This window comes from Streptomyces sp. NPDC107559 (assembly GCF_055657365.1).
Genome location: NZ_JBVKBD010000003.1, coordinates 248,076 through 305,053, shown reverse-complemented (window position 1 = coordinate 305,053; position 56,978 = coordinate 248,076). Strand labels below are relative to the sequence as shown.

General features: G+C 70.9%; 51 protein-coding genes and 1 tRNA gene (2 of these 52 cut by a window edge). 36 read left to right on the top strand and 16 right to left on the bottom strand.

Annotation, left to right across the window (positions count from 1 at the left end):
• The 5 genes from ACZ7OY_RS12820 to ACZ7OY_RS12800 all read left to right on the top strand — a co-directional run.
• A protein-coding gene (locus ACZ7OY_RS12820; RefSeq protein ID WP_471911428.1) for a hypothetical protein crosses the window boundary here: on the top strand, nt 1-1,697 show its 3' portion. 949 nt of this gene lie to the left of the window's left edge; the window shows 1,697 of its 2,646 coding nt (coding positions 950-2,646); its start codon lies off the left edge, out of view; it ends in the stop codon at nt 1,695-1,697.
• A 122-nt stretch (nt 1,698-1,819) separates the two neighbouring features.
• Nucleotides 1,820-3,811 (top strand): Ig-like domain repeat protein, encoded by a 1,992-nt coding sequence (locus ACZ7OY_RS12815; protein ID WP_471911427.1) that lies wholly within the window; start codon nt 1,820-1,822, stop codon nt 3,809-3,811.
• Nucleotides 3,812-3,963: 152 nt separating this feature from the next.
• Nucleotides 3,964-4,872 carry a sortase gene (locus tag ACZ7OY_RS12810; RefSeq protein WP_471911426.1) on the top strand — a complete coding sequence of 303 codons (909 nt, stop codon included), beginning with the start codon at nt 3,964-3,966 and terminating at the stop codon, nt 4,870-4,872.
• A gap of 89 nt (nt 4,873-4,961) precedes the next feature.
• Nucleotides 4,962-5,768 carry a phosphate ABC transporter ATP-binding protein PstB gene (gene pstB, locus ACZ7OY_RS12805; protein WP_471911675.1) on the top strand — a complete coding sequence of 269 codons (807 nt, stop codon included), beginning with the start codon at nt 4,962-4,964 and terminating at the stop codon, nt 5,766-5,768.
• A 237-nt stretch (nt 5,769-6,005) separates the two neighbouring features.
• Nucleotides 6,006-6,512, top strand: coding sequence for a BlaI/MecI/CopY family transcriptional regulator (locus tag ACZ7OY_RS12800; protein WP_471911425.1), 507 nt, complete (start codon nt 6,006-6,008; stop codon nt 6,510-6,512).
• Between the two features lie 65 nt (nt 6,513-6,577).
• Here ACZ7OY_RS12800 and ACZ7OY_RS12795 read toward each other — a convergent pair whose 3' ends face one another.
• Nucleotides 6,578-7,648 carry a sporulation protein gene (locus tag ACZ7OY_RS12795; RefSeq protein ID WP_471911424.1) on the bottom strand — a complete coding sequence of 357 codons (1,071 nt, stop codon included), beginning with the start codon at nt 7,646-7,648 and terminating at the stop codon, nt 6,578-6,580.
• Between the two features lie 351 nt (nt 7,649-7,999).
• On the opposite strand from ACZ7OY_RS12795, the gene ACZ7OY_RS12790 reads away from it, so the two are divergent.
• Entirely contained in the window at nt 8,000-10,384 is a 2,385-nt protein-coding gene (locus ACZ7OY_RS12790) for an ATP-binding cassette domain-containing protein (protein ID WP_471911423.1), read from the top strand.
• Between the two features lie 176 nt (nt 10,385-10,560).
• Nucleotides 10,561-11,205 carry a hypothetical protein gene (locus tag ACZ7OY_RS12785; protein WP_471911422.1) on the top strand — a complete coding sequence of 215 codons (645 nt, stop codon included), beginning with the start codon at nt 10,561-10,563 and terminating at the stop codon, nt 11,203-11,205.
• A gap of 95 nt (nt 11,206-11,300) precedes the next feature.
• On the opposite strand, the gene ACZ7OY_RS12780 is transcribed toward ACZ7OY_RS12785, so the two are convergent.
• Both ACZ7OY_RS12780 and ACZ7OY_RS12775 read right to left on the bottom strand, forming a co-directional pair.
• Entirely contained in the window at nt 11,301-12,131 is an 831-nt protein-coding gene (locus tag ACZ7OY_RS12780; protein ID WP_471911421.1) for a hypothetical protein, read from the bottom strand.
• Between the two features lie 337 nt (nt 12,132-12,468).
• Entirely contained in the window at nt 12,469-13,242 is a 774-nt protein-coding gene (locus ACZ7OY_RS12775; protein ID WP_471911420.1) for a polysaccharide deacetylase family protein, read from the bottom strand.
• 524 nt (nt 13,243-13,766) lie between these two features.
• On the opposite strand from ACZ7OY_RS12775, the gene ACZ7OY_RS12770 reads away from it, so the two are divergent.
• The gene (locus tag ACZ7OY_RS12770) at nt 13,767-14,468 is read left to right on the top strand and encodes a hypothetical protein (RefSeq protein ID WP_471911419.1); all 702 of its coding nucleotides are present in this window, start codon (nt 13,767-13,769) and stop codon (nt 14,466-14,468) included.
• Nucleotides 14,469-14,551: 83 nt separating this feature from the next.
• On the opposite strand, the gene ACZ7OY_RS12765 is transcribed toward ACZ7OY_RS12770, so the two are convergent.
• Nucleotides 14,552-17,602 carry an FG-GAP-like repeat-containing protein gene (locus ACZ7OY_RS12765; protein ID WP_471911418.1) on the bottom strand — a complete coding sequence of 1,017 codons (3,051 nt, stop codon included), beginning with the start codon at nt 17,600-17,602 and terminating at the stop codon, nt 14,552-14,554.
• Nucleotides 17,603-17,844: 242 nt separating this feature from the next.
• Between ACZ7OY_RS12765 and ACZ7OY_RS12760 the strand changes: the two genes are divergently transcribed.
• Nucleotides 17,845-18,315: a hypothetical protein gene (locus tag ACZ7OY_RS12760; protein ID WP_471911417.1), complete on the top strand. Its 471-nt coding sequence runs from the start codon at nt 17,845-17,847 to the stop codon at nt 18,313-18,315.
• Between the two features lie 135 nt (nt 18,316-18,450).
• Here the strand turns inward: ACZ7OY_RS12760 and ACZ7OY_RS12755 are convergent, their stop codons facing one another.
• The gene (locus tag ACZ7OY_RS12755; protein WP_471911416.1) at nt 18,451-19,851 is read right to left on the bottom strand and encodes a helix-turn-helix domain-containing protein; all 1,401 of its coding nucleotides are present in this window, start codon (nt 19,849-19,851) and stop codon (nt 18,451-18,453) included.
• Between the two features lie 185 nt (nt 19,852-20,036).
• On the opposite strand from ACZ7OY_RS12755, the gene ACZ7OY_RS12750 reads away from it, so the two are divergent.
• A complete protein-coding gene (locus tag ACZ7OY_RS12750) occupies nt 20,037-20,756 on the top strand; it encodes a DUF4232 domain-containing protein (protein WP_471911415.1) in 720 nt (239 codons plus the stop codon).
• Between the two features lie 143 nt (nt 20,757-20,899).
• Complete coding sequence (locus ACZ7OY_RS12745) at nt 20,900-21,046, top strand: hypothetical protein (RefSeq protein ID WP_471911414.1); 147 nt, start codon at nt 20,900-20,902, stop codon at nt 21,044-21,046.
• 136 nt (nt 21,047-21,182) lie between these two features.
• Here the strand turns inward: ACZ7OY_RS12745 and ACZ7OY_RS12740 are convergent.
• Nucleotides 21,183-21,256, bottom strand: a tRNA-Gly gene (locus ACZ7OY_RS12740).
• A 249-nt stretch (nt 21,257-21,505) separates the two neighbouring features.
• Between ACZ7OY_RS12740 and ACZ7OY_RS12735 the strand changes: the two genes are divergently transcribed.
• The 5 genes from ACZ7OY_RS12735 to ACZ7OY_RS12715 all read left to right on the top strand — a co-directional run bounded on the left by ACZ7OY_RS12735 (nt 21,506) and on the right by ACZ7OY_RS12715 (nt 25,899).
• Nucleotides 21,506-21,694 (top strand): hypothetical protein, encoded by a 189-nt coding sequence (locus ACZ7OY_RS12735; RefSeq protein ID WP_471911413.1) that lies wholly within the window; start codon nt 21,506-21,508, stop codon nt 21,692-21,694.
• 72 nt (nt 21,695-21,766) lie between these two features.
• Entirely contained in the window at nt 21,767-22,342 is a 576-nt protein-coding gene (gene dcd, locus ACZ7OY_RS12730; protein WP_162468433.1) for a dCTP deaminase, read from the top strand.
• Complete coding sequence (locus ACZ7OY_RS12725; RefSeq protein ID WP_471911412.1) at nt 22,339-22,854, top strand: phosphoribosyltransferase; 516 nt, start codon at nt 22,339-22,341, stop codon at nt 22,852-22,854. Before dcd ends, ACZ7OY_RS12725 begins: the two co-directional genes overlap by 4 nt.
• 1,372 nt (nt 22,855-24,226) lie before the next feature.
• Nucleotides 24,227-24,445, top strand: a complete 219-nt coding sequence (locus tag ACZ7OY_RS12720; protein ID WP_471911411.1) for a hypothetical protein — start codon at nt 24,227-24,229, stop codon at nt 24,443-24,445.
• 389 nt (nt 24,446-24,834) lie between these two features.
• Complete coding sequence (locus ACZ7OY_RS12715; protein WP_471911410.1) at nt 24,835-25,899, top strand: IS110 family RNA-guided transposase; 1,065 nt, start codon at nt 24,835-24,837, stop codon at nt 25,897-25,899.
• A 371-nt stretch (nt 25,900-26,270) separates the two neighbouring features.
• Here ACZ7OY_RS12715 and ACZ7OY_RS12710 read toward each other — a convergent pair whose 3' ends face one another.
• Entirely contained in the window at nt 26,271-26,720 is a 450-nt protein-coding gene (locus ACZ7OY_RS12710; RefSeq protein ID WP_471911409.1) for a hypothetical protein, read from the bottom strand.
• Between the two features lie 88 nt (nt 26,721-26,808).
• Nucleotides 26,809-27,399, bottom strand: a complete 591-nt coding sequence (locus ACZ7OY_RS12705; protein ID WP_471911408.1) for a transcriptional regulator — start codon at nt 27,397-27,399, stop codon at nt 26,809-26,811.
• A 147-nt stretch (nt 27,400-27,546) separates the two neighbouring features.
• Here ACZ7OY_RS12705 and ACZ7OY_RS12700 point away from each other — a divergent pair, with 147 nt between their 5' ends.
• Both ACZ7OY_RS12700 and ACZ7OY_RS12695 read left to right on the top strand, forming a co-directional pair.
• Entirely contained in the window at nt 27,547-27,852 is a 306-nt protein-coding gene (locus ACZ7OY_RS12700) for a recombinase family protein (protein ID WP_471911407.1), read from the top strand.
• Between the two features lie 29 nt (nt 27,853-27,881).
• Nucleotides 27,882-28,136, top strand: a complete 255-nt coding sequence (locus ACZ7OY_RS12695; protein WP_471911406.1) for a hypothetical protein — start codon at nt 27,882-27,884, stop codon at nt 28,134-28,136.
• 330 nt (nt 28,137-28,466) lie between these two features.
• On the opposite strand, the gene ACZ7OY_RS12690 is transcribed toward ACZ7OY_RS12695, so the two are convergent.
• Nucleotides 28,467-29,507 carry a Yip1 family protein gene (locus ACZ7OY_RS12690; RefSeq protein WP_471911405.1) on the bottom strand — a complete coding sequence of 347 codons (1,041 nt, stop codon included), beginning with the start codon at nt 29,505-29,507 and terminating at the stop codon, nt 28,467-28,469.
• Between the two features lie 214 nt (nt 29,508-29,721).
• Nucleotides 29,722-31,998: a (Fe-S)-binding protein gene (locus tag ACZ7OY_RS12685; RefSeq protein WP_471911404.1), complete on the bottom strand. Its 2,277-nt coding sequence runs from the start codon at nt 31,996-31,998 to the stop codon at nt 29,722-29,724.
• Nucleotides 31,999-32,247: 249 nt separating this feature from the next.
• On the opposite strand from ACZ7OY_RS12685, the gene ACZ7OY_RS12680 reads away from it, so the two are divergent.
• The 6 genes from ACZ7OY_RS12680 to ACZ7OY_RS12655 all read left to right on the top strand — a co-directional run bounded on the left by ACZ7OY_RS12680 (nt 32,248) and on the right by ACZ7OY_RS12655 (nt 39,010).
• Nucleotides 32,248-33,267 (top strand): MraY family glycosyltransferase, encoded by a 1,020-nt coding sequence (locus tag ACZ7OY_RS12680; RefSeq protein ID WP_471911403.1) that lies wholly within the window; start codon nt 32,248-32,250, stop codon nt 33,265-33,267.
• A 94-nt stretch (nt 33,268-33,361) separates the two neighbouring features.
• The gene (dnaK, locus tag ACZ7OY_RS12675; RefSeq protein ID WP_471911402.1) at nt 33,362-35,203 is read left to right on the top strand and encodes a molecular chaperone DnaK; all 1,842 of its coding nucleotides are present in this window, start codon (nt 33,362-33,364) and stop codon (nt 35,201-35,203) included.
• Nucleotides 35,200-35,856, top strand: coding sequence for a nucleotide exchange factor GrpE (gene grpE / locus ACZ7OY_RS12670; protein WP_471911401.1), 657 nt, complete (start codon nt 35,200-35,202; stop codon nt 35,854-35,856). The genes dnaK and grpE overlap by 4 nt, the downstream gene beginning before the upstream one ends.
• A gap of 36 nt (nt 35,857-35,892) precedes the next feature.
• Entirely contained in the window at nt 35,893-37,074 is a 1,182-nt protein-coding gene (gene dnaJ / locus ACZ7OY_RS12665) for a molecular chaperone DnaJ (RefSeq protein WP_351619230.1), read from the top strand.
• A 5-nt stretch (nt 37,075-37,079) separates the two neighbouring features.
• Nucleotides 37,080-37,532 (top strand): heat shock protein transcriptional repressor HspR, encoded by a 453-nt coding sequence (locus ACZ7OY_RS12660; protein WP_375973912.1) that lies wholly within the window; start codon nt 37,080-37,082, stop codon nt 37,530-37,532.
• A 380-nt stretch (nt 37,533-37,912) separates the two neighbouring features.
• Complete coding sequence (locus tag ACZ7OY_RS12655) at nt 37,913-39,010, top strand: sugar ABC transporter substrate-binding protein (protein WP_471911400.1); 1,098 nt, start codon at nt 37,913-37,915, stop codon at nt 39,008-39,010.
• A gap of 100 nt (nt 39,011-39,110) precedes the next feature.
• On the opposite strand, the gene ACZ7OY_RS12650 is transcribed toward ACZ7OY_RS12655, so the two are convergent.
• Nucleotides 39,111-39,677 carry a DUF4352 domain-containing protein gene (locus ACZ7OY_RS12650; protein WP_471911399.1) on the bottom strand — a complete coding sequence of 189 codons (567 nt, stop codon included), beginning with the start codon at nt 39,675-39,677 and terminating at the stop codon, nt 39,111-39,113.
• Nucleotides 39,678-39,955: 278 nt separating this feature from the next.
• Here ACZ7OY_RS12650 and ACZ7OY_RS12645 point away from each other — a divergent pair, with 278 nt between their 5' ends.
• A complete protein-coding gene (locus ACZ7OY_RS12645; protein WP_351619241.1) occupies nt 39,956-40,993 on the top strand; it encodes a helix-turn-helix transcriptional regulator in 1,038 nt (345 codons plus the stop codon).
• Nucleotides 40,994-41,017: 24 nt separating this feature from the next.
• Here the strand turns inward: ACZ7OY_RS12645 and ACZ7OY_RS12640 are convergent, their stop codons facing one another.
• Nucleotides 41,018-42,055, bottom strand: a complete 1,038-nt coding sequence (locus ACZ7OY_RS12640) for a helix-turn-helix transcriptional regulator (protein WP_471911398.1) — start codon at nt 42,053-42,055, stop codon at nt 41,018-41,020.
• A 297-nt stretch (nt 42,056-42,352) separates the two neighbouring features.
• Here ACZ7OY_RS12640 and ACZ7OY_RS12635 point away from each other — a divergent pair, with 297 nt between their 5' ends.
• Nucleotides 42,353-42,688, top strand: coding sequence for a hypothetical protein (locus ACZ7OY_RS12635; protein ID WP_338017542.1), 336 nt, complete (start codon nt 42,353-42,355; stop codon nt 42,686-42,688).
• 176 nt (nt 42,689-42,864) lie between these two features.
• Here ACZ7OY_RS12635 and ACZ7OY_RS12630 read toward each other — a convergent pair whose 3' ends face one another.
• Nucleotides 42,865-43,278, bottom strand: coding sequence for a pyridoxamine 5'-phosphate oxidase family protein (locus tag ACZ7OY_RS12630; protein WP_384722426.1), 414 nt, complete (start codon nt 43,276-43,278; stop codon nt 42,865-42,867).
• A 130-nt stretch (nt 43,279-43,408) separates the two neighbouring features.
• Here ACZ7OY_RS12630 and clpB point away from each other — a divergent pair, with 130 nt between their 5' ends.
• Complete coding sequence (gene clpB, locus ACZ7OY_RS12625) at nt 43,409-46,006, top strand: ATP-dependent chaperone ClpB (protein ID WP_471911397.1); 2,598 nt, start codon at nt 43,409-43,411, stop codon at nt 46,004-46,006.
• Between the two features lie 51 nt (nt 46,007-46,057).
• Here clpB and ACZ7OY_RS12620 read toward each other — a convergent pair whose 3' ends face one another.
• Nucleotides 46,058-46,510: a hypothetical protein gene (locus ACZ7OY_RS12620; RefSeq protein WP_471911396.1), complete on the bottom strand. Its 453-nt coding sequence runs from the start codon at nt 46,508-46,510 to the stop codon at nt 46,058-46,060.
• A 128-nt stretch (nt 46,511-46,638) separates the two neighbouring features.
• On the opposite strand from ACZ7OY_RS12620, the gene ACZ7OY_RS12615 reads away from it, so the two are divergent.
• Complete coding sequence (locus ACZ7OY_RS12615) at nt 46,639-47,169, top strand: YbjN domain-containing protein (RefSeq protein WP_471911395.1); 531 nt, start codon at nt 46,639-46,641, stop codon at nt 47,167-47,169.
• A gap of 42 nt (nt 47,170-47,211) precedes the next feature.
• On the opposite strand, the gene ACZ7OY_RS12610 is transcribed toward ACZ7OY_RS12615, so the two are convergent.
• The gene (locus ACZ7OY_RS12610; RefSeq protein ID WP_471911674.1) at nt 47,212-48,426 is read right to left on the bottom strand and encodes a hypothetical protein; all 1,215 of its coding nucleotides are present in this window, start codon (nt 48,424-48,426) and stop codon (nt 47,212-47,214) included.
• Nucleotides 48,427-48,726: 300 nt separating this feature from the next.
• On the bottom strand, nt 48,727-49,917 hold the full coding sequence (locus tag ACZ7OY_RS12605) for a pyridoxal phosphate-dependent aminotransferase (protein WP_471911394.1): 1,191 nt from the start codon (nt 49,915-49,917) through the stop codon (nt 48,727-48,729).
• A 164-nt stretch (nt 49,918-50,081) separates the two neighbouring features.
• Between ACZ7OY_RS12605 and ACZ7OY_RS12600 the strand changes: the two genes are divergently transcribed.
• The 8 genes from ACZ7OY_RS12600 to ACZ7OY_RS12565 form a co-directional block, all read left to right on the top strand.
• Nucleotides 50,082-50,390 carry a hypothetical protein gene (locus ACZ7OY_RS12600; protein ID WP_471911393.1) on the top strand — a complete coding sequence of 103 codons (309 nt, stop codon included), beginning with the start codon at nt 50,082-50,084 and terminating at the stop codon, nt 50,388-50,390.
• Between the two features lie 366 nt (nt 50,391-50,756).
• Nucleotides 50,757-51,302, top strand: a complete 546-nt coding sequence (locus tag ACZ7OY_RS12595) for a DUF2617 family protein (RefSeq protein WP_471911392.1) — start codon at nt 50,757-50,759, stop codon at nt 51,300-51,302.
• A gap of 89 nt (nt 51,303-51,391) precedes the next feature.
• Nucleotides 51,392-53,029, top strand: a complete 1,638-nt coding sequence (locus tag ACZ7OY_RS12590; protein ID WP_471911391.1) for a polyamine aminopropyltransferase — start codon at nt 51,392-51,394, stop codon at nt 53,027-53,029.
• Nucleotides 53,030-53,104: 75 nt separating this feature from the next.
• A complete protein-coding gene (locus ACZ7OY_RS12585) occupies nt 53,105-54,283 on the top strand; it encodes an SRPBCC domain-containing protein (RefSeq protein WP_471911390.1) in 1,179 nt (392 codons plus the stop codon).
• Nucleotides 54,284-54,328: 45 nt separating this feature from the next.
• On the top strand, nt 54,329-55,117 hold the full coding sequence (locus ACZ7OY_RS12580) for an aldose epimerase family protein (RefSeq protein ID WP_471911389.1): 789 nt from the start codon (nt 54,329-54,331) through the stop codon (nt 55,115-55,117).
• A 10-nt stretch (nt 55,118-55,127) separates the two neighbouring features.
• Nucleotides 55,128-55,676: an orotate phosphoribosyltransferase gene (gene pyrE, locus ACZ7OY_RS12575; protein ID WP_471911388.1), complete on the top strand. Its 549-nt coding sequence runs from the start codon at nt 55,128-55,130 to the stop codon at nt 55,674-55,676.
• 202 nt (nt 55,677-55,878) lie between these two features.
• Complete coding sequence (fbaA, locus tag ACZ7OY_RS12570; RefSeq protein ID WP_471911387.1) at nt 55,879-56,901, top strand: class II fructose-bisphosphate aldolase; 1,023 nt, start codon at nt 55,879-55,881, stop codon at nt 56,899-56,901.
• A gap of 71 nt (nt 56,902-56,972) precedes the next feature.
• Nucleotides 56,973-56,978, top strand: partial view of an MFS transporter gene (locus ACZ7OY_RS12565; RefSeq protein WP_471911386.1) — the 5' portion only. It continues 1,506 nt past the right edge of the window; only the first 6 of its 1,512 coding nucleotides appear in the window; it begins with the start codon at nt 56,973-56,975; its stop codon lies beyond the right edge, outside the window.

Genomic DNA, 56,978 nt, shown 5'->3' with positions numbered 1-56,978 from the left:
AGGTCTACGGCTACACCGAACTCGGCGAGCCCGACACCCGGGCCCGGCTGAGCGCGGACGGATCCGCCGGGATGGCCTTCACCACCCGCGCCCTGGGCGCCGACGAGGGCACCACCGCCCCGTCCGGCACCACCACGTACGCGCCGGTGGCGCTGTCCGGCACCGTGATCGGCTTCACCATCGAGCGCAGGCCCAAGTCCGGAGCGCCGGACGACATCCGCAAGCTCGCCGGCACCAAGGTCGAGTCGATCGACCTCACCCCCCGGCTGGTCGCCAAGCTGCTCACCGAGTCGTACCGCAACTCCACCTGGGGCTCGGTGCTCGGCGGCGTCGCCGCCAAGGGGTACGAGTGGGCGAAGAACAACCCGGCGGGCCTGGCGAGCGACCCCGAGTTCATCTCCCTCAACCCCGAGTTCGCCTCTCTCTCGGTCGCCGAGACCCCGGCCACCGACACCGACCTGATCACCTCGCTCGGCCACACCGACACCGCCCGCGCGCTGTGGCGGTGGGTCATGTCCGACGGCTCGGCACGCAAGTTCCTCGCCGGGCAGTCCGACGACTGGGGCATGCAGGTGAACCCGTACTACTCCACCAGTGCGGACATCAGCCCCACCGGCGCCGCCTTCGACGCCTCCCGCGCCGACGACTACCCCAAGAGCGACCCCTGGTGCTCGATCCCGCCGGGCACCGACGCCACCCTCAAGCAGTGCATGACCGACTACCACCCGTACGTGGACGATCTGCACTCCGGTGCGCTGCACACGCGGCGCGCGGACACGCTCTGGAAGTCGACCTGGGACCCGCTGGCCAACCCGCCCGCGTTCAAGAGCGCCGGCCCGCAGACGGTCGGCTCCCGGTTCGTGATCACGGTGACCGACGCGGCGTCCGCCGCCCGCTACGGGCTGCAGACCGCCCGGCTGCGCAACGCGGCGGGCAAGTTCGTCGCCCCCGACGAGGCGTCCCTGACCGCCGCGGCCGCGAGCGCGTCCGGCACGGGCACCCCCGAGATCGACCCGGCCACGGCGACCGCCGAGGGCGCCTACCCGCTGGCCCAGCTCGTCCACGCGGCGGTACGGCCCGGCTCGCTGAGCGCCGCCGCCCGCAAGGACTACGCGGCACTGCTGCGGTACGCGGCCGGCACCGGCCAGGTCAGCGGCGCCGACCCGGGCCGCCTGCCGGCCGGTTACGCCCCGCTGTCCAAGGCACTGCGCGAGCGCGCCCTGAGCGCCGCCGACGCCCTGGCGAAGTACACCGCCCCGGCCGGTTCGGACACCGGTTCCGGGTCCGGCTCGGGCTCCGGCGGGACCGACGGCGGCACCGATGTCATCGGTTCCGGCAGTGACCTGGGCGGCGCGGGCGGCGCGGCCTCCGACGGCACGCCGAACAACCTCGGCCAGTCGCCCGCGGCGGCCGGCGGCACGGGCAGCACGCCCACCGTCAAGGCGTCGTACGACGGCGGCAAGGCCGTGCAGACCACGGCCGCCGGCACCACCCCGGACGACCCGGCGAACTCGCTGCGCTACGCCGTCCCGGTCGGGGCCGCGCTCGGCGCCGCCGCCGCCCTGGGCGCGCCCTTCGCGGGCGGCAGCAGGCCGCGGCTGCCGCTGCGCATGCCGCTGCCGGGAGGCCGCACCGTGACCGTCGTCCCGCAGCTCACGCTGCCGGAGCGACTGCGGCGGCTGCTGCCGCCGCGGTGACCCGGCGGAGCCTCCCGCGGGGGGCTCCCCACAGACGACCGCCCGCCCCGAAAGGCAGTCGGGGCGGACGGTCAGTACCACCCTGCCAGATCCACCCGCGCACAATCCTCAGGAGAACCTCCATGCGCTCTTCGCGCTCTACGGCCGCGCTCGTCGCCGCCGCTGTGGTGGCCGGCGGCCTGGCTCTCGCGAGCCCTGCGTACGCCGACCCCACCACGCCCGGCACCTTCCGCTCGCTCGTCGGCGTCGGCTCCGACACCACGCAGGACGTGCTCAACGCCCTCGCGGGCGACTCGGTGAACGGCGTCACCCGCCCCGCCGTGCAGGCGGAGAGCGGCGCGGGCATCGCCTCCTACGACGCGATCGAGCCCGGCACCGGCTCCACCACCTCCAGCATCAAGACCCGCTCCACCGGGCCCTCCTTCCTGCGCCCGAACGGCTCCGGCAAGGGCCGTCTGGCCCTCAGCCAGGCGCTGACCGGCGACAAGTACCCGGACAGCTCCGGCGTCGCCATCACGGGCCAGGTCGACTTCGCGCGCTCCTCCAGCGGTCCGAGCACCTCCGGCACCGCGCTGACCTACATCCCGTTCGCGCGGGACGCGGTCGGTGTCGCGGTCAAGGGCTCCTCCGACCTGGACGGCCTGTCGGTCGACGACCTCCACGACATCTACTCGGGCACCCTCACCGAGATCAACGGCCAGACCCTGCACCCGAAGATCCCGCAGTCGGGTTCCGGAACCCGCAAGTTCTTCCTGGGCGCCATCGGTCTCACCGACGCCACGCTCTCCCCGAACATCCCGACCGTCCAGGAGAACCAGGCCGACGACGGCCTCACCGAGGACGGCGCGATCGAGCCGTTCTCCGTGGGCAGCTGGATCGCCCAGATCAACGGGGTCGCCCCCGACCACAGCAAGGACGCCGCGACCGCCGGCGGCCGCCTGGCCAGCGTGACGCTGCCCGGCGACACGGGTGCCACCAGCCCGGTCGCCATGGCCAACGGCAAGCTCACCCCGGTCAACTACTACTACGAGAACGCGACCTTCGGCCGCGACGTCTACAACGTCGTCCCGACCCGCGCGATCGACCCGACGAGCGTCTTCTTCGACAAGGACCTCTACGACGTCTTCGTCACCAGCGGCAGCCACACCGCCGCCATGGCGTCCGACAACGCCGAGACCACCATCGCCGCGTTCGGCTTCGTGAACGAGGCCTACAACGGCTCGGTCAACCCGGCCAAGCACGCCAAGCTCGGCGGCCTGGAGGAGTCGGGCATCGACCTCTCGACGCCCGCCGCGCCCGTGCTGAAGGCCACCCTCGGCGACGCGAGCGTCAAGCTCACCTGGACCGCGCCCGCCCCCACCGGCCTGCCGCTCACCGACTACCGGGTCACGCTGACCGGCTCGGACGGCGCCGTCGTGGCGACCAAGGACGTCCCGGCCGGCACCACGTCGTACTCCTTCACCGGCCTGGTCACCGGCACCTACACGGCCACCGTCTCCGGCGCCAACCTCAACGGCACGGGCGCGGGCGCCACCTGGACCGGCGCGGTCAAGTACGCCAGCACCACGAAGGCGACCGTCGTGAGCGCCGCCTACGGCCAGACCCCCAAGGTCGCCGTCACCGTCACCGGCACGCACGGCGTCGTCGCGTCCGGCAAGGTCACGGTGAAGGAGGGCAGCACCGTCCTCGGCACCGCCACCCTGGGCAGCACCGGCAAGGCCACCGTCGCCCTGTCGAACCACCTCAAGGTCGCCACCCACGCGCTGTCCGTCTCCTACAGCGGCGCCACCAAGCTCAACACCTCCGCGGCGACCGTCTCGCTGAAGGTCGTCAAGGCGACCCCGGCGGTCAGCGTCAGCGCGCCCACCTCGGTCAAGCACACCTCCCGGGGCAAGGTCACCGTCAAGGTCACCGCGACCGGCACCACCCCGGCCGGCACCGTGCGCATCTACGAGGGCAGCCGCATCATCGCCACCGGCACGCTGAGCGGCGGCAAGGTGACCATCACCCTGCCGAAGCTGCGCACCGGCCGGCACACGCTGCACGCGTACTACGCGGGCTCGACGACCGTGAACACCCGCAACGGGGCGAACTTCGTCGTCAAGTCGGTCTGATCCGGCACCCGTTGTCCCCGCCCGCCGGGGCGGCCGCCCATCGCGGCCGCCCCGGCGGGACCGGCTGCCGGAGCGGGCGCCACCCGCGACAGCACCGGCCACCCCCATCCGGCACCACCCTCAGCACCCATCCAGCGAAGGAGGCGGGCCCCGTGACGGTCGCCGTACAGACACCCCTCGCACCGACCGCGGTCCTGCCGCGCGTGCGGAGCATCACCGCGGTCCGCCACCTCGCCCGGGGCGGTCTGCTGAGCCTCGCCGCCCTGCTGCTCGGTATCACCGCGCAGCTGCTGCTGTTCAGCGGGGCACAGGAACACTCCGCACAGCAGGCCACGTTCGACGAACTGCGCAAGCAACTCGCCCTCGGCACGGCCCCGGTGGCCCAGACCGACCAGGAGGGCAAGCTGCTGACGCCGGGCAGCCCGCTCGCGCTGATCAAGGTCCCTTCGCTCGGCCTCCAGCAGGTGGTCCTCGAAGGCACCGACTCCGCCGTCCTGACCGGCGGCCCCGGCCACCGCAGGGACACCCCGCTGCCCGGACAGGCCGGCACCAGCGTGCTGATGGGGCGTGCCGCGGCGTACGGCGGACCGTTCGGACGGCTGGCCGAGCTCGCCGAGGGTGACCGGATCACCGTGACCACCGGGCAGGGCAAGGCGACCTACGAGGTCCTCGACGTCCGGCGCGCCGGTGACCCGGCGCCCACCCCGGTCGCCGCGGGCGAGGGCCGCCTCGTCCTGGTCACCGCCACCGGCCCGAGTTTCATGCCGGGCGGGCTGCTGCGGGTGGACGCCGACCTGGTCTCCGCGGCCTTCCCGACCCCGTCGGCCGTCGTCCGCCCCGGCACGCTGCCGGAGGCCGAGCAGCCGCTGGCCCGGCCGGCCGGAGTGCCCTGGCCGCTGGTGCTGTGGCTCCAGGCGCTGCTGGCCGCGGCCGTCGCCGCCGTCTGGGCGTGGCACCGCTGGGGACGGCACCAGACCTGGATCGTGTTCGCGCCGGTCGTCGCCGTCCTGGGCCTCCAGGTCGCCACGCGCACCACCGAACTCCTGCCCAACCTGCTGTGACCGACCGCCGCCCGAGCCCCGCAGTGAATCCGCGAACCGAGGTACCCGACGTGACCGACACGACCCTCTCCCCCACCGACACCGTCGTCCTGCCCTCGCCGGCCGGCGCCGCCGCCGTCGGCCCCGCGACCCTCCAGGCGCGGGCCGTGTCGGCCTGGTTCGGCAACCACAAGGTCCTCGAACGGGTCTCCCTCACCATGCCCGCCGGGCAGGTCACCGCTCTGATCGGCCCGTCCGGCTGCGGCAAGTCGACGTTCCTGCGCACTCTGAACCGGATGCACGAGCTGATCCCGGCGGCGCAGTTCGCGGGCGAGGTCCTCTTCGAGGGCGAGGACATCTACGGCCCCGCGCGGCGGCTGACGGACGCCCGTCGGCGCATCGGCATGGTCTTCCAGAAGCCGAACCCGTTCCCGGCCATGTCGATCTACGACAACGTGGTGGCGGGCCTGAAGCTGACGGGCACGCGCGCCGGCCGCCGGGAGAAGGACGTGCTGGTCGAGGAGTCCCTGACCCGGGCCGGCCTGTGGAAGGAGGTCCACAACCGCCTCCGTCAGCCCGGCGGCGCGCTCTCCGGCGGCCAGCAGCAGCGCCTGTGCATCGCCCGTGCCCTCGCCGTACGGCCCCGGGTGCTGCTGATGGACGAGCCCTGCTCGGCGCTGGACCCGACCTCCACCCGGCGGGTCGAGGAGACCATCCACGAGCTCGCCGGCGAGGTGACCATCGTGATCGTCACCCACAACATGCAGCAGGCGGCCCGCGTCTCCGACCAGTGCGCCTTCTTCCTCGCCGAACAGGGCACCCCGGGCGGGATCGTCGAGCAGGGACCCACCGAGCGGATCTTCGGCAACCCCGAGGACCCGCGCACCGCGGACTACGTGGCGGGCCGCTTCGGCTGATCCGCACGCTCCGCGTCTCCCGACGGCCGGCCCCGCCCGGCGCCCGCACACCGGCTCGGTGCGCAGGGCGACCGGCGCGGAGGCCGGCCGTGGCGTTCCACCGGCCGGACCCCGATGCGGATCTACAGCACTGTCGAAGGTGCGGGGAGGGCGCTCATCGCTCATTACGATGGGCGCTCGTCCAGGCGTACGACGGGCGGGAGGCGCGACACACACCCCAGGGGTCAGGGAGGCACAGTGGCGGAGCGGGACGAGGACGGGGCGCGGCCGGACGCCCCCGGGCGCAGGCGCGGCCAGGGCGAGCTGGAGGCCCAGGTGCTGTCCGCCCTGAAGGCGGCGCCCGGACCGGTACCGGCGGGCTGGGTGCGCGAACGGCTCGGCGGCACCCTCGCCTACACCACCGTCATGACGATCCTCACCCGGCTCCAGGCCAAGGGCGCGGTCACCCGGGAGCGGGCGGGCCGGTCGTTCGCCTGGACGGCGGCCGCGGACGCGGCGGGCCTGGCCGCCCACCGGATGCGCAGGGTCCTGGACGGCGAGACCGACCGGGAGGCGGTGCTGGCCAGCTTCGTCGCCGGACTCGCGCCCGGCGACGAGGAACTGCTGCGCAGGCTGCTCCAGAAGACCGACGAGACCGACGAGACCGACGAGACCGACGAGACCGACGAGACCGACGAGACCGACGAGACCGACGAGACCGACGAGGACGACCGGGACGCGCCGGGAACGGGCCGGGCGGGCTAAACCGGGGGCGTGCCCGTCCTCCCCGGCCCGCGCCCGGGGCCCGTCCGGCGGCCCCCCGCCGCGGCTCAGTCCTCGTCGTCCCCGCCCTCGTCGTCGTCCCCCTCGAAGAAGTCCCCGATCTCGTCCACGACCTCCGCCGCCACCAGCCCGCCGACGACACCGACCGCCAGCCCCGCCGCACCGGCCGCGACGGCGGTGCCCAGGCCGGGGCCGGAACGGTGGTTCTCGTCGTGACGGCGGTCGTGCCGGCCGTGCTCGTCGTACCCGTGCCCGCCTCCGTACGGGTCCTGGTACCCGCCGGGGTACGGATCCCCGTGCCCGTACGCCGCCGAGTTTCCGTACCCCGCGCCGGAGCCGTGGGCCGCCCGGTGCTCGACGAGCTGCCGGATCCAGCCGTCGACCTCGGTGTTCCAGTCCCGCCCGGGCACGTCCCGGTGGCCGACGGTGAAGCGGACCAGCGCGTCGTGTCCTTCGGAGAAGAGGCCGCCGCGCCGGTCGGCCTCCAGGATCACCTCCGTCCGGTCGGAGCCGGCCAGGAAGGTCACCTCGATCTCGCCGACGGCGTGCGCGTACTGCGGCGCCGGGGTCAGCTCGATCTCCTGGTAGAAGGGCAGCCGTTGATCCGTACCGCCGATCCGCCCGTATTCGAGGTCCGCGGATCCGAAGCCGAAGCCCAGCTGCCCGAGCGCCTCCAGGACCGCCTCCTGGGCGGGCAGCGGCCGCACGGCGAGCGGGTCCAGGTCGCCCTTGTCCCGCGCCCCGGACACCGCGAGCTCGGTGCGCACCCCGAGCACGATCCCCAGCTGCTGCCCGTACAGCTCGCTGACCGGCGTCTCCCACGGCAGCGTCACCTGGAACGGAACGCTGAACAACGCCTCCTCGCCGAGCCGGAACGCACCGCCCACCACGAACCGTTCGAAGACGACGAAGCCCTCGCTCTCGCCCTCCTCGTGCTCGGCCTCGACCCGGGCGACGAGCTCCAGGGCGATGTGCTCGACGTCGACGGCCGAACCGCCGCCCCGCAGGTGCACCTGCCCGGACAGCAGCCCGCCGGGCGGCACCGCGCCGTGGTCCAGAACCGTGTCCACCGAGGGGCCGTCCACACCGATGGCCCCGAGCAGCCGTTTGAACACCATGCCGGTGTCGCTCCTTCACTGATCGCCCGCGTCGCTCCGCGGCCCGGCGCGGGTCGCGACGGGCCGTCGCCACCAGAACTGCCGCACCGGGTAAAGAAGTTCCCAAGGCGCCCGTACGGGTGACGCTTCCGCCGCGTGCCCGCCGCCGCTCGCCGGGTGCTCGGGACGGGCAGTTTTCGAGAAGCGCCGAACGGCGGTCCGGCCCTAGCCTGATCGCCGTGGCCGCCACCCCGTCCCGCGGGGCGACGGCGCGGGACGTCGTCCCGGATCGCCCCCGGCCGGCCGGGCCGGTCGGGTAGACAGGGGGGACCGCGAAGGCGGTCCGCACGACCGTACGGAGAGAGGACGAGCATGGCCAGGAGGACGGACGCGCAGTCGTCCGCGCCGCACGGCGCCGACAGTCACGATCTGATCCGCGTGCACGGTGCGCGCGAGAACAACCTCAAGGACGTCAGCGTCGAGATCCCGAAGCGCCGGCTGACGGTGTTCACCGGCGTCTCCGGCTCCGGCAAGAGCTCCCTGGTGTTCGACACCATCGCCGCGGAGTCGCAGCGGCTGATCAACGAGACCTACAGCGCCTTCGTGCAGGGCTTCATGCCGACCCTGGCGCGGCCCGAGGTCGACGTCCTGGACGGGCTGACCACCGCGATCATCGTCGACCAGCAGCGGATGGGCTCCGACCTGCGCTCCACGGTCGGCACCGCCACCGACGCCAACGCCATGCTGCGCATCCTCTTCAGCCGGCTCGCCCGGCCGCACATCGGCTCGCCCAAGGCGTACTCCTTCAACGTCGCCTCGATCAGCGGCGCGGGCGCGGTCACCCTGGAGCGTGCCGGGCAGACCGTGAAGGAACGCCGCTCCTTCAGCATCACCGGCGGGATGTGCCCGCGCTGCGAGGGCCGGGGCTCGGTCACCGACCTCGACCTCACCCAGCTCTACGACGACTCCAAGTCGCTCAACGAGGGCGCGCTCACCATCCCCGGCTACAAGTCGGGCGGCTGGAACTACCGGCTCTACACCGAGTCGGGCCTCGTCGATGCGGACAAGCCGATCCGCAAGTACACCAAGAAGGAACTGCACGCCTTCCTGTACCTCGAACCGACCCGCATGAAGATCGCGGGCATCAACATGACCTACGAGGGGCTGATCCCCCGGGTCCAGAAGTCGATGCTGAACAAGGACAAGGAGGCGATGCAGCCGCACATCCGGGCGTTCGTGGAGCGTGCGGTCACCTTCACCGCCTGTCCCGACTGCGAGGGCACCCGGCTCACCGAGGCGGCCCGGTCGTCGAAGATCGAGGGCGTCAGCATCGCCGACGTCTGCGCGATGCAGATCAGCGACCTCGCCGAGTGGGTGCGGGGTCTGGACGAGCCGTCGGTGGCACCGCTGCTGACGTCCTTGCAGCAGACCCTCGACTCCTTCGTGGAGATCGGCCTCGGCTATCTCTCGCTGGAGCGGCCCTCGGGCACCCTGTCGGGCGGCGAGGCGCAGCGCGTCAAGATGATCCGCCACCTCGGCTCCTCGCTCACCGACGTCACCTATGTCTTCGACGAGCCCACCATCGGTCTGCACCCCCATGACATCCAGCGGATGAACGGCCTGCTGCTGAGGCTGCGGGACAAGGGCAACACGGTGCTCGTCGTGGAGCACAAGCCGGAGACGATCGCGATCGCCGACCACGTCGTCGACCTCGGCCCCGGCGCCGGCACGGCGGGCGGCACCGTCTGCTTCGAGGGCACCGTCGAGGGGCTGCGGTCCGGCGGGACCATCACCGGGCGTCACTTCGGCGACCGCGCCTCGCTCAAGAAGACGGTGCGCAAGCCCACCGGCGCGCTGGAGATCCGCGGCGCCTCGGCGCACAACCTGCGCGACGTGGACGTCGACATCCCGCTCGGGGTGCTGTGTGTGGTCACGGGCGTCGCCGGTTCCGGCAAGAGCTCGCTGATCCACGGTTCGGTCCCCGCCTCCGCGGGGGTGGTGTCGGTGGACCAGGCGCCGGTACGCGGTTCCCGGCGCAGCAACCCGGCGACGTACACCGGACTGCTCGACCCGATCCGCAAGGCGTTCGCGACGGCCAACGACGTCAAGCCGGCGCTGTTCAGCGCCAACTCCGAGGGCGCCTGCCCCACCTGCAACGGGGCCGGCGTCGTCTACACCGACCTGGCGATGATGGCCGGGGTCGCCACCCTCTGCGAGGAGTGCGAGGGCAAGCGGTTCCAGGCGGCGGTGCTGGAGTACCACCTCGGCGGCCGCGACATCAGCGAGGTGCTCGCGATGTCGGTGACCGAGGCCGAGGAGTTCTTCGGCGCCGGCGAGGCGAAGACCCCGGCGGCGCACCGCATCCTCGGCCGGCTCGCCGACGTCGGCCTCGGCTATCTCAGCCTCGGCCAGCCGCTGACCACGCTGTCCGGCGGCGAGCGCCAGCGGCTGAAGCTGGCCACCCACATGGCCGACAAGGGCGGTGTCTACGTCCTCGACGAGCCGACCGCGGGCCTCCACCTCGCCGACGTCGAGCATCTGCTCGGCCTGCTCGACCGGCTCGTCGACGCGGGCAAGTCGGTCATCGTCGTCGAACACCACCAGGCGGTCATGGCGCACGCCGACTGGATCATCGACCTCGGTCCGGGCGCGGGCCACGACGGGGGCCGGATCGTCTTCGAGGGCACCCCGGCCGACCTCGTCGCCGCCCGCTCCACCCTCACCGGCGAACACCTTTCTTCGTACGTCGGCGGCTGACCGCAGCGGCCGGCCGCGTATGTGAAACCGAGACAGTTCCGAGGGGCGGCTCATGCAACCGTTGAGCCGCCCCCGGTGGTCGTAGGGGGCAGGTCGGCGGTCCTTCCCGCGTCGGCCGCACACCCCGGTCAAACAGGTCGTGAACGTGATGTTCCCGGTCGAAGAAGGGATTCGCCATGCCCGCTCTCAGAGGCACTTCGGTGGCAGCGCTGTTGGGTGGTCTCCTGCTGCTGACGGCGTGCCAGGGCGGTTCGGACACCGGTGCCTCCGGCTCCTCCGCCCCGCAGGCCTCGGCCACGACGGCCACCGCTACGGGCGCCCCGGCCGCCGGTGGGCCGTCCGACCCCGCCGCCGCGCCCACCGCGCCGGCCGCGTCCACCCCCGAGCAGTCGACCGCGTCCACCCCCAAGCAGTCGACCGCTCCCGCCGTCCCGGCCAAGGTCACCGCCCCCGCCTTCGCCGGCTGCCGCAACCTCGCGGTGAGCGCCGAGGCGAAGTCCGCGGTGACGGCGGCCTACCGGCGCACCGTCCCCGTCCTCGTCCATGTGGAGCCGGTGCCCGGGCAGTTCTTCTACGGCCAGTGCGGCGCCGACCGCTACGCCGCCACCCGCTTCCGGCCCACCGCCGGGGCCACCGAAGCCGAACTCGTCAACCTCCAGGACGAGGGCACCGCCACCAAGTACTTCCGCGCCGCCGCCGGAGGCGGCTGGGCCTATGTCGCCACCGACGGCTTCCCCAGGAGCGCGCACGGCTGCGGCGACATCCCGGAGATCCCGAACGCCCTGGCCAAGGCCTGGCAGAACTGCCTGGGCGGGCGCTGACCTCGCGGGCCGCACCCGTCGGACGGCCGGGCGTCCGAGACCGACCGTCCGGGCCCGCCGACGCCGACCGCCCGGGCCCGGACGGTCGGTCCGGATCAGGAGCCGGCGCTCCCCGGCCCCGCTGCCGGCCGGCCCGGCGGCGGAGGCAGCGGGGGCGGCGGTGACAGCCGGGTGCCGGAAGGGGTGTCGTCGTCCAGGTCACCGCGCAGGGCGGCGATGACGAAGGCCGTCATGGAGGCCAGCAGGAGCAGCGTCAGCGGTCCCCAGATCGCCGGGATCGCCCACATCGGCAGGTCCCTGTTGTCCTGCACCAGGAGTGCCAGCAGGGCGGCGCCGCTCATGCCGACGCCGTGCCACCGTACGACGGACGCCGCTCGCGCGTGTCGCCGATCGTTCCGCCCCAGCAGCGACCACGCTCCTCCGACACAGGCGGTCAGACCGAGCGAGACGAAGATGAGCGCCCCACCGAACCGGTCCTCGGGCCACTCCTCGGGTCCTTCGGAGGTCGCCTGCCGACGTCCGTCGGTGTCCTGCACCTCGACGATCCGCCCACGCCAGATCAGACCGACGACCCTGTCGCCCGGCTCCATCTCCGAGAGCACCGGATCGGATTGCCGGAACGTCACTTTCCACAGCTTGCCGGACGGCAGCGACAACTCCGCGTGCGGCGAGATCCGCCGCGCTGCCCTGTACCTGTCGGCCGTGCGAACGGTGAACCGCTCCTTCCACAGACAGTCCGACGGTGTCACCGGGACGGACGCGCAGTCGGCAGCGGTGCGGAACTCCCGCTCCCGGTCCAGCGCCCCGCGCATCAGCGAGGCCGTTACCGCCGCCGCGGCGAGAGCCAGGACGCCGATCAGCAGCCAGACCACACCGACTTGCGCCGTGTCCCGTTTCGGTTCCACCGTGCCCCATCGCCTTCCCATGGCCTGCCCGCACCTGTATTCGAGCAGGTGGAGCGGGAGTCCGCCCATGCCCGCTCCCGGCAATGGACGGACCGTCCTGTCTGCCGGGTGGAGGCAACGAGGTCCGTCGCGGAGCTGTTGCCGACCGTGCAACCTTCCTTCTCGACGGACAGCCCGACTTCCGGCCGGTACAGGACAGTCGCCGGTATTGCTTCTGTCCCCCATGGGGGATGTCACGAGGTGGTCCTCGACCCGGCCGCCCGACAGTACGAACAAGGGCCCGGCAGCGGGGACAAGGAAGAGGGGCGAGCCCGCGGCTCGCCCCCCCTGGGGATCTGTCCGGCACCCGGCCGGTGGCTCAGCGCACCGGGAAGCCGAAGGAGCAGCCCTGCTCCTTGAGCCAGGGCAGGACGCGGCGCAGGGCCTCGACGGTCTGGGCGCGGTCGCCTCCCGCGTCGTGGAAGAGGATCGTCGGCCCGTTGGGAAGCTCCCGCTGGACGGTGGCGACGATGGCGTCCGCGCCCGGCTGCTCGAAGTCCTTGGTGTCCACGTTCCAGCCCAGCGGGCGCATGCCCCGGGAAGCGGCGAGCTTGCGGCTGTCGGGGGTGAAGGCGCCGCCCGGGGCGCGGTAGTACATCGGCCGCACGCCCCCGGACGCCTCGGTGATCATGCGTTCGGCGTCGAGTATCTCCCGGGACTGGTAGGCCAGGGGCTTCTTGTCCATGGAGGTGTCGTGCGACACCGTGTGGTCGCACAGCCGGTGCCCGGCGGCGACCACCTTCTTCACGAGGTCCGGGTGGGCCTGCGCCTGCGTCCCCACCATGCAGAACGTGGCCTTCACCCCGTACTCCCGCAGCACGTCGAGCACTTGGGGGGTCCAGACGGGGTCGGGGCCGTCGTCGATGGTGATGTTGACGCCGTGTGCGCCCTTGTCCGAGGCGTGCGCGATGGTTATCGCGACCGCCTTGACGGCATCGCTCGGCTTCGCCGAGGCGGTCGCCTTCGGCGACGGGTCGTTCACGGCGTCGGCCTGCGCGGTCCACAGCGAGGCACCGACGGCGAACATCGTCACCCCGAGTGCCGCCCCGATCATCTTGCCGTACCAGCCGCGCACCCCGCCGTGCCGTGCCATGTCCGCCCCGCTTTCGCCCAGTGCCTCGTCGGTCCCCGGTCGCCGTGCGACCACTTGGCAGGACGAGGAAAGCCGGCCAGGGGATCCGTCCGTTACCGATCACGGACAATCCCGGGAGAGTTCGCGGACAACCGGGCCGGGTCGCCGTGCCGCCAGGGGGACCGGGTCGCCGTGCCACGTTGTACGGCTGCCGGATAACGGCTGCTCACCTGGACCGCAGCCGAAGGCCGTCGGCCGCCGGTCATCGGCCGCCGGTCATCGGCCGCCGGTAATCAGCCGTCGGTCATCGGTCTTCGGCTGTCGGGTGGAAAGGGCTGCACCGTCCGAGGGGACCACGCGCCCGAATCCGTCGCCGCGGGTGTCGGCGCAGGCAGCATCGGCCCTGCCCCCCGAGCCACGGCGCCGTCGACTTCGGCGCCGTACTGGCCACGGCCGCCCCCGCCGCGCCGCACACCAACGTCCCGTGCAGTGAGAGCGCCCTGTTCGCCGCCATCACCGCTGCCAACGCGGGAGGCGGAAACCTGGTGCTGTCGTGGGGCTGCACCTACGAGCTCAGCGCGCCTCTGCCGGAGATCGTCAGCACGGTCGTCATCAACGCCCGCCACAGCACCATCACCCGCGACTCCGCGGCCAGTTTCGGCATCCTCTCCGTCGGCAGCAGCGGCAATCTCATGCTGAGGGACGCCACCATCACCAACGGCGCCGCGCCCGACTTCGGCGGCAGCATCGCGAACCGCGGCAGGCTGACCGTCACCGGCAGCGCCATCCGCGACAACAGCGCCAACTTCTCGGGCGGGATCGGCGGCGGAACGGGGTCCGTCACCCTGATCCAGCGGACCAACATCATGGACAACATGGCCAACGTGAACGGCGGCGGCGTCGCCAACGACGGCGACATGACCATCACCGACAGCCGCATCATCGGCAACCACGCCGGTGCCATCGGCGGCGGTGCGGCCAACGACGGCACCCTGCGGATCACGCGGACCAACGTCAACGACAACACCGCCGGACGGGCCGGAGGCGTCGCCAACTTCACCGGCTCCTTCGGGCCCAGCTCGGTCACCGTCACGAACAGCAACATCAACAGCAACGCGTCCACCATCGCCCCCGGCGGTGTCCTCAACACCGGCGGCACCGTCGCCCTGATCAAATCCCGGGTCCGCGGCAACGCCCCCACCAACTGCGCGGGCAGCGACGTCCCCGTCCCGAACTGCATGGGCTGAGCCACGGCAGACCTGCCCCAGGACGGGGAACGGGCCCGGACGCACGGAGCGTCCGGGCCCGCCGGGCAGCAGGGGGAGCCGGCTCAGAACAGGCCCTTGTACCCCTGCCAACCGGTGGCGATCCGCGTACGGCCGCCGAAGGAGCCCTTGCCGGTGCCGCTGTTGCGCCAGACGGCGCCGGAGGTGTCGCGGGCGATCAGGTCGGCGTGGCCGTCACCGGTGATGTCTCCGACGCCCACGATCACGTTGTACGACGAGCCCCAGTTGTCGAAGACCTTCACGCGGCTCTTGAGCTTGCCGGTCCCGGTGCCGTCGTAGCGCCACACGTCGTTCGACCTGTCCTGCGCCAGCAGATCGCCGAAGCCGTCGCCGTTGAGGTCGCCCGCGCCCACGATCCTCTTGTAGGCCGTCCACTTGGACCCGATCTTCACCCGGGCGGCGAGCTTGCCCGTGCTGGTCGCCGTGTACAGGTAGAGGTCGCCGGTCGAGGCCTGGCGGGCGATCAGATCGGCCCGGCCGTCACCGCTGAGGTCCCCGGGCGAGGTCAGCACGTCGTACTGGTTCCAGCCCGTGCCCAGCGAGGTGTACGCGGTGGTGGGCGTCGGCGCCGCCCCGCACGCGGGCCGGTAGGCGCGCAGGGCGCCGGTGCTGAACCGCACCAGCACGTCGTTGCAGCGGTCACCGTTCAGGTCGCCGAAGGGCACCGCCTTCACGGTCGTCGGCCACCCGGAGCCCGTCAGCTTCCCGGTGAACGTGCCCTTCCCCGCCCCGTACTGGTACGTCAGCCCGCCCGAGCCGTTCAGCGTCAGCAGCTCGCCGAAGCCGTCCGAGCCGACGAAGTCGCGGTGGACCGCGGCGGCGCCGGTGACCTTGACCGAGCCGGTCCTGGTCAGCGCGGCGCCCTGCCCGTCCGCGGGGGTGACGGTCAGCTTCCAGGTGTAGGCGCCGTTGGCCACCAGCCGGCCCGAGCCGTCCTTGCCGTTCCAGGCCGGGCTCACCACACCGCGCGCCAGGCCACCGGAGAGCGTGCGCACGGCCTTGCCGGACCGGTCGCCGATCACCAGGGTCCAGGAGGCCGCGGGCTTGTTCAGCCACCACTTCGGGCTCCACGACACCGCGCCGCCCTTGACGTCCACCGAGGCGGCGACGGTGGCGTCACGCTGGACCAGGGCCGAGACGGGGACGTCGCTCGCGGTCAGCCGGACGGAGTTGTCGGACCGGAGCTGGGCGATCACGCCGGTGTACGGGTCGACGTCCCAGGCGTTGCCCTCGAAGGTTCCGGCGGTGTGCGTCACGGGCGTTCCGCCGCGCACGTCGATCACCTTGAGCTGTCCGGCCTCGGCCGTCGCGACGAAGCCGTCGCCGAGCTGCGCCGGTGCCGGGAACGAGCCGTCCGCGAGCTTCAGATTCCGCTTGGTGACGGTGTCGTAGACCCCCGTGCCCTCCGAGTCGCGGACGCAGTTCCACAGCAGCCACCGGCCGACCGCCTGGAAGTCGTTCAGCAGACAGCCGCGCCCGAACCACACGGACTCGCCCTGCTTCCCGGTGAGCAGGTCGTACGCGTCCACTCCGTCATGGCCGGACATCACCCAGACGGTGGTGCCCCAGATCGCCGCCACACTCTCCGTCGTCGTGAACACCGTGCGTCCGGAGTCGACGTCGACGATCCGGGTCTCCGCCTTGCCCGTGCTGTCGTACGGCCTGGTCAGGGCGGCGAAGCGGCCGTCCGCCGCGACCGCGGTCTGATAGGTGCGGGAGCCGTCGATCCGGGTGCCGGGCAGCGACCGGCCCGTCTCGAGGAGCTGGGGCTGGTCGCCGGGCTCCGTGCCGAAGCCGTGGAGGACCGTCCGGCCGTCGCCGGTGTCGAGGAGATACGGACGGCCCGCCGTGTAGTTCTCCGTCACGATGCGGCCGCGGGTGACGGCGGCCCCCGCCGTGGGGGAGTCGGCCACACCGGTCTCACGGGTGCGCAGATACGTCCAGTCACCCACGGGGTCCTGCTCGACGGTCGTCAGCCGGCCCTGCGCGAGCGTCAGATGGGAGACCGTGTGGGCCGCCTGCCGGGGGTACGCGTCCGCGATCCGGCGCACGGTGACCCCGCCGCCCGCGGTGGCCTCGACGAGGGAGACGCCCCAGTGGTCCAGGTCGGCGCCGCCCGCCACCAGGAGCCCGCCGTCCGGAGTGGCCACGGCCTCCCGTGACGTCCGGGCCAGCAGCGTCCGCGGCGCGGAGCCGTCGAGCGGGACGGCCTCGACGCGCGAGACCGCGCGATAGGTGTCCCGCTGGCCCAGCGAGGAGTCGTACCGGGACACGATCACGTTGTCGCCGACCACGCCCAGCACCTGCATGACGTCGCCGACCCGCACGGTCCGCAGGGCGGCGGACGGGTTCTGGCGGGAGGCGACGCGCAGGGTGCCGTCGTCGTACCACACCAGGTGGGTGGGGCTGAGCGCGACGAGGTAGTACCACGCCTGCATGTTGTACGGCAGGACGGTGAAGCGCGCCTGCTCGATGTCGAGCCACCCGGTGACGTAGTCGTCGCCCTTGCTGTACTGCACCACCTGTCCGCGCGCGTCGCCCAGCCCGGCGGCGGACGACGTCGTGACGCCGGAGGGCACGCCCTCCACCAAGCGGTCCGAGACGGAGCCGTCGTCCTGGGCGTCCAGCAGATGCCACTGCGAGTCGCGCGGGGTCCCCGTCGTGGTGACGACCGTCGACCCGAGCGTGCTGAAGTAGAAGTACCCCTCGGGCAGTGCGACCGTACCGGTCTGACCGGACGTCATGTTCCGCAGCGTCACGACCCTTGCGGAGCTGTCGAAGTGCGCGACGACGTCCGAACCCGCGCCGGAGCTCGTGACGCCGTACGCGTCCGTGCCCGAGGCGTCGACGACCGTGTCGACCCCGTCGTACGTCGTCCACAGCTGGCCGCGGCCCTCCTCGTACCGGAGGAATCCCGAGGGCCCCGCGCTCAGCAGGCCGGTGTGTGGGACCGGGGACGTGGTGGCCGGCACGGCCACCTCTCCGGTGACCGGCGCCCCGTGCGCGCTGCCCAGGGCCAGCACGTCGAGGCCGAGGGCCAGGGTGCAGGAAACGGCGACGGCGGTGGCGCTTCGTACGAGCGCGCGTCTGCCCATGCGGGATCTCTCCGGACGGTAGGCGAAGGCATGGAGAGACCTGTGCGCGGCTCGTCGCACCGCGGGTCACGGACGCGCGGTGGCACACGACGCTCGGGCACCCCCCCAGGCGAGTCGCCGGATCATAGCATTTTACTTGTGCATGACCAGACCATTGCTGGGAGCGGACCGAGGGGCGATGCCGGTGTCAGTACCCGCCGCTACGGTTCCGGCCGTACACAACCGTCAGGGAGGGCTGTGCGATGGGTGCCAGCGGGTGGGACTACGTGACCGAGTACGACGGGGACGCCGCGGCGGCCCTGCAAGCCCTGCACGCCAGGGTCTTCCAGGAGGAGTACGGGGACGGCTCGGAGTACCGGAGCCTGGAGGAGCTGTACGCGGACGAGGAGTTCATGGGGGAGGAGGGCACCCACACGATCCTCGACGTCGACAGGGTCGTCGCCGTGGACACCCCGCCGAAGGAGTCCCGTGGCTCCGACTACGGCACCCTGCGCCCGCTGGCATTCGACCGCGTGGTCCACCACTTCGGTACGGCCCGGCCCACGGTCGAGCAGTACCGGAACCTCGCCGCCGCCGCCGCGGCCATGAACAACAAGGAGCACGAACGGAGCCTGTTCGGCGAGTGCCGGATGCGCTGGACCGGCTACTACGTAGTCCTCCACTCCGACGACAAGCCCACCCACCTGGGAATCTTCGGCTTCTCGGGCGACTAGGACCGCGGTCCGGCGGGTCAAGTCGTTCGTGCGTCGCCGAGGCCGTCCGGCGTGAGACCGGCCCGGGTTCGGGATCCGCCGCGTGATCATTGTCGTCGCCGACACGTCCGGCCTTCTGGCGGCCGACGCAGCCTGTCAGCCCTCCCGTTTGATCCACTCGTTGCTGCCCAGCGGGTAGTCGTAGCCCGGGCGGTTCGCGTCGGCGCTGGTGCGGAACGGGGAGCCGTTGTCGTCGATGTGGACGGTGCCGCGGCGGCTGCCGCTGGACCAGTCCAGGGCGAGGTCCCAGCGGACGTCGTGCGCCTCGGTGTGGGCGGTGACGTAGAAGACCTCGGGGTCCGACTCGCTGACCTTGTACGGGAAGTCGCGCTGGCCGTTCTTGACGGTGACCGCGGGACTGCCGTCGTCGAGGTCGATGTGGAACGACTTGGTGTCGACGCCGCCACCGCAGCCGACGCCCATCGAGTAGTCGTTCCAGGCGAGCGGCGCCGCCTCGGTCAGGACACGGACATGCAGCGCCTCCAGTACGACGGTGTCCTTGCCGGTGCCCTGGACGGTGAGGGCGACCCGCTGTTCGTCCGAGGAGACCGCCCCGTACGCGGCGGCCCAGCGCGGGGCGACCTGTTCGCTCGCCGGCGGACCGACCTGCTCGGGTTCGCTGTCGACGAGGAAGTGCTGGCTGCACGGGCTGTCGTAGACGTACGGGCGGGTGCCGACGGTGAGCGGGACGGCGCCGACGGCGGCGCTGCCGCCCGTGGGCCCGGCCGCGCCCTGCTCGCCGTCGCCCTTGCCGGCTCCCCCGGACTCGGTGGCCGAGGGGGAGGACGATGCGGAGGGCTTGTGTCCCGTCGCGCTCGGGGACGGTGCGGCGGACGGCTTCCCGGTGTCGGCCGTGCCGCTGACCGCGGCGGTGGCAGCACCGGCCGCCTGCCGGTCACCCGTGGCGTTCCGGTCGCCGAACAGCGGATGCACGGTGAGCACCACGGCTCCCAGCACGGCGGCCACCGCGGCGGAGGCGATCAGCACGGTACGGCGACGACGGGGTCGACGGGGCGGCGCGAGCTCGCGCGGCACATCGACGACAACCGACTCATCGTTCTTGCCGTCGCTCCTCCCGCGCGATGCCGCTGGGACGTTGTCCGCCGATTCGGCCGTTTCCGGCGCATTCACCGAACCGACCGCATCCGCCGGACCGACCGCATCCGCCGGACCGCCCGAACCGTCCGGACCGGCTTCCTGGGCCGGACCCGTCGCCGTGAACTGATCCGGCCTGCGCCCTCGTGCCGCGTCCGCCAGGATCCAGCGCCGGTGCAGCTCGACCAGTTCCTGCGGCGTCGCCCGGCAGACCCTGGCGAGGCGCTCCACCGGTGCGTACTCGATCGGCACCGCGGTGCCGTTGCAGTAACGGTGCAGCGTCGACGTGCTCATGTGCAGCCGCTTGGCAAGCACCCCGTAGCTGAGTCCAGAGCGGTCCTTGAGCTCCCTCAGCAGACGCGCGAACGCCTCCGTCTCCCCGGCCCCTGTTTCCCCCGACACCCGTTCCTCCGTCCCCCGTGTTCCAGCCGCGCGTTCCAAGGGCACTGCTTTCTCCCTGGTCAGAGCGCGTTTCAGTGTTCCAGCGTCCCCAACTGCCCGCTGGGCATGGCAGTTGGGACGAATCACCTCACAAGCTTCAGTCATCCAATCACCATCCCCACCCGAACACCGAAGGGCACGGCCACATGTCCAGCCTCCGCACCTCCCGCACCCGTCTGATCGGCGCCGCCGCGACCGTCGTTCTCGCCGCGTTCTCCCTGACCGCGTGCAACGACGGAACAGGCGCTCGCACCGAGGGTGCCTCGACGGCCGCCACCCCGACGGCGAGCTCTCCTTCCGGCGCTCCTTCCTCCGACGCTCCGTCCTCCGACTCCGGCGCCGGCTCCTCCGCGGGTTCCTCCTCGGACGGCAAGTCCGCCACCGCCACTACGCCGTCCGGCGCGCACACCTCCGCGTCGAAGGTGCCCGTCTCCTCCGGCAAGCCGGTCATCTGTGAGGGGTCCAACACCAAGACGGTCGCGGCCCCGCTGAGCCGTCCCGTGAACCACATGCTGCTCACGGTGACCAACACCGGCGGCAAGAGCTGCTACCTCCACGGCTACCCGGCGGTCCGCTTCGGCGAGGCCCAGGCCGTGCCTCCGGTCATCGAGGACTCGAAGCCCCAGGCCGTCGTCACGCTCCGGCCGGGCGAGTCCGGGTACGCCTCCGTGAACCTCTCCGCCGGCGACGGCAGCGGCTCGAACGGCTACACCGCGAAGTCCCTGACGGTCTACTTCCACGGCCCCTCCGGCAACGAGAGCGTCGGCGCGGGCGCCCACCCGCCGCTGCCCGCGAAGGGCGTCTACGTCGACGACTCGCTCAAGGTCACGTACTGGCAGCAGTCGATGGCCGACGCCATCGACTGACGACGCCATCGACTGACGACGCCATCGACTGACGACGCCATCGACTGGCGACGCCATCGGTTGACGGCGTCATCGACCGACGACGCCTGAACGCGCGCCCGAAGAACAGCAGCCCACCGACCCGAGCAGGCAGGTAACCCATCATGCGTACTACCCGCAGGATCTCCCGCTTCGTGGCCGCCTACGTCGGCACGGCTTTCCAGGTGATCGTCCTGGGTGGCACGGGCCGCCTGGCGGAGGAGGCGGGCGTCCGCCGGCGTCGCCACACGGTGTCGATCCGCCGGCTGTGAGGGCGTCGAGCCGGGCGAAGCGCCTCGGCCTCCGGCACGGACAACGCGTCGTGTCCGTGCCGGAGTTCCTTCGGCGACGTGACGACCGATCAAGGTGAACAGAAAAGGCCCGGGTCTATGACCTGGGCCTTCATCGTGGAGCGGGTGACGAGAATCGAACTCGCGCTCTCAGCTTGGGAAGCTGATGTTCTACCATTAAACTACACCCGCGTAAGACGCCGATTGATCCGGTGTCCGAATGCTCGCTCACTGTACCTCATGCCAGGCCCCCGGCGCTGAAGCCGCGGGGCCCCGGTGCGTTTCAGGGGGGTGTGACAGGGGTGCGTGGGGCGGGAGTTGGGGCGTACCGTGGAGGCGTGAAGCGAGGGACCGGTGTGTGGGACGGGTCCTGGAGAGTCAGCCGCTTCATCCCGTAATGTGGCTTTTGGCGTCCGGGCATCCCGGCCGGACGCGCCTCTTATGGGGAAGGGACTCCAGGACTTGATGGAGCGCACCGTCGTCCGTTGTGCCGATGGGCACGTGTTCAACACCACTTCGTTCCCGATGCAGCAGGCCGAGCGACTCGGTCCCGGGCGGCTCGTCCGGTGTCCGCGCTGCGCGCGGCTGCGCAGTTCGGTGCCGGTCGGCATCGGGCGTCAGCGGCAGTAGCGGACCGTGGTGGCAGGCGCGCGGAGACGCCACGATGGTGGTGGGTCCGCGCGCCTTGCGTATCCTCGGGACGTGCTTCTCTCAGACAAGGACATCCGGGCCGAGATCGACGCCGGGCGGGTGCGGATCGATCCCTACGACGAATCCATGGTGCAGCCGTCCAGCATCGACGTACGCCTCGACCGGTTCTTCCGGGTGTTCGAGAACCACCGGTACCCCCACATCGACCCCTCCGTCGAGCAGGCCGACCTGACCCGGCTGGTGGAACCCGAGGGCGACGAGCCGTTCATCCTCCACCCCGGGGAGTTCGTGCTCGCCAGCACGTACGAGGTCATCACGCTGCCCGACGATCTCGCGTCCCGGCTCGAAGGCAAGAGCTCGCTGGGGCGGCTGGGGCTCGTCACCCACTCCACCGCGGGGTTCATCGACCCCGGGTTCTCGGGGCACGTGACGCTGGAGCTGTCCAACCTCGCGACCCTGCCCATCAAGCTGTGGCCGGGGATGAAGATCGGACAGCTGTGCATGTTCCGGCTCAGCTCGCCCGCGGAGTCCCCGTACGGCAGTGAGCGCTACGGCTCGCGGTACCAGGGGCAGCGCGGTCCGACCGCCTCCCGCTCCTTCATCGACTTCCACCGGACACAGGTATGAGCGCCGCGGACGAGCGGGAGAACCTGACCTACGAGCAGTTCGGCGTCGCCGTCCGCGAGCTCGCGCAGACGATCGCCGACGACGGGTTCGAGCCGGACATCGTGCTGTCCATCGCCCGCGGGGGCGTCTTCGTGGCCGGCGGGCTCGCCTACGCCCTCGACTGCAAGAACCTCCACCTCGTGAACGTGGAGTTCTACACGGGCGTGGGCGAGACGCTGGAGATGCCGGTCATGCTGGCGCCCGTCCCGAACGCGATCGACTTCACCGACAAGAAGGTGCTGATCGCCGACGACGTCGCCGACACCGGCAAGACCCTCAAGCTCGTGCACGACTTCTGCGTCGAGCACGTCGCCGAGGTGCGCTCCGCGGTGATCTACGAGAAGCCGCACTCCCTCGTCAGGTGCGAGTACGTGTGGAAGCGCACGGACGCGTGGATCAACTTCCCGTGGAGCGTTCTGCCTGTAGTACGTAAGTCCGGGGAGCCGATCACGCCGTCAAAAGAGGCGCTCTGACCTGCACCTTTTCCAAGTATCTGAGAGTCCCTCGCTAGATCAGCGAGGGACTCTCTTGCTATCCGGACCTTCGGACCGCCTTCTGATCCGTAGCTCTTGAGAGATCGGCCAACGGTGGCCATGCAGGTCGCCTCACGGTCTCCGGCGGGCACTGCTGGACGGGAAAGGAGACTGTGGTTGCTGTACGCGAGCGGGTTCTACACTCCGGCGTCCGGCCGCTATCTCCTAGACGGCGAGCAGAGCGGCGAGAAGCACAGCCGCCACCGCAGTGAAACCCCGAGGCTTCCTCCAGCCCGGTCCTGAAGCCTGGCGGATGAGCTCCCAGGCGCAGACGAGGCCGCCACCAAGGCCAAGTGTGCTCCTCAGCAGGAAAACGACGGTCTGCACAGGAAGCCTCCAAGTGTGTTCCAAACCGACGGGAAGGCTATCCCCGGGGCCCGGGCGGCGGTTCCGCGGGTGACTGGCCCCAGGTTGGAAGCTCCGGGGCTCGCTGCTGCATGTCGTACGGGGCCTCTCGATGCCAGACCCGTCGCCACTCCCGGGCAAGAAGTGCGCCAACCGCAAGAAACAGGACCGATCCGGGCCAAGTGATGTGGGGTACCTCTATGAATGTGGAGATGGGGGCGGCCACCCAACCGCAAGACACCAAGGCGAGCACTGCGATGCGCCCTGCTCGCCCAGGGAACCTGGACACATCCGCCATGCCGTCGTCCTCCATGCCTTGCTCCTCGGACTGCGAGCGGCAGTGTACGCGCGGCCGGCGGAACGGCTTGGAGGTGTGGCCTCATCCTTATCAGGTCAATCACAGGGGCCTACCAACGTCGATCAACCGCCCGTGCGCCTCGGCTGATCAGCCTCTGGGGTCCGGCCTCGACCGCCGCTGTTCGTGTTTGTTGGTGTCAGCTGGTGATGTCAGGAGTCGGGCTGCCCGTAGCGTTGGTCCTCCGAGGATCTGAAGCAATCCGCCGAGCACGACGAGAATCATGGCTACGCCAGCGAGGTCCGAGCCCACCCTGTAGGACCATCCGACCAGCCTTGGCAGTCCATCCAGGATCAAAGCGGTACCAATCAGGATGGAACCCCAACCAGCCTTCCGGGGATGGCTGTAATGCGCTCCGAGCCGACCCTTCAAGGTCAACGTCCCCAGAGACGCCATCAGGCATCCGCAGGCCAACATGATCAACGAAGTCATGGCACCCCTCCGCCGGGAGAGTACCTCGCCAGTATTGGAGTCTCAGCGGGGCCCGTGAGCGGTCTTGAAAACCGTCGTGGCGCGAGTCACCGTGGGTTCAAATCCCACACCCACCGCCAGCAGAAACGGACGCTGACCAGCACGCGAGGGGCACGGCCACCTGTCGTCTACAGTTCCGCCATGCCGTCGACTCTTGCCAGCGCGCCCCAGACAAATGATGATCCGATAGCTGGCGGCACAGCCTTCGTGATCCTCGGCGTCCTGCTTGTCGCCTTCGGCCTCTGCGCCCGCTGGAGACGGTGGAAACTGCCGACGGAGGGCTCGTACTCGGCCTGGGCAGCGATCATGCAAGGGACGGCTTCCGTCGTCTTCGGTCTCGGGCTGCTGCTTTTCGGATGAGCGTCTCGGTGAATCCACTCCTCCACGGAGCATCACCCATCCGCTTGCTCTGCCACCACTCACCCCAGCTCCCATCCCGTCCGCCGTCGACCCACACACCGTGGAGCGGGCGTGGTTCATGGCGTCCAGGTGGAGCGCGCCACTGTACGAACGACTGTGAGGATTGGTCGTGGCATCGCTCGGCGGCCTGACCCACCGAACGATTGACGCTTCGGGCTGTCCTTTCAAGGAATCGTCGGTCGGACGGGCGGTGCCGCTTTGCGCGCGGCCGACCGAGTGTCTGTGACCTCATAGGAGCCCGGCCACAGGTCCCGTCACAGTCTTGTCCTGGCGCCCGGCCGGCCCGTGCGATCTCTCGCGTACCGCACGGAAGGGCAGCAGGTACCGGCATGGCAGATCAGATCGCAGTGGTCGGCGGTGTGGACACCCACACCGACTTCCATCAGGCAGCGGTGATCGACAGCATTGGCCGACACCTGGCCACCGCTGCGTTCCCCACCACCCCCGACGGCTACCGCCGCCTGCTGGAATGGATGCGCATACACGGCGACGTGCTCGCCGTCGGCGTCGAGGGAACCGGCGCCTTCGGCTGCGAACTCGCCCGGTTCCTCCGGGCGAGCGAGGTGAGCGTGGTCGATGTCGACCGCCCTGACCGCAAGGCCCGGCGGGCCAACGGCAAGTCCGACCCCGTCGACGCCTACGCCGCCGCGACCGCCGTGCTGTCCGGCCGCGCCCACGGTCGTCCCAAGACCCGCGACGGCATCGTGGAGGCCATCCGGTCTCTGCGAGTGGTCCGCCGCTCGGCCGTCAAGTCCCGCACCCAGACGATCAATCAGATTCGCACGCTCATCGTTTCCGCCCCCGCCGAGGTCCGGGAAGGTCTGCGCAGCCTGCCCACCTACCAGCTGATTGCGCAACTGGCCCGCTCCCGTCCCGGCGCGGACCTCGCCGACGCGACCTGCGCTGTCCGAACCGCCTTACGGCGTCTGGCCCGCCGCTACCAGCACCTCACCCAGGAGATAGCCGACGCCGACGCCGAACTCGCCCCCCTGGTCGCGCGAGCAGCTCCAGGGCTGATGGATCTGACCGGTGTGGGTACCGAGACAGCCGCTCAGCTCTTGATCACCGCAGGCGACAACCCCGGCCGGCTGAAGTCTGAAGCTGCCTTCGCCCACCTGTGCGGGGCGGCCCCCGTCTCCGCCAGTTCCGGACGGACCAACCGCCATCGCCTCAACCGTGGCGGGGACCGCCAGGCCAATCATGCCCTCCACACGATCGCCCTCGTGCGCATGCGTTATGACTCCCGCACCCGGCTCTACGTCGCACGACGCACCGCCGAAGGCATGTCCAAGAAGGACATCTTCCGCTGCCTCAAACGCTTCATCGCGCGAGAGGTCTACAAACATCTGACCAGCATGAACGTTGCACAATTGCGGCTCCCACAGGCCACTTGACGTCCTATAGGAGCTTCCTGGACGCCATGGGCCGCGTCTGCTCGGCTCTGCCTGGGTCGACGGTGGACGGGATGGGAGCTCCCCGCGCACGCCACTACGGGCCCGCGGTCGGCGACGGCGCCCCCTCCATCCCGGTGCCGGCCGATCCCCCGCCGGAGGCATCGCCTTGACCGTTGGCCGCGTTCTGCGGTGCTCGACTCGTGGCTACCGGCCCTGTCCACATGTGGGCGCGCGTCGGCGCAGCGCGGGCGGAGCGGGCCGGAGGCAGGAGCGGCGCCCGCAGCGGAGCCGGGAAGCGCGCCCGGCGGAGCGGAGCGCAGCCGGGGCTTGATGAGGTAGAGAAATCTGTAACAAGATCGGCCGGACAAGTCCTAGTCGCGCTGGACGGGGCGAAGGACTGGATCGATCTGTGTCATGGCCTCGTGCAGCTGACGGGCCCCCAGGGCCGTGCGCTCGTCGGAGTCCAGCGTCATCTCCTCGCAGATCCGAAGCGCCTCGTCCAGGTCCGTGGAGAAGATGCTGAATACGTCGACAACCGCAGTGTGGATCCAATCGCTGTGGTTTGGGTTGGCCACCGCCAGCGCGGATGCGACGATCGACAGCCCTGCCCTGTCCTTTCGCCGAAGCAGGCCCTGCGTTGTGTGCCGAGTGACGAAGGTGTCGCCGCGGTCGAGCACGAGTTCCAGCAGTAGCCCGACGGCCTCCGGCATCTCGGCGAATCCTGACAAGCCGGCACCGGCATCGGCCCGGTCACGCCAGTCATCACTTCGCCCGAGTTCACCGAGAGCCACCACAGCCGCACGCCGCAGGTCACTGCCCACTCGTCCGCTCACCCCTCACCATGGCGCCCCCCTGATCCTGGTCAAAGTAGCACCGAGGCTGCGTACCGGATGATCGCCAGGACAGCCCCTAGCTGACGGCGCTTCGCTCGGCCAAGCCGCGCAGGGACTCAGGAACACGGGGCTCGGAGAGCTGGACCAAGTCGCGGATGACTTCGCGTGCCAAGTGGTGGTCGTGGATCTGCTCGGGGGCCAAGGACTCGGATTCCAAGAGCGCGGCTGTGGCCTCACCGACGTGCCGCCGCTGCGCGTGTGCTCGCGCCACGTCAAGAAGGAAACGTGACTGCCGCTCGGGGGAGAGGCTCGATGTGTCAACCTGTTGAGCCACGTCGAGGGCAAGCCCGGCGTCGCCCAACTCGACTGCTGTGCTCACCGCGTGAATCTCGACGTTCGTCGGCCCGAACTCAGTGTCGAAGTCATTGCGGTCCTCGCCCAACCGAGCCGCGATCACTCGTGCTCGGTCGATGCGCTCATGGGTACCTCCCCGGTTTCCCTCCCGCGCGTTGATCACTGCGAGAACCAGGTTCATGGCGCCCAACAGCGACAGCTCTTCCGGTGGGCACGCGGGGGCCTTCGCCCTGGGCTCCATGACAGTCACGGCGGATTTGGCCGCTTGTTCGGCCTGCTCCATGTGCTGCTGCCGCATGAAGGCGTGCGCCATGCGGAACAGGCTCGCAACAACCTCAAGGGGCTGCCCCGCAAGCTCGGCTGCCTGTAGCGCGCGGTCCGCCGCGACCCATGCCGCGTCGGCCTGGTCCTGCCGGGTGAAGCTGGCCGCTGCGACTTGGTACGCCCTCGCGCGGAGGGCGTGCTGGCGGACGGGCTGATCGACGGGGTTGTGGCCTATGACCTCGATCGGCTCGCACGCCAACCGAAAGACCTTGAACGGCTCATCGACATGTACGAAGGGCGCAAGCGGCTCGTGTTCGCCACGGTCACCAATGACGTGAACCTGGGGACGGCTGATGGCCGCACCATGGCGCGCGTCATGGTGGCCTTCGCCAACAAGTCGTCACACGACGCGTCACGCCGTATCCAGCGCAAGCACCTTGAACTCGCGCGACAGGGGAAGCCCAACGGTGGTCTGATGTCGAGGCGGACATCGCTGCCCTGACACAGGCCGCGAAGGCCAAAGTGATCACCGTGTCGACGCTGCTCCAGCTTCTGCCGGACCTGGAGCGTCGACGCGATGAGCTGAAGGTGGAGCGAGCACGCTTCAGCAAGAAGCGACAGCAAGCAGTGTCGCTGACCGTCGATACCGTCGAAGACTTCTTGGCGCTCCCCCTTGAGCGTCAACAAGCGTTGATCTTGCACAGTCTCTCGGCAGTCTTGATCCACCCCGCAGGGAGGGGGAGGCGCATGTTCGACCCCAACCTGATCGAACCGGTGTGGCGTTGACCTGATTCACGATCACTGACCACGGACGCGGGGCTGTGCATCTGCCGGCCTCGCGTCCGTGCGTATTGGATCAGTTCCGATCGGCTGTGCATGGTTGACCTGCGGATACAGCGAGTCGGCGACTACCCTCATTCAGTCAACGACGCCTGGAGCGTTCTGCCGCCCGTCCACAAGTCGGGAGAGGCCGCCCGGCCGAACCGGGAAGCGCTCTGAACCCGCACAGGCCCTGAGCCGCCGCCCGGGTGGGGCGGCCGAGGTGACAGAAGGGGCTCACCGTCCGAACCGGACGGTGAGCCCCTTCTGCTTCTGCCGGGTCCGGCCGGACCGGTCCTAGAACGTGCCCAGCTTCACGATCGACAGCAGCGCGATCAGCTGGATCGCCGACGCGCCCAGCGCCTTGGGCCAGGGCAGGTCGTGGGAGCGGCGGACCATCATGGTCAGCAGCGCTCCGGCGGCCACCCAGGTCGCCCAGCCCACGGCCTGCACGAAGGTCGCGTTGCCGCCGAAGAACATGGCGAGCAGCAGCCGGGGCGCGTCCGTGAGGGACATGATCAGCATCGACAGGCCCACGGTGGGCTGCCAGGCGCCGTCGCCGCCGAGCTGGCGGGCCAGGGTGTGGGTGACCACGCCGAGGACGAAGGCGCTGAGCACCATCGCGACCGACGTCGTCAGGACGATCGGGACGGCGTTGGAGAGGGTGGCGTTGATGGCGTCCTCGCGGGCGCCGTCGAAGCCGAAGACCGCGAGCAGGCCGTAGAGGAACGTCACAATCAGGGCCGGGGCCCACATCGTGTAGTCGCGCATCCGCAGGAAGGTCTGGTCGGGGGCGGTCACGATGCCGCTCAGCAGCGCCTTCCAGTGCAGCGGCGGGCCGACCGGGGCCGAGGGCTGCGCGGCGCCCGCGTGGTAGGTGCCGCCCTGGTTGTAGGAGGCGTGCTCGTCGATCGAGAACGCCTGGGTGTGCCCCGGCTGGCTCGCCGCGTACGGGTCGTGCGGGGCGTCGCCCGCCTGGCCGTAGGGGTCGGCCGCGCCGAAGTACTCCGGCTCGTCGCCGCCCTGGCCGCCGTAGCCGCCGGCGTTGCCCTGCGGCCACCCGGCCCCGCCGGAGCCGCCGTGCGGCGGCTGCTGGCCGCCCCGGTACTGCGGTTGCTGCGGGTACGGCTGCGGAGCCGACGGGTAGCCGTAGGACGGCGGCCCCTGGGGAGCCTGCTGCCCGTACGGAGGGTTGTGCGGTCGCGCTTGCGGGGCGCGGTCGTCCCGGCCGCCGCGTCCGTTCCTGAATCCAGCCACGCCTTCGAACGTACCTGGTCCCGGCGGGTGAGGGGTGGGGACGGGGGTTCCGGGCCGGGGTTTGCTGCCGAGCTGTGACATCCCCTAAGGGGGGCCCCGGGGGCTTTCTGAGGGGCTGGGGGGGTTCCGCGCGCGGGACCGTAAGGCACGGCGGCGGTGTCCTCCGTCCGCGTGACGCGCGTGACGGCAACTGCGGTGCGTACGGCGGGGGGAGGGCGTGCGGCCCGCGGAGCGGGTACGGCGACGCCCCCTGCCCGGCAGGCGGGTCAGGGGGCGTCGGCGGGTGGAACGGCGGTTACTTCGCCGGCTCCGGCTCCGGCTCGGTCTCCGACTGCGACTCGCCCGCCGGGGGCTCGTCCGCGACCGGCGTCCTGACGGACTCGAGCAGCAGCTGGGCGACGTCCACGACCTGGACGGACTCCTTGGCCTTGCCCTCGTTCTTCTTGCCGTTGACCGAGTCGGTCAGCATGACGAGACAGAACGGGCAGGCGGTGGAGACGATGTCGGGGTTCAGCGACAGAGCCTCGTCGACGCGCTCGTTGTTGATGCGCTTGCCGATCCGCTCCTCCATCCACATCCGCGCGCCGCCGGCGCCGCAGCAGAAGCCGCGCTCCTTGTGGCGGTGCATCTCCTGCTGGCGCAGGCCCGGGACGGCGGTCATGATCTCGCGCGGCGGCGTGTAGATCTTGTTGTGGCGGCCCAGGTAGCAGGGGTCGTGGTAGGTGATGATGCCCTCGACCGGGGTGACCGGGACCAGCTTGCCCTCGTCCACCAGGTGCTGGAGCAGCTGGGTGTGGTGGATGACCTCGTAGTCGCCGCCGAGCTGCGGGTACTCGTTGCCGATGGTGTTGAGGCAGTGCGGGCAGGTCGCGACGATCTTCTTGGCCGACTTGGGCTTCTTCGTCGACTCGTCCTCGTCGTCCTCGCCGAACGCCATGTTCAGCGCGGCGACGTTCTCCATGCCGAGCTCCTGGAAGAGGGGCTCGTTGCCGAGGCGGCGGGCGGAGTCACCGGTGCACTTCTCGTCGCCGCCCATGATCGCGAACTTGACGCCCGCGATGTTGAGGAGCTCGGCGAACGCCTTCGTGGTCTTCTTGGCCCGGTCCTCCAGCGCGCCCGCGCAGCCGACCCAGTACAGGTACTCGACCTCGGTGAGGTCCTCGATGTCGCGGCCGACGACCGGCACCTCGAAGTCGAGTTCCTTCGTCCACTCCAGGCGCTGCTTCTTGGCCAGGCCCCAGGGGTTGCCCTTCTTCTCCAGGTTCTTGAGCATCGTGCCCGCCTCGGAGGGGAAGCTGGACTCGATCATGACCTGGTAGCGGCGCATGTCGACGATGTGGTCGACGTGCTCGATGTCCACCGGGCACTGCTCGACGCAGGCGCCGCAGGTGGTGCAGGACCACAGGACGTCCGGGTCGATGACGCCGTTCTCCTCGGCGGTGCCGATGAGCGGGCGCTCGGCCTCGGCGAGGGCCGCCGCGGGCACGCCCGCCAGCTGCTCCTCGGACGCCTTCTCCTCGCCCTCCATCGTCTTGCCGCCGCCGGCCAGCAGGTAGGGGGCCTTGGCGTGCGCGTGGTCGCGCAGCGACATGATCAGCAGCTTCGGGGAGAGCGGCTTGCCGGTGTTCCAGGCGGGGCACTGCGACTGGCAGCGTCCGCACTCGGTGCAGGTGGAGAAGTCGAGCAGGCCCTTCCAGGAGAACTGCTCGACCTGGGAGACGCCGAAGACGTCGTCGTCACCGGGGTCGGTGAAGTCGATCGGCTTGCCGCCGCTGGTCATCGGCTGGAGGCCGCCGAGGGCCGTGCCGCCGGTCGCCTCCCGCTTGAACCAGATGTTCGGGAAGGCCAGGAAGCGGTGCCAGGCGACGCCCATGTTGGTGTTCAGCGACACCACGATCATCCAGATGAACGAGACGCTGATCTTGATCATGGCGACCAGGTAGACCAGGTTCTGGAGGGTGCCGACGCTCAGGCCCTTGAAGGCCAGCACCAGCGGGTACGAGGCGAAGTAGCCGGCCTCGTAGCCGTCGACGTGGTGGATGGCGCCCTCGAGGCCGCGCAGGGTGTAGATGGCCAGGCCGATGGTGAGGATGACGTACTCGACGAAGTACGCCTGGCCGGACTTGGAGCCCGTGAAGCGGGACTTGCGGCCCGGCCGCGAGGGCAGGTTCAGCAGCCGGATCGCCATCAGGACGACGATGCCCAGGATGGTCATCACACCGATGAACTCGGTGTACATCTCGAACGGCAGGAAGTCGCCGATGACGGGCAGCGTCCAGTCGGCCTGGAAGAGCTGCCCGAAGGCCTGCGCCAGGGTCGGCGGCAGCGTCAGGAAGCCGACGGCCACGAACCAGTGGGCGAAGCCCACGATGCCCCACCGGTTCATCCGGGTGTGGCCGAGGAACTCCCGGACCAGCGTCACGCTGCGCTGGTAGGGGTTGTCGGTCCGGCTTCCGGCGGGCACGGGCTGTCCCAGCTTGAAGTACCGGACGAACTGGCCGACGGCGCGTGCGAGCAGCGCCACGCCGACCACGGTCAGGACCAGCGACACGATGATCGCGGCGAGTTGCATTTCGGGGCTCCTCGGGCCTGCGAGGGATTCTCGATCGAGATTACTAAGCGGTAACTTATGCAGTCCGTCTGAGACTACCCGCATCCTCCGCCGCACTGTAGTCAGCCGCTCGGTGATCTGTGTCGCTGAGGCTTGCCTCATGATCCGGGTCGCGAGGCCGGTCGGGAGCGGTCCGGGGCGGTCGGGAGCGGTCATGATCTGATCGTGTTATTCGTACCAAATTGATACATTTACCTCTAACTTATATCCGTGCTCTACGGGATCACCGCCGCCACCGCCGCTCTCCTCCTCGCCGCCGTCCTCGCGGCGCTGTTCCGGGTGCCCGCTCGCCGGCTCGGAATGGTCGACCGACGGCGGCAGCGGCCGTTGCCGCTGTCCGGGGGAGTGGCGGTGACGGTGGCCACCTGTGCCGTAGCGGCGCTGGGCGACTGGACGGGGGTCGCACCGCTCGGTGCCGGGATCGGGCAGCTGCTCGGCGCGGGCGCCGCGGTCGCCGTACTCGGGCTGGCCGCCGACGTGTGGCGGCTGAAGACGCGGTTCCTCGTCGTCGGTACGGCCGTGGCGGCGGCCTGTGTCGTGCCGTACGCGGAGACGGGTGCGACCGCCGGGCTGTCGGCCGTGGCCTGGATCGTGTGCGTGACTGCCGCCTTCAAGGGGCTCGACCACGCCGACGGGCTCGTGGGCACCGTCGGGGTCGTCACCGCCTTCGGGGCGGGCGCCTGCGCCGCCGCCGAGGTCATGGACGGGCTCGCGGCGCTGCTCAGTGTGCTGGCCGCCGCCCTGACCGGCTTCCTCATGCACAACTGGCATCCCGCGCGGGTCGGCCTCGGCGCCTGCGGGTCGCTGTTCACCGGTTTCGTGCTCGCCGCGGGCGCCGTGCAGGTCCGCGCCGGGTACGGGTTCGGCTCCAGCGTGGGCGTGCTGTTCGCGCTCACCGCGGTCGCCGGCGCCGACGCCGTCCTCGTGGTCGCGGCCCGGCGGATCGCCGGGCGCCCGCTGCTGCGCCGCGGGCCCGACCATCTCGGCCACCGGCTGCGCCGGCTCGGGTTCACCCCGCAGGGGGCGACCGTGGTGCTCGGCGCCGCGGCGTTCCCCGCGGTGCTCGTCGGGGTGCTGATGCACACCGGGTGGATCGGCCCGGGGGCCGCGCTCTGGGTGGCGGTGGTGGTGCTGATCGCCGTATGGGGGGTACTTCGATTTCCGGTGAACGGTTCGAGACGGCCCGCATCTACGCAGGTCAGAGCGCAGTTGCGTGTAAGGAACGGATAAGAGTTGAGTCGCTGGGGCTCAGCTCTGTTGACCGCGGGGTGGTGGTCGTGCACACTTGAGTCCGTTCCACTCAAGTCAGCTGGAGGAAATCACCATGGCACGTGCGGTCGGCATCGACCTGGGCACGACTAACTCCGTCGTCAGCGTTCTGGAGGGCGGCGAGCCCACCGTCATCACCAACGCCGAGGGTGCCAGGACCACGCCGTCCGTCGTCGCCTTCGCGAAGAACGGTGAGGTGCTGGTCGGCGAGGTCGCCAAGCGCCAGGCGGTCACGAACGTGGACCGGACCATCCGCTCGGTGAAGCGCCACATGGGCACCGACTGGAAGATCGAGCTCGACGGGAAGCACTTCAACCCGCAGCAGATGAGCGCGTTCATCCTGCAGAAGCTGAAGCGCGACGCCGAGGCGTACCTGGGCGAGAAGGTGGCCGACGCGGTCATCACCGTCCCGGCGTACTTCAACGACTCCGAGCGCCAGGCGACGAAGGAAGCCGGTGAGATCGCCGGTCTCAACGTCCTTCGTATCGTCAACGAGCCCACCGCGGCCGCGCTCGCCTACGGCCTCGACAAGGACGACCAGACGATCCTCGTCTTCGACCTCGGTGGCGGCACCTTCGACGTGTCCCTCCTGGAGATCGGCGACGGCGTCGTCGAGGTGAAGGCCACCAACGGTGACAACCACCTCGGTGGTGACGACTGGGACCAGCGCGTCGTCGACTACCTGGTGCAGCAGTTCCGCTCCGGTCACGGCGTGGACCTCGCCAAGGACAAGATGGCCCTCCAGCGTCTGCGCGAGGCTGCCGAGAAGGCCAAGATCGAGCTGTCCTCGTCCACCGAGACCTCGATCAACCTGCCCTACATCACGGCCTCCGCCGAGGGCCCGCTGCACCTGGACGAGAAGCTCACGCGCGCCCAGTTCCAGCAGCTGACCGCCGACCTGCTGGAGCGCTGCAAGACGCCGTTCCACAACGTCATCAAGGACGCCGGCATCCAGCTGTCCGAGATCGACCACGTCGTCCTCGTCGGCGGCTCGACCCGTATGCCCGCCGTCGCCGAGCTCGTCAAGGAGCTGACCGGCGGCAACGAGGCCAACAAGGGTGTGAACCCGGACGAGGTCGTCGCCATCGGCGCCGCCCTCCAGGCCGGTGTCCTCAAGGGTGAGGTCAAGGACGTCCTGCTCCTCGACGTGACCCCGCTGTCCCTCGGTATCGAGACCAAGGGCGGCATCATGACCAAGCTCATCGAGCGGAACACGACGATCCCGACCAAGCGGTCCGAGATCTTCACCACCGCCGAGGACAACCAGCCGTCCGTGCAGATCCAGGTCTACCAGGGCGAGCGCGAGATCGCGGCGTACAACAAGAAGCTCGGCATGTTCGAGCTGACCGGTCTTCCGCCGGCCCCGCGCAGCGTGCCGCAGATCGAGGTCGCCTTCGACATCGACGCCAACGGCATCATGCACGTCACGGCCAAGGACCTCGGCACCGGCAAGGAGCAGAAGATGACCGTCACCGGCGGCTCCTCGCTGCCGAAGGACGAGGTCGACCGCATGCGCCAGGAGGCCGAGAAGTACGCGGAGGAGGACCACGCCCGCCGCGAGGCGGCCGAGGCCCGCAACCAGGGCGAGCAGCTCGTCTACCAGACCGAGAAGTTCCTCAAGGACAACGAGGACAAGGTCCCGGGCGAGATCAAGACCGAGGTCGAGGCCTCCGTCGAGGAGCTCAAGGCCGCGCTCAAGGGCGAGGACTCCGCCCAGATCCGCACCGCCACGGAGAAGGTCGCCGCCGTCTCGCAGAAGCTGGGCCAGGCGATGTACGCCGACGCCCAGGCCTCGCAGGCCGCCGGTGGCGCGTCCGCCGGTGAGGCCCCCCGCGCCGACGACGACGTCGTGGACGCCGAGATCGTCGACGACGAGCGCCGGGACGGTGTCGCGTGACGGAGGAGACCCCGGGCTTCGAGGAGAAGCCCGACGTCCCCTCCGGCGCCACCTCTGACGACGCCGAGCCGAAGGCCGCCGCTCCCTCCGCGGAGGAGGCTGCGGCCCCGGCCGGGGACGCGAACCGGACCGCGGCCCTGGTGGCCCAGCTGGACCAGGTGCGTACCGCGCTCGGTGAGCGCACCGCGGACCTCCAGCGGCTCCAGGCCGAGTACCAGAACTACCGTCGCCGAGTTGAGCGGGACCGGATCGCGGTCCGGGAGATCGCCATCGCGAACCTCCTGACCGAGCTCCTGCCCGTGCTCGACGACATCGGTCGCGCGCGCGATCACGGCGAGCTGGTCGGCGGGTTCAAGTCCGTCGCGGAGTCGCTGGAGACCGTCGCGGCGAAGATGGGCCTGCAGCAGTTCGGCAAGGAGGGCGAGCCCTTCGACCCGACGATCCACGAGGCCCTGATGCACAGCTACGCGCCGGACGTCACCGAGACGACGTGCGTGGCGATTCTCCAGCCCGGGTATCGGTTCGGCGAGCGCACCATCCGCCCCGCGCGGGTGGCGGTGGCCGAGCCCCAGCCGGGGGCGCACACGGTCAAGGCCGAGGACTCGGCCGAGACGGGTGACGACAAGGAGAGCGGTGGCCCGGACGAGGGCTGACGCTCAGACACGGAAGCGGAAGGAGGGGCGTCGGGGATGAGCACCAAGGACTTCATCGAGAAGGACTACTACAAGGTCCTCGGCGTCCCCAAGGACGCGACCGAGGCCGAGATCAAGAAGGCGTACCGGAAGCTCGCCCGCGAGTTCCACCCGGACGCCAACAAGGGCAACGACAAGGCCGAGGAGCGGTTCAAGGAGATCTCCGAGGCGAACGACGTCCTCGGCGACCCCAAGAAGCGCAAGGAGTACGACGAGGCCCGCGCCCTCTTCGGTGCCGGCGGGTTCCGCCCGGGACCGGGCGCGGGCGGCGGCAACTTCAACTTCGACCTGGGCGACCTCTTCGGCGGCGGCCCCCAGGGCGGCGGCGGTGCCGGCGGCTTCGGCGGCGGCATCGGCGACGTCTTCGGGGGCCTGTTCAACCGGGGCGGCGCGGGCACCGGCACGCGCGCCCAGCCCCGGCGCGGCCAGGACATCGACACCGAGGTCACCCTCAGCTTCACCGAGGCGATCGAGGGCGCGACGGTCCCGTTGCGGATGACCTCGCAGCAGGCCTGCAAGGCCTGTTCCGGCACCGGCGACAAGAACGGCACCCCGCGGGTGTGCCCGACCTGCGTAGGCACCGGACAGGTGGCGCGGGGCTCCGGCGGCGGCTTCTCGCTGACGGACCCCTGCCCGGACTGCAAGGGCCGCGGCCTGATCGCCGAGCACCCCTGCATGGAGTGCAAGGGCAGCGGCCGTGCCAAGTCCTCGCGCACCATGCAGGTCCGCATCCCGGCGGGTGTCACCGACGGGCAGCGGATCCGGCTGCGCGGCAAGGGCGCGCCCGGCGAGCGGGGCGGACCTGCGGGCGACCTGTATGTCGTCGTGCACGTCGACGCGCACCCGGTGTTCGGACGCAAGGACGACAACCTCACCGTCACCGTCCCGGTGACGTTCACGGAGGCGGCGCTCGGCGGCGAGGTGCGGGTTCCGACCCTCGGCGGCCCGCCGGTGACGCTGAAGCTGCCCCCGGGCACCCCCAACGGCCGCACCATGCGCGCCCGTGGCAGGGGCGCGGTCCGCAAGGACGGCACCCGCGGCGACCTGCTGGTCACCGTCGAGGTGAGTGTTCCGAAGGACCTGTCGGGGAATGCTCGTGACGCACTGGAGGCGTATCGCGAGGCGACCGCGGGGGAGGACCCGCGGGCGGAGCTGTTCGAGGCCGCGAAGGGAGCTTGAGCGTGATGGACGGCCGTCGGCGTAACCCGTACGAACTGAACGAGGAGACCCCGGTCTACGTCATCTCGGTGGCGGCCCAGCTCTCCGGTCTGCATCCGCAGACGCTGCGTCAGTACGACCGCCTGGGTCTGGTCTCCCCCGACCGCACCGCCGGACGGGGTCGGCGCTACTCGGCCCGCGACATCGAACTGCTGCGCACCGTCCAGCAGTTGTCGCAGGACGAGGGCATCAACCTGGCCGGCATCAAGCGGATCATCGAACTGGAGAACCAGGTCGCGGCGCTCCAGTCCCGCGTCGCGGAGATGGAGGCGGCGCTGGAGGGCGCGGCGGCCGCGATGCGACAGCGCGAGGCCGCGGTGCACGCCTCCTACCGGCGGGACCTGGTCCCGTACCAGGAGGTCCAGCAGACCAGCGCGCTGGTGGTCTGGCGGCCGAAGCGGCAGGGGTCCTCGGACTGACGGCCGCGACGCGGCGGTACGACGCGACGGCACGTGTGTGAAGGGGCCCGGGAGATCTCCCGGGCCCCTTCGCGTGCGTCCGGCGGCGGGGTCCGGGCGGATGCCGGGACCCTTCGTGATCATGGATTGACGGAGCGGCGACGGGTTGTGTGAAACTTTACTTTTCCGTGAACTTCCATTGAGTGAAGGGACCATAAAAGACCGTTTGGTGAAGAATCGGCAGGGCCTTCGCGACCGACTGTGAGCGAAGCGGAGCATGATGTTGCTATCTCGTTAAGTGCTTCGGCTTGACGCCGACCATTGCGGACGCGTTGTCTTTTCAGACACCTGGGTCACCATGTCGTACCCATGTCCGGATCGCACTTGAAGTGAGCCCCCGAATGCGTCGTATCGCCCTATCCGTGGCCGCGTCCACTATGACCCTCTCGCTGGCAGGCTGCGGCATGCTCAACGCATCGGGGGACGCTGCCGAAGCGAGCCCGACGAAGGGCAACGACGTCACGGTGGGCATCCTGATGCCGGAGAAGACGAACACGCGTTACGCGGACTTCGACTACCCGATCATCAAGGCGAAGGTCGCCTCCCTGACCAACGGCCAGGGCCGGACCGCCTACGCCAACGCCGCCTCCGACGCGGACGTGCAGGCCACCCAGATGCAGAAGATGATCGACGACAAGGTCGACATCATCCTGCTGGACGCCGTCGACTCGCACGCCATCGCGGGCATGGTGAAGAAGGCCAAGGACGCGGGCATCCCGGTCATCGCCTACGACCGCCTGTCCGAGGGCCCGATCGACGCGTACATCTCCTTCGACAACGAGCTCGTCGGCGAGGTGCAGGGCCGCACCCTGGCCGAGCAGGTGGACAACTCCTCCGGCAAGATCGTCATGGTCAACGGCTCGCCCACCGACCCGAACGCCAAGCAGTTCAAGGCGGGCGCGCTCGCCGAGCTCGACGGCAAGGTGGTCATCGCCGACACCTGGGACACCAAGGACTGGAACCCCGACGTGGCCCAGGCCAAGATGACCAAGGCGATCGAGCGGATAGGCAAGAGCAACATCGCAGGCGTCTACGCGGCCAACGACGGTATGGCCGGCGGTGTCATCAAGGCCTTCAAGGCGGCGGGCGTCACCACCATGCCGCCGATCACCGGCCAGGACGCGGAGCTGGCGGGTGTTCAGCGGATCGTCGCCGGCCAGCAGTACATGAGCATCTACAAGTCGTACCCGGAGGAGGCCGAGGCCGCCGCGCAGATGGCCGTCGCCCGGATCCAGGGTCACGACATCCAGTTCGACGCCCTGACCCGTGACAAGGTCGACAGCCCCACGAACAAGAACATCCCCTCGCTGCTGGTGAGCGTGGTCGCGCTGACCAAGGACAACATCAAGGACACCGTCGTCGCGGACGGCATCTACAAGGTGTCCGACATCTGCACGGCCGACTACAAGGCGGCCTGCTCCGCGATCGGGCTCAAGTAGGCCCTGGCGCCGCACCGGCCCGCGAACGGCTCACGAGCCCGTCTCGGCGGCCCGCGAGCGCCTCAGCGGCCCCTGGAGGCCTCACCGGTCCCAGGACGCCTCACCAGCCCACGAGTGGCTTCATCGGGATGAGCACGCCCTCCGGGGCGTGCTCCACCGGACGGCTGTCCATGAAGCCGGCCCGGTCGCGGTCGCCCGAGACGCGCACGCCCGTGACCTTCGCGTCGCGCGGCACGTCGTACCAGATCTCGACCTCGACGAGATCGTGGCCGCCGATCTCGACCTGGTCGTGCTGACGCCGTACCGCCATCGCGAAGGTGTCCGCCCGGCCGCGCCGGCCGGCGACGCCCTCCAGGCGCTGCCGCGCGACCACGTACGTGTGGAACTCGGGGTCCTTGTTCTCCACCCGCAGCCGGATCGCACAGAACTGGCCGTCGGGTTGCGCCTCACTATGCGATCCCGAGACAGCCGTAAGGCCACAGCGCAGGGACAGCAAGGTGAACGTGAGGTGTCCATCTTTGTAAGCCCTGGAAGGCCGTTGTGCGGCCGCGGAGGGCGACGGACCCGCCGGACTCCCGCCCCCCGCGTCGCAGCCCGCGACAGGCAGCGTCAGCGCCGCGGCCAGCGTCGTCCACGTGAGTGCCCTCGGCAGGCGCCCTTTCGGCATAGGTGAAGTGTCGGGCCGTCGGGGCCGAAAGGGGAGAGGGCGGACACGACGGGAACGCATGGACGGCAGTCACCCGGGGGAGTGGATTCCACCGAGTACCGGCCGGGTACGGAACACCACCGTCAGCTTGTGGCGATGCGATGGTCGGCGGTGGGCGGAAAGCAGGACGAACCAGCTGTTTCCCACGGTCGGGCCGAGGGAAGCCGTGTTGCGGAGCAGGTAGGGTCCGCGCATAGTGGCGCCTGCGGAAGAGGCTGGAACCGGGGGTGGGACGGGCGATGGCCGGGCACGGGACGGAGCAGCATCCACACGGTGCCGACCGACTGTGCGAGGCCGGGGATCGGGTGTATTCCCGGGCCGTACGGCGCGGACGGGTGCGCCGTCGTGACGCCGACCCGGTGCCCTGTCTGCTGGAACTGGCCCTGCTGCACCCGGATCCCGACGACATGGACTGGCTGGTGCCGACCGCACCGCAGGAGGTCATGACCCGGCTGCTGCGCGCGGTGCACGACGAGGTCAGCGCGAGCCGGCACCGGGTGGGCGCGGCGGTCGCGGCCGTCGAGTGGTACGCGGGCCTGGGCGGCCGGCTGCCGTCCTCCGGCACCGAGGGCAGCTCGATCCGGGTCCTGGAGGGCCTGTCCCGGATCCAGACGGCGATGGACGAGGCGACCGAGGCCTGCACGACGGAGGTGCTGACGGTCCAGCCGGGCGGCATCCGCCGCGAGGCCGAGCTGTCCGAGGGGCTGCACCGGGCGCTGACGCTGCGCGGGCGCGGGGTGCGCATGCGGGACCTGTACAACCACGTGGCCCGGCACGGGCAGGGTCTGCTCAACTACCTGGAGCTGATGGGCGACACGGTCGAGGCGCGCACCCTCGACGAGGTCGTCGACCGGCTCATCCTGTTCGACCGCACGGTCGCCTTCATCCCCGCCAACGCCGATCACACGATGGCCCTGGAACTCAGGCACCCGGCCCTGGTCGGCTACTTCGCCACGGTCTTCGAACGCTTCTGGCGCCTGGCGATCCCGCTCACCGCCCCGCTGCCCGACACCGGCATCGAAGGCATCTCGCACCGCGAGCAGTCCATCGCGGCGCTGCTCGCGGAGGGGCATCAGGACGCGGTGATCGCGGAGCGCCTCGGCATCAGCGTCCGCACCTGCCGTGCGCACATCGCGCGGCTCTCGGAGACGCTGGGCGCGGCGAGCCGCACCCAACTGGGGGTCAGGATCGCCCAGGTCGGCCTGGTCGGCTCCGCGCCGACCCCCGGTGTGCCGCAGGTCGTCCTGCCCGACCAGGGGTCGCCGACCGCCCTGTGAGGGGGCCGGGCGAGGGCGCTCGGGTCACGTGCTGCCGTCTTCGGCCGGGACGGGGTGGTCCTGGTTGAGAATTCCCGACTGGGCTATCAGATAGCCGAGTTGGGCGCGGCTGCCGCTGCCCAGGGCGGTGGCCAGTTTGGCTATGTGGGCCCGGCAGGTGCGTACGTTCATGCCCAGCCGGCGCGCGATGGCCTCGTCCACGTGTCCCTCCACCAGGAGTTTGGCGATGGAGTGCTGGATGTCGGTGATGCCGTCGGGGGCGGTCTCGTAGGGGGCGCCGGCGCTCAGCGGCACCGCGCGGTTCCACATGAACTCGAACACCTTGACCAGGTAGCTGACCAGCCCGGGGTGGCGCAGTTCCAGGGCGACCTGGCGGTCCTCGCGGACCGGGATGAAGGCCACGGTCTCGTCGCAGATGATCAGCCGCTCGACGAGTTCGTCGATGGTGCGGTACTCCGCCTTCCCGTCGGCGAACTGGTCGACATAGGCGAGTCTTTCGGGGCTGTAGCGCGCGGTGTGCTGGTACAGGGTGCGGATGCGCACCCCGCGTTCGATCAGCGGCCGGTCGCGCTCCAGTCCCTCGATGAGTCTGCGTTCCGGGTGGCGGGCGCTCGGCTGGACCGTGAGCACCTCGTGCTGGCACTGGGCGGTGGCCAGGTCGAGTGCCGCGTTGATCCGGTCGAGCCCCTCCAGCACCCGGACGGAGTCCGTGGCCGCCGTCACCTGGGCGCTCAGGGCCATGAACGGCTCGAAGGCCCCGGCCAGGTCGGTGGACAGCCGCCGCCGCTCACTGATCTCGCGCTCTATGGCGTTGAGGCGCTGGGCCAGGACGACCGAGGGGGGAACCGGGAGCAGCCAGTTCGTTTCGTCCGGGTCGGGGTGCAGCAGGGCGAACTCCATCAGGCACGGAGCGGCCTCCACCTCGGCGCGGGCGATTCGCCCCGTGCGCAGCGCGTTCGCGTAGAGACGCCCGCCCTCCTCGCACAATTCCGTCAAGGCGTGAGGATGTGTCTCGTTAGTCCGATTCGTTGCCAAATCTCCACCCCCCAGGACCCTGAACATGCAGGAACATGATGCATTGATTCTGTGGCCATGACGTGCCCGAATGAGCCATCGTCTTACTCGACGGGGGAAGAGGGGACCTTCAAGTGAGGACGAAGCCGACTATGCGTAAGAGAATGCTTCGCTCGGTGCTTGTCGCCGCCTTCTCCGCCGTTGTGGCCTTCGGAACGCTGAGTGGCCTCTCTGGTGCGAAGGGTGACGCTCGGGCGGACACCGTCTGGTCAGTGCCGGGTGCCAACGCCGCGGCCGGCGACGGCGACACCGTCGTCACACCGAATGACACCGTGTGGAGTTGACGTGACCACCCCACCCGACGACCGCTCCTTCCGACGTGAGATGGCCACCGCCTACCGCTCCGGCTGGCACTTCATCGACCTGGTCACCGCCATCCCCCACAGCGGCGACTCGCTGATGGTGACCGTCTTCGGTGAGCCGGTCGTCGTCACGCGGGACGAGGACGAGGACGTGCGGGCGTACCGGTGCCTGCGACGGCCTCGCGGCGCGCCGCAGCCCGTGCGGTGTGCCATCCGGTACGGAATGATCTTTGTGAACCTGGATCGGCGGGACCACCGGCTTGCGGAGCCGGACGTTCCTGACATCAGGACCATCTCGGCCACCCCCCGCAGTGCCTGACGCGATTCCCCCGTCGTAAAAGATCGCGCAGGTACTTCCCCCCGCAGCGGCGTCACCGTGACCTGAACACGGTGACCCCGCTGCAGTTTTACGGGATATTTCCGGGAATAGACGCGTTCCAGGGGTGACCGAAAAGGATCGTCCGCCGCTGTTCCCCCGGAGCTCGCCCCGCCTCCTCAGCCCCGCCCCATCGCCCGGGTCAGCTCGATCTCGATCACGACGCGGGACGGGTTGGGTGCGGGCACCCGCTCGTAGCGCTCGGCGTAGCGCCGCTCCGCCTCCGCGATCCGCTCCGGATCGGTGCGTACGAAGGCCCGGCCCTCCAGCGTGGCCCAGCGGCGGCCGTCGACCTGGCACACCGCGACGGGCGCGCCCGCCGCCCCCGCGGCGTTCACGTGCGCCACCTTCGCGCTCGCCTTGTTCGTGATCACCCGAGCCAATCGCGCCTCGGGGTCGTATGTCACTCCGACGGGTACGACGTGCGGTGTGCCGTCCTGGCGTGTCGTCGTCAGGGTGCACAGGTGCCGTTCCCGCCAGAAGGCGAGATACGGCTGGTCCGGGCTGCCCGGGTTCTGCGGATATGCGGCCATGCCCGGGAATTTAGTCCCCCGCGACCTCCCGGGCTCTTCTTGAGCGGAATAGACTCAACTTTGTGTACGTTGGTTGAGTCAGGACCGGGAGACGTGGGCAGTACGCCGACGCTGGGAGGAGAACGCGAACGTGGACGCCGAGCTGACCAACAGGAGTCGGGACGCGATCAACGCGGCCGGCAGCCGGGCCGTGTCCGAGGGCCATCCGGACCTCACCCCCGCCCATCTCCTGCTCGCGCTGCTCGCGGGGCAGGACAACGAGAACATCATCGACCTGCTGGCCGCCGTGGGCGCGGACCAGGCCGCCGTGCGCGCCGACGCCGAACGGGTGCTGGCCCAGCTGCCCAGCGTGACCGGCTCCACCGTCGCGCCCCCGCAGCCCAACCGTGAACTGCTCGCCGTCCTCGCCGACGCCCAGCGGCGCGCCCAGGACCTCGGCGACGACTACGTCTCCACCGAACACCTGCTGATCGGCACCGCCGCCAAGGGAGGCGCCGCCGGCGAGGTGCTCTCCCGGCGCGGAGCCGGGGCGGAGCAGCTCCAGGAAGCCTTCCGCAAGTCGAGGGGCGGACGCCGGGTGACCACCGCGGACCCCGAGGGGCAGTACAAGGCGCTGGAGAAGTTCGGCACCGACTTCACCGCGGCCGCGCGGGAGGGCAGGCTCGACCCCGTCATCGGACGGGACCACGAGATCCGGCGGGTCGTGCAGGTGCTGTCCCGCCGCACCAAGAACAACCCGGTGCTCATCGGCGAGCCCGGCGTCGGCAAGACCGCCGTCGTGGAGGGCCTCGCGCAGCGGATCGTCAAGGGGGACGTGCCCGAGTCCCTGAAGAACAAGCGGCTGGTCGCGCTGGACCTCGGCGCCATGGTGGCCGGAGCGAAGTACCGGGGCGAGTTCGAGGAGCGGCTGAAGACCGTCCTCGCCGAGATCAAGAACTCGGACGGCCAGATCATCACCTTCATCGACGAGCTGCACACCGTCGTGGGCGCGGGCGCCGGCGGCGACTCCGCCATGGACGCGGGCAACATGCTCAAGCCCATGCTCGCGCGCGGTGAGCTGCGCATGGTGGGCGCCACCACGCTGGACGAGTACCGGGAGCGGATCGAGAAGGACCCGGCCCTGGAGCGGCGGTTCCAGCAGGTGCTGGTCGCCGAGCCGACCGTCGAGGACACCATCGCCATCCTGCGCGGGCTCAAGGGACGCTACGAGGCCCACCACAAGGTCCAGATCGCCGACAGCGCGCTGGTCGCGGCGGCCACCCTGTCCGACCGGTACATCACCTCCCGCTTCCTGCCCGACAAGGCCATCGACCTCGTCGACGAGGCGGCCTCCCGGCTGCGCATGGAGATCGACTCCTCCCCGGTCGAGATCGACGAGCTCCAGCGGGTCGTGGACCGGCTGAAGATGGAGGAGCTGGCGATCGGCAAGGAGACCGACGCCGCGAGCCGGGAGCGGCTGGAGAAGCTGCGCCGCGACCTCGCCGACAAGGAGGAGGAGCTGCGCGGTCTCACCGCCCGCTGGGAGAAGGAGAAGCAGTCCCTCAACCGGGTCGGTGAGCTGAAGGAGAAGCTCGACGGCCTGCGCGGCCAGGCCGAACGGGCCCAGCGCGACGGTGACTTCGACACCGCCTCCAAGCTGCTGTACGGCGAGATCCCGTCCCTGGAACGCGACCTGGAGGCCGCGACCGAGGCCGAGGAGGAGGCCTCCCGGGACACCATGGTCAAGGAGGAGGTCGGCTCCGACGACATCGCGGACGTCGTCGCCTCCTGGACCGGGATCCCGGCGGGCCGCCTGCTGGAGGGCGAGACGCAGAAGCTGCTGCGCATGGAGGACGAGCTCGGCAAGCGGCTCATCGGCCAGTCCGAGGCCGTACGGGCCGTCTCCGACGCGGTGCGGCGCAGCCGCGCGGGCATCTCCGACCCGGACCGGCCCACCGGCTCCTTCCTCTTCCTCGGCCCGACCGGCGTCGGCAAGACCGAACTGGCCAAGGCGCTCGCGGACTTCCTCTTCGACGACGAGCGGGCGATGATCCGCATCGACATGTCGGAGTACGGCGAGAAGCACAGCGTGGCCCGGCTGGTCGGCGCCCCGCCCGGCTACGTCGGCTACGAGGAGGGCGGCCAGCTCACCGAGGCGGTCCGCCGCCGCCCGTACAGCGTCGTCCTGCTGGACGAGGTGGAGAAGGCGCACCCCGAGGTCTTCGACGTCCTGCTCCAGGTGCTGGACGACGGCCGGCTGACCGACGGCCAGGGCCGCACGGTCGACTTCCGCAACGTCATCCTGGTGCTCACCTCGAACCTGGGCAGTCAGTTCCTGGTGGATCCGACGGTGGGCGAGGCGGAGAAGAAGCAGCAGGTGCTGGAGGTGGTCCGGGCGTCCTTCAAGCCGGAGTTCCTCAACCGGCTCGACGACCTGGTCGTCTTCTCGGCCCTGTCCAAGGAGGAGCTGGGCCGGATCGCCCGCCTCCAGATCGACCGGCTCGCCAGACGGCTGGCCGAGCGGCGGCTCACCCTGGAGATCACCGACGAGGCCCTGGCCTGGCTCGCCGACGAGGGCAACGACCCGGCCTACGGCGCCCGGCCGCTGCGCAGGCTGGTCCAGACGGCCATCGGCGACCGGCTGGCCAGGGAGATCCTGTCCGGCGAGGTCAAGGACGGCGACACGGTCCGGGTGGATGCCTTCGGCGACGGACTCATCGTGGGCCCGGCGACCGGCAAGACGCTGTGAAGCAAGGGCGGCACCGCGCCGGACGCGGTGCCGCCCGGTACGCGGTGGCGCTCAGTACGTGGAGGCGTCGAACTGGACGAGGGCGGTGTCCCCGGCGGCACCGCCCTCGTAGCTCACGCTGACGCTCACGTCGTACGCGCCCGTCGTCCTCTCGTCGCCCGGGTCCTTGAAGACCGTCACGCACAGGTCCGCGTCGCACATCGCCGGGCGCTCGCCGCCGGGGAACGACGTGGCCAGCCACCCGGCCACCGTCGGGCGCGGCATACGGAACGTGCCGTCGTACGACTGGCCCCCCCAGGTGTGCGAGAGGCAGTCCTCGTCGTGGGCGCCCGCGGGCATCGCGGCTCCCGCGAACTCCATGGCCGTGCCGCAGTCGGCCGCGCTGATGGTGTCGGCGGGCTCGTCGCTCCCCTCCAGGGTGGCCAGCCGCCAGACGAACCACCCGCCGATCACGACCACGAAGACCAGACACAGCCACCACAGGCCCCACAACACCGTGCGCATCCGAGCTACCCCCTGCCGTTGGTGACCAGATCATGACACCCCCGGCGCGCGACAGGCCCTTGCCGGGGTTGCCACTCCCCGTGCCGGATGGGAGAGGATGGCAGCATCCGTACGAAGGGAAATTCACGGTGACCATCGACCCGTCCTCGATTCCGAACTTCGGGGGCCAGCCCGAGCCGCAGCCGCAGGGACCGGCGGGCCCCGTCGTCCCGGATCAGGACCTCGTGAAGCAGCTCCTCGACCAGATGGAGCTGAAGTACGTCGTGGACGAGGAGGGCGACCTCGCGGCGCCCTGGGAGCAGTTCCGCACGTACTTCATGTTCCGTGGCGAGGCCGACCAGCAGGTGTTCTCGGTGCGGACCTTCTACGACCGTCCGCACAAGATCGACGAGAAGCCGCAGCTGCTGGAGTCCATCGACGACTGGAACCGTCGCACCCTGTGGCCCAAGGTCTACACGCACACGCACGACGACGGCACCGTCCGCCTCATCGGCGAGGCCCAGATGCTGATCGGCACCGGCGTCGCCCTTGAGCACTTCGTGTCGTCGACGGTCAGCTGGGTGCGGGCCGCCATCGAGTTCGACAAGTGGCTCGTGGAGCAGCTCGGCCTGGAGCAGGAAGTCAACGACGCGGAGGAGCCCGAGGAAGGCGAGGAGTAGTCCGCCTCCGGGGCCCAGGGCGGGGCAGCCCGTCCCCGGGTCCTACAGCGGTGCGTGCGCGATCGCTACCAGGTACGCGCCGTAGACGAACGAGAGCCCGGCCAGGGCGGCGACCACCGCGGTCGCGTGCCAGGGCCGGGCTCTCGCCGTGCGTACCAGCGCCCGCGCGGGCGGCAGCAGCAGGGGGAAGGCGGGCAGCAGGAAGCGCGGCTTGCACTCGAAGAAGCCCGCGCCGCCGAGGGCGACCACCATCAGGGCGCTGGTGTAGACGACCAGGGGCAGCGGGGGGCGGTCCAGGAGCAGCAGGACGTACAGGAGCACCGCCGCCGCGACGATCACCAGCGACATCGGGAAGACGAACCGGGCCTTGTACAGCAGGAGGATCCGGGTGAACCGGAGCGCGTCGTGGCCGAGGTCGAAGCGGGAGCCCCAGCCCGCCTGCACCCTGAAGTAGCCGCCGAACAGGTCCCCGGTGCGCCGGCCCACCCACAGGAGGTACGCGCTCCAGCCGAGCGGGGCGAGTGCCGCGCCCGCCCACAGCCCGGGGGAGAGCCGGCCGAGCCGGCGGCGCTCGTGCCAGGCCTCGCAGACGGCCGCCGCGACGACGGCCGCCGCCACCGCGCAGCCGTTGGGCCGGGACAGTCCGGCGAGCGCGGCCAGCGCGCCGGCCCACAGCCAGCGGTGGGTGAGGACCGCGTACAGCGACCAGGCGGCGAACGCCGTGAGCAGCGGCTCCGTGTACGCCATCGACAGCACGACCGAGTGCGGGAGCAGCCCCCACAGCAGCACCAGCGTGCAGGCGACGGCCCGGCCGTGCAGCAGGGCGCCGCACCGGTAGATCCCGCAGGCCGCGGCCACGGCCGCCAGCCAGGACACCAGCAGGCCCGCCCCGCCCCCGCCGAGCGGGCTGAGCGCCGTCACTCCGCGCACGAGGGCCGGGTAGAGCGGGAAGAACGCCAGGTCGCTCTGGACGACGCCCGGCTGCGGACGCAGGACGCGGCCGTAGCCGTGCGCGGCGATGCCCAGGTACCACAGGGAGTCCCAGGACCGCCCGAGCAGGGCGAGCGGCTGCTTGTCGCCGGTCCAGGCGGTCGTGGCGAGCACGGCGGCACCGGCCAGCCGCGCGGCCACGAACAGGCCCACGGCGGTGGCGGCCCCCGGCGGCGGGAGCGTCCGGGGGTCGGGCAGCCGGGGACGGGGCAGCCGCGGACGGGCCCGGCCCCGTCGTTCGGGCTCCGGCACCGCGAGGCGGAGCATGGTGGCGCTGGTGTGAGTCACACCCGCACCTTGCAAGGGCGCCGCCGGGGTGCGCGAGCAGGGCGCGGCCGGACGGGTGCGCTCGCCCACCACCCGGCGCGGCGGCGTGACGCCGGAGTCCGGACATGCTCCCGCCGGGTCCGCCGACACCCTGGCAGACGGACCGGCCCGCCGTCGGGGTGGATCGGGCCACCGCACGGGACGACCCCTCCCGGCCGACCCGCACGGCTCCTCCCGGCCGCCCGCACGGCCTCGGACCGGCAGGCCGGCAGGGCCTCGGACGGTCGGGCCGGCAGGGCGTCAGGCCGACAGGGACTTCAGGCGCCGCACGGCCTCCTCCAGCACCTCGGTCCGCTTGCAGAACGCGAACCGGACGAAGGGGGCGCCGGCCTCGCGGTGGTCGTAGAAGACCGCGTTCGGGATGGCGACCACACCGGCCCGCTCCGGCAGGGCGCGGCAGAAGGCGAAGCCGTCGCTCTCGCCGAGCGGGCGGATGTCGGTGGTGACGAAGTAGGTGCCGGCGGTGTCGTAGACCTGGAAGCCCGCCTCCTTCAGGCCGGCCGCGAGGATGTCGCGCTTGACCCGCAGGTCCTCGCGGAAGGACTCGAAGTAGGAGTCCGGGAGGGCGAGCGCCTCGGCGACCGCGTACTGGAACGGTCCGGCCGACACGTACGTCAGGAACTGCTTCGCCGAGCGCACCGCCGTGACCAGGCCGGGCGGCGCGGTGACCCAGCCGACCTTCCAGCCGGTGAAGGAGAAGGTCTTGCCGGCCGAGCCGATCGTGACCGTGCGCTCGCGCATCCCGGGGAAGGCGGCGAGCGGCAGGTGCTCGGCCCCGTCGAAGACGAGGTGCTCGTACACCTCGTCGGTGACCACCAGCAGGTCGCGCTCCACGGCCAGCTCCGCGACCGCCGTCAGCTCCTCGCGGGTCAGGACCGTGCCGGTCGGGTTGTGCGGGGTGTTGACCAGCAGAAGACGGGTGCGGTCGGTGACCGCGGCGCGCAGTTCGTCGAGGTCCAGGCGGAACGCGCCGTCGTGCGGGCGCAGGGTGACCGGCACCCGGGTGCCGCCCGCCATCGCGATGCAGGCCGCGTAGGAGTCGTAGTAGGGCTCCAGGGCGATCACCTCGTCGCCCGGCTCCAGCAGGGCGAGCAGGGCCGCGGCGATGGCCTCCGTGGCGCCGGCCGTGACCAGGACCTCGGTGTCGGGGTCGTAGGACAGGCCGTAGCGGCGCTGCTGGTGCGCGGCGACGGCGGTGCGCAGCTCGGGGATGCCGGGGCCCGGCGGGTACTGGTTGCCGAGGCCGTCGCGCAGCGCGCGCACCGCGGCCTCCCTGATCTCCTCGGGTCCGTCCGTGTCGGGGAAGCCCTGGCCCAGGTTGATCGCCCCGGTCCGTACGGCCAGCGCCGACATCTCGGCGAAGATCGTCGTCCCGAACTCGGCGAGCCGGCGGTTGAGGAAGGGGCGTGCGCTGGAGGTCATGCCGGTCATCCTGCGCCGAAGCTCCGGGGTTCCTCAACCCGCCTTCGGTGGGCACCCTCAGAAGTTGCTCAACTCTGCTTTGGCCGTGCGGACGGCCGGGCATTCCCAGTCCACGCAAGGAACGAGGCGCCCACGGGGGGCCGCTTCGGGGGAACCGGAAGGAGGGTGACGCCATGGCCATCGGCATCATCCTGGTGATCGCCGCGGTCCTGTTCGCGGGCGCCGTCGCGTCCTCGGCGCGCAGGAACGGCAAGGCGCGGATGTACGGCGTCAGCCGTCGGCGCGGCGGCAGCGGTAGCGGCAGCGACAGCAGCTGGTGGGTCGGCGGGGGAGTCCCCGGCTCGACCTCGGACGGCTACTCCGGCGGCCACTCCGGTGGGCATTCGGGCGGCCATTCGGGCGGTCACTCGTGCGGGGGCGGTCACTCGTGTGGGGGCGGGTCGTCCTGCGGCGGCGGGGGCGGATGCGGCGGAGGCGGCTGACACGGGGCAGCCGAGCTCCAGCAGGGGGAGCCGTATCCGACGGACGGGGCCCGGACATTCGTTCGGGCCCCGTACCGCGCGGGTGTGCGCCGTGGGGCTCCGGCGCACGCCGTGGTTGAACAGTTGAGCTGTCGGGCCCTCTGAGGGATGGAAACCCCACGAAGTTGGGTAAAAACGCTGTGGCGGCAGCACAGTTCATGATTCCCTCTAAACCACCATCGCAGCCCCTCGGACGTCTTGCGCGGACACCCCTCCCGACTGGGCTGACCGGGCCGAATTCCCGCCGTCGACCGGAGTCGACCGGAGTCGACCGGGGTGCGCCGGACCAACACCCCCTTTTTCTTTGCGTGCTTGCGGAGCCGATCCATGCTCACGACCCTGAACACCTCCTACACCGACACGCGCGCGGCAGACCTCGCCTGGGCCCTGGGGCGCGAGCCGCTCCCCGCCCTGGCCACACTCGACCTCGAACTGGACGGCGCCAATCTCCAGTTGAGACTGCTCGGCGCGTCCCACCAGGTGCTGGTGGAGCAGGAGCAGGGCCGCTGTTCGGAGACGGTGGCCTGCATTCCCGGCAGCAGCACACCCCTGCCGCTCGGCGTCGCCAAGCGGGTGGACGACTGGGAGTACGAGTTCGCCGCACGCGTCGAGGTCCTCTCGCCGGGCTCGTTCGCGGGCCGCGCGCAGGAGCTGCTGGCCCTCGTCTGCGACCATCCGAACAGCCTCGCGGGCGTCTTCCCCGGCAGTCCGCACGCGTTCACGGCCATGCTCGCCCAGCGCCACGACGGCCATGTGCACTGGCGCACCTGGCACGCCTACCCGCAGGACGGCCAGCTGGTGGCGACCCGGACCCGGGTCGGGAAGCGGGTCCCCGCGGGACGGTGCGGCCGGCTCAGCCGGTCCGGGGTCTGACCCCGGTAAACACAAGACACCCGAACAGCGGGTATTTCCACACGTGTGGGTGACGAGGCGTGCCGTGTTCGTCACGTAACGTCGCAGTCGTGATCGAGTCGCGCGCCCCCGCCCCGCCCGGCACCTCGCCGTCCTGGGGCGGCCCCGCGCGGCTGCCGGTCCGGCCGGGCACCGGACGGTTCCTGGTCCTCGCGGGCGTCTTCGTCTGCGCCGCCTGCGGGTTGGTGTACGAACTCGAACTCGTCGCCCTGGCCTCGTACTTGATCGGCGACTCGGTCACCCAGGCCTCGGTCGTGCTGTCGGTCATGGTCTTCGCGATGGGCATCGGCTCCCTCGCCGCCAAACGGCTGCGCCGGCACGCGGCCGCCGGCTTCTGCGCGGTCGAGGCGGCGCTCGCCCTCGTCGGCGGCAGCAGCGCCATGGTCCTGTACGCGGTGTTCGCCTGGACCGGCGACTGGGGCGGTCTGTGGGTCGACGGCCCGCGCTGCCTGCTGGTCGTCTTCTCCCTCGTCATCGGCCTGCTGATCGGTGCCGAGGTGCCGCTGCTGATGGAGCTGATCCAGCGCATCCGCAGACAGGACGCCGGCGGTGCGGTGGCCGACCTGTTCGCGGCCGACTACGTCGGCGCCCTGGTCGGCGGCCTCGCCTTCCCCTTCCTGCTGCTGCCCGTCCTGGGCCAGCTGACCGGCGTCCTGTGCACCGGCACGGTGAACGTGCTGGCCGGCGGCGCCCTCGTCCTCGGGCTGTTCCGCCGGGACCTGACCCGCCGCGCCCGCTGGGTGCTGCTGCTCGCCAACGTCGCCGTGCTCGGTGTCCTCGCCACGGCCGCCGTACTCGTCGGCGACTTCGAACAGGCGGCACGGCGCGCGGTGTACGGCGACGACGTACGGGTGGCGGTGCGGACCGAGGTGCAGGAGGTGGTGCTCACCGGCGGTGTCCACGGCCGTCCCGTCACCCTCTTCCTCGACGGCCGGCTGCGGGCCGGCGGCCGTGGCGAGCGGCGCTACCACGAAGCCCTGGTCCACCCCGCGATGAACGGCCCGCACGCACGCGTCCTCATCCTCGGCGGCGGCGACGGACTCGCCGCCCGCGAGGTGCTGCGCCACCCCGGGGTGCGCCGGGTCGACATCGTCGAACTCGACGCGGGCGTCGTGCGGTTGGCGCGCTCCGACCCGGCGCTGTCCGCGCTGAACGACCACGTGTACGGCGACCCGCGCGTGCACGTGACGACGGCCGACCCCTTCCGCTGGCTGCGCCGGGCCCCGCGCGGGGCGTACGACGTCGTCGTCTCGGATCTGCCGGACCCGGCCGTCACCGCCGGCACGAAGCTGTACTCGCTGGAGTTCTACGGGCTGACCCGGCGCGTCCTGACGAGCGGCGGCCGGCTGGTGGTGCACGCCGGGCAGGTCGCGTGCCGTCGGCGCGACTTCTGGACGGTGGACTCCACCGTGCGGGCCGCGGGTCTGCGCACCGCCCCCTACCGCGTGGCCGATCACGACGACGGCTCCGGGGCGGACCTGGGCCGGTCCGCCCCCGCCACCCGCGCGCCACTCGACTGGGGCTTCGTCCTGGCGCGGGCCGACGTCCGTCCGGTCCTGGGCCTGGCCCGGGACGAGCGTCCGCCGCGCACCCTGACCCGGGCGGGGCTCGCGGCGGACGCGCGGGCCGCGGACCGGACCCGGATCCGGGGGCTGCCGGCCTCGACACTGGTCCATCCGCGGTACTGAACCGCCCCGGTACGCGCAGGTGTCTCCGGCCGAGAGGGAGGTATTCGGGGCGGCCCCTGGGTAGGCTCCGACGACATGGAGCATGAGGTCTTCGTTCCGGTTCCCGCCGAGCGGCTCAGGGCGACGCTGGCCGACCCCGCCCGGGTCGCCCGCGCGGTCCCCGGGCTTCAGCAGGACGCGGGCGGCGAGCCCGGCAGCGGACGGCTGAAGGTCCGGGTCGGGAGCCACAGCATCACCTACCGGGGCTCCGTCCGGGTCACGGCGCGCGAGGACGGTGCGTACGCCGTCGAGGGCGAGGCGACCGAGGCGCGCGGTCCGGGGGCGGTGACGTTCGCCCTGGTCCTGCGCGTGGCCGCTACGGACGGCGGCACCACTCTCGCCTTCGGCGGCACGGCCACGGCGGACGGCCGGGTGACCGAACTGCCCAGGACGGCGGTCGACGCGGCCGTGACCCGGCTGCTGAACCGTTTCGCGGAGGGGCTGGGTGCGGACGAGGCGGACGCACCGGACGAGGCCGCCCGGGCGGGCGGCGCGCAGCCCGGCGCCGCGGCGCCGCAGCAGCCGGCCACCGGCCCGGCCGAGCCTGTCCGGCCGACGCACCCCGCGGAACCCGCGGAACCCGCGGAACCCGCGCACCCCGCGGAACCCGCGGAACCCGCGGAACCCGTAGAGGCCGTAGCGCCTGTGGAGCTGGAGGAGCCCGGGTCCGAGTCCGAGGAGGCCGTGGCGCTCGCGGAACCCGAGAAGTCCGCGGAACCCGAGAAGTCCGCGGAACCCGAGAAGTCCGCGGAGCCCGAGGCACCCCAGGCGGCCGAGGAGTCCGAGGCACCCGAGGAGTCCGTAGAGGCCGTGGGGTCATCTGAGTCCCAGGAACCCGAGAAGCCCGCCGAGCCCGAGAAGCCCGCGGAAGCCATGCCGCCCACAGAGCACGAGAAGCCCGAGGAGCCCGAGGAGCCCGAAGAGATCGCTGCGCCCGAGGAGCCCGAAGAAGCCGTGGCGCCCATGGAACCCATGGAATCCGTGACGCCCATGGACTCCATGGAGCCTCCCGCCGAGGCCGCGCACGCCCGGCGGACGATGATCGGGCGGAGTGCGGAGGAGGTGGACCACGCGCCGCCGCGCGGGCGGTACGCACCCGTGCCCGCGCCGCAGACCATCGCGCCGAACCCCACCCTCCGCTGGGCCGCGCCCGCGGCGGCCCTGGTGGTGGCCTCCGCGATCGTGGTCGGCCGCGCCCTGCGCAAGCGACGCTGAGCACCGAGCCGCCGGTCCTCTTGATCCGCCCAGTAGGGTCGTTCCGTGAGTAACGAAGACATCACGTTGACCGCGGGAGACGCGGAAGTCGTAGTACAGCCGGGCAACGGCGGCCGGATCGGCGGGCTCCGCATCGGCGGCGTCGAGCTGCTCCGGCAGGGGGAGCGTTTCGGCTGCTTCCCGATGGTCCCCTGGTGCGGGCGGATCCGCGACGGAGTGTTCCGGGACGGCGGCACCGTCCACCGGATGCCGCTCAACTCCCCGCCGCACGCCATCCACGGCACCGCGAGGGACGGTGCCTGGCGGGTGGCGCGCAAGGCGGCGGACGAGGCCGTCATCACGTACGACCTGGTCGAGCCCTGGCCCTTCACCGGCCGGGTCACCCAGGCGGTCGCTCTCGCCCCCGACGCCCTCACGCTCACCATGTCGGTGGAGACGTACGCGTCCTCCTTCCCGGCTCAGATCGGCTGGCACCCCTGGTTCCACCGCAACCTCGGCGGCCAGGACGTCCGGGTCGCCTTCGAACCGGCCTGGCAGGAGGAGCGCGGCGACGACCATCTGCCGACCGGGAACCGCGTCGAGCCCCGGCCGGGCCCCTGGGACGACTGCTTCGGCATGCCCGGCGGCGTCGACGTCACGCTCACCTGGCCGGAGCAGCTGGAGCTGAAGGTGACCAGCCCCGAGGAGTGGGTGGTCGTCTACGACGAGCAGGAGGCCGCGGTGTGCGTCGAGCCGCAGACCGGTCCGCCCAACGGGCTCAACACCCTCCCGCGCCTGGTCACACCGCTGGAGCCGCTGGAGGCCACCACCACGTGGAGCTGGCGGCGCCTCTAAGCTGGCAGACATGACGGACGTACGTGGCGAGCTGCTGACGCAGATCAAGGACAAGGCCGTGGTGCACGGCAAGGTGACTCTCTCCTCGGGACTGGAGGCCGACTACTACGTCGACCTGCGGCGCATCACCCTCGACGGAGAGGCCGCCCCGCTGGTCGGCCAGGTGCTGCTGGACCTGACGGCGGACCTCGACTTCGACGCGGTCGGCGGCCTGACCATGGGCGCCGACCCGGTGGCCGCGGCCATGCTGCACGCGGCCGCCGCGCGCGGACGCAAGCTGGACGCCTTCGTCGTCCGCAAGGCCGCGAAGGCGCACGGTCTGCAACGGCGGGTCGAGGGGCCGGAGATCGCCGGACGGCGCGTGCTGGTCGTCGAGGACACCTCCACCACCGGCGGCTCCCCGCTCACCGCGGTCGAGGCCGTGCGCGAGGCCGGTGCCGAGGTGGTCGCCGTGGCGACCATCGTCGACCGGGCGACCGGCGCGGCCGAGAAGATCGAGGCGGGCGCGGGCGTGCCCTACCGCTTCGCGTTCTCCAAGGACGAGCTGGGCCTGGACTGAGGTCCGGCCTTCCGTTCGGCCGTCGTACGGGGTTGCCCGCGGGGTGTTCGACGGCCGGACGGGAGTTGTCCACAGGGCGGGACGCGCTGCACCCAGCATCGGCCCAGGTCTGGAAAGATGTCGCCGACGACGACGTCACATTCAAGGTCTAGGTCAGGGCCGTAAACGCAGAACCCCACCCGCACATACAAGGAGCGGACAGATGCCCATCGCAACCCCCGAGGTCTACAACGAGATGCTCGACCGGGCGAAGGCAGGCAAGTTCGCCTACCCGGCCATCAACGTCACCTCGAGCCAGACCCTGAACGCGGCTCTGCGCGGCTTCGCCGAGGCGGAGAGCGACGGCATCATCCAGATCTCGACCGGCGGTGCCGAGTTCCTCGGCGGCCAGTACAGCAAGGACATGGTCACCGGCGCGGTGGCCCTGGCCGAGTACGCGCACATCCTCGCCGAGAAGTACCCGGTCACGGTCGCGCTGCACACCGACCACTGCCCGAAGGACAAGCTCGACGGGTACGTGCGTCCGCTGATCGCCGTCTCCGAGGAGCGCGTCAAGGCCGGCCGCAACCCGCTGTTCCAGTCGCACATGTGGGACGGCTCGGCGGAGACCCTCTCCGACAACCTGGCCATCGCCCAGGAGCTGCTGGAGAAGGCCCGCGCCGCGAACATCATCCTCGAGGTCGAGATCACCCCGACCGGCGGCGAGGAGGACGGCGTCTCGCACGAGATCAACGACTCCCTCTACACCACCGTCGAGGACGCGATCCGCACGGTCGAGGCGCTGGGCCTGGGCGAGAAGGGCCGCTACCTGCTGGCCGCGTCGTTCGGCAACGTCCACGGTGTGTACAAGCCGGGCAACGTCGTCCTGCGCCCGGAGCTCCTCAAGGAGCTGAACGAGGGTGTGGCCGCCAAGTACGGCAAGGCGTCCCCGTTCGACTTCGTCTTCCACGGCGGTTCCGGCTCCTCCGAGGAGGAGATCGCCACCGCGCTGGAGAACGGCGTCGTGAAGATGAACATCGACACGGACACGCAGTACGCGTTCACCCGCCCCGTGGTCGACCACATGTTCCGCAACTACGACGGTGTGCTGAAGGTCGACGGCGAGGTCGGCTCCAAGTCCACCTACGACCCGCGCACCTGGGGCAAGCTGGCCGAGGCGTCGATGGCCAAGCGCGTCGTCGAGGCCACGCAGAACCTGCGCTCCGCGGGTACCCGGATCAAGTAACCGGCGGCTGCGGCGACCCCCGGGTCGCCGGAGGGCTGGCCCGGGGACAGCCGTGGAGGGATGATCTCTCCATGGCT

Bases quoted from the DNA above. Each gene is read 5' to 3' on its own strand.
- ACZ7OY_RS12595 (WP_471911392.1), top strand. From the start codon at position 50,757: ATGCTCACGACCCTGAACACCTCCTACACCGACACGCGCGCGGCAGAC.
- ACZ7OY_RS12785 (WP_471911422.1), top strand. From the start codon at position 10,561: ATGCCCGCTCTCAGAGGCACTTCGGTGGCAGCGCTGTTGGGTGGTCTC.
- ACZ7OY_RS12765 (WP_471911418.1), bottom strand. From the start codon at position 17,602: ATGGGCAGACGCGCGCTCGTACGAAGCGCCACCGCCGTCGCCGTTTCC.
- ACZ7OY_RS12620 (WP_471911396.1), bottom strand. From the start codon at position 46,510: ATGCGCACGGTGTTGTGGGGCCTGTGGTGGCTGTGTCTGGTCTTCGTG.
- ACZ7OY_RS12815 (WP_471911427.1), top strand. From the start codon at position 1,820: ATGCGCTCTTCGCGCTCTACGGCCGCGCTCGTCGCCGCCGCTGTGGTG.
- pyrE (WP_471911388.1), top strand. From the start codon at position 55,128: ATGACGGACGTACGTGGCGAGCTGCTGACGCAGATCAAGGACAAGGCC.
- ACZ7OY_RS12795 (WP_471911424.1), bottom strand. From the start codon at position 7,648: ATGGTGTTCAAACGGCTGCTCGGGGCCATCGGTGTGGACGGCCCCTCG.
- ACZ7OY_RS12645 (WP_351619241.1), top strand. From the start codon at position 39,956: ATGGCCGGGCACGGGACGGAGCAGCATCCACACGGTGCCGACCGACTG.
- ACZ7OY_RS12605 (WP_471911394.1), bottom strand. From the start codon at position 49,917: ATGACCGGCATGACCTCCAGCGCACGCCCCTTCCTCAACCGCCGGCTC.
- ACZ7OY_RS12750 (WP_471911415.1), top strand. From the start codon at position 20,037: ATGTCCAGCCTCCGCACCTCCCGCACCCGTCTGATCGGCGCCGCCGCG.
- ACZ7OY_RS12610 (WP_471911674.1), bottom strand. From the start codon at position 48,426: ATGCTCCGCCTCGCGGTGCCGGAGCCCGAACGACGGGGCCGGGCCCGT.
- ACZ7OY_RS12715 (WP_471911410.1), top strand. From the start codon at position 24,835: ATGGCAGATCAGATCGCAGTGGTCGGCGGTGTGGACACCCACACCGAC.
- ACZ7OY_RS12725 (WP_471911412.1), top strand. From the start codon at position 22,339: ATGAGCGCCGCGGACGAGCGGGAGAACCTGACCTACGAGCAGTTCGGC.
- ACZ7OY_RS12650 (WP_471911399.1), bottom strand. From the start codon at position 39,677: ATGCCGAAAGGGCGCCTGCCGAGGGCACTCACGTGGACGACGCTGGCC.
- ACZ7OY_RS12655 (WP_471911400.1), top strand. From the start codon at position 37,913: ATGCGTCGTATCGCCCTATCCGTGGCCGCGTCCACTATGACCCTCTCG.
- ACZ7OY_RS12780 (WP_471911421.1), bottom strand. From the start codon at position 12,131: ATGGGAAGGCGATGGGGCACGGTGGAACCGAAACGGGACACGGCGCAA.
- ACZ7OY_RS12600 (WP_471911393.1), top strand. From the start codon at position 50,082: ATGGCCATCGGCATCATCCTGGTGATCGCCGCGGTCCTGTTCGCGGGC.
- fbaA (WP_471911387.1), top strand. From the start codon at position 55,879: ATGCCCATCGCAACCCCCGAGGTCTACAACGAGATGCTCGACCGGGCG.
- ACZ7OY_RS12775 (WP_471911420.1), bottom strand. From the start codon at position 13,242: ATGGCACGGCACGGCGGGGTGCGCGGCTGGTACGGCAAGATGATCGGG.
- ACZ7OY_RS12790 (WP_471911423.1), top strand. From the start codon at position 8,000: ATGGCCAGGAGGACGGACGCGCAGTCGTCCGCGCCGCACGGCGCCGAC.
- ACZ7OY_RS12690 (WP_471911405.1), bottom strand. From the start codon at position 29,507: ATGTCACAGCTCGGCAGCAAACCCCGGCCCGGAACCCCCGTCCCCACC.
- ACZ7OY_RS12630 (WP_384722426.1), bottom strand. From the start codon at position 43,278: ATGGCCGCATATCCGCAGAACCCGGGCAGCCCGGACCAGCCGTATCTC.
- ACZ7OY_RS12760 (WP_471911417.1), top strand. From the start codon at position 17,845: ATGGGTGCCAGCGGGTGGGACTACGTGACCGAGTACGACGGGGACGCC.
- ACZ7OY_RS12660 (WP_375973912.1), top strand. From the start codon at position 37,080: ATGGACGGCCGTCGGCGTAACCCGTACGAACTGAACGAGGAGACCCCG.
- dnaK (WP_471911402.1), top strand. From the start codon at position 33,362: ATGGCACGTGCGGTCGGCATCGACCTGGGCACGACTAACTCCGTCGTC.
- ACZ7OY_RS12685 (WP_471911404.1), bottom strand. From the start codon at position 31,998: ATGCAACTCGCCGCGATCATCGTGTCGCTGGTCCTGACCGTGGTCGGC.
- ACZ7OY_RS12585 (WP_471911390.1), top strand. From the start codon at position 53,105: ATGGAGCATGAGGTCTTCGTTCCGGTTCCCGCCGAGCGGCTCAGGGCG.
- ACZ7OY_RS12745 (WP_471911414.1), top strand. From the start codon at position 20,900: ATGCGTACTACCCGCAGGATCTCCCGCTTCGTGGCCGCCTACGTCGGC.
- ACZ7OY_RS12705 (WP_471911408.1), bottom strand. From the start codon at position 27,399: ATGGCGCACGCCTTCATGCGGCAGCAGCACATGGAGCAGGCCGAACAA.
- dnaJ (WP_351619230.1), top strand. From the start codon at position 35,893: ATGAGCACCAAGGACTTCATCGAGAAGGACTACTACAAGGTCCTCGGC.
- ACZ7OY_RS12640 (WP_471911398.1), bottom strand. From the start codon at position 42,055: ATGTTCAGGGTCCTGGGGGGTGGAGATTTGGCAACGAATCGGACTAAC.
- ACZ7OY_RS12735 (WP_471911413.1), top strand. From the start codon at position 21,506: ATGGGGAAGGGACTCCAGGACTTGATGGAGCGCACCGTCGTCCGTTGT.
- ACZ7OY_RS12720 (WP_471911411.1), top strand. From the start codon at position 24,227: ATGCCGTCGACTCTTGCCAGCGCGCCCCAGACAAATGATGATCCGATA.